This is a genomic window from Streptomyces sp. NPDC033216, assembly GCF_055577115.1.
This window is the reverse complement of sequence record NZ_JBVIQK010000025.1, coordinates 1-57,671: the sequence shown is the minus strand read 5'-3', so window position 1 is coordinate 57,671 and position 57,671 is coordinate 1. Positions and strand designations below refer to the sequence as shown.

Annotated in this window: 45 protein-coding genes, 1 tRNA gene and 5 pseudogenes; 32 read left to right on the top strand and 19 right to left on the bottom strand. The window is 70.4% G+C overall.

Annotation, left to right across the window (positions count from 1 at the left end; translation table 11 throughout):
• Positions 1–500: 500 nt before the first annotated feature.
• Both ACZ5Y0_RS31360 and ACZ5Y0_RS31355 read right to left on the bottom strand, forming a co-directional pair.
• Positions 501–671 carry a DUF5670 family protein gene (locus ACZ5Y0_RS31360; RefSeq protein ID WP_020131495.1) on the bottom strand — a complete coding sequence of 57 codons (171 nt, stop codon included), beginning with the start codon at positions 669–671 and terminating at the stop codon, positions 501–503.
• A 457-nt stretch (positions 672–1,128) separates the two neighbouring features.
• On the bottom strand, positions 1,129–1,575 hold the full coding sequence (locus ACZ5Y0_RS31355) for a hypothetical protein (RefSeq protein ID WP_469132049.1): 447 nt from the start codon (positions 1,573–1,575) through the stop codon (positions 1,129–1,131).
• A gap of 234 nt (positions 1,576–1,809) precedes the next feature.
• Between ACZ5Y0_RS31355 and ACZ5Y0_RS31350 the strand changes: the two genes are divergently transcribed.
• Positions 1,810–3,570 carry a S8 family peptidase gene (locus tag ACZ5Y0_RS31350; RefSeq protein WP_469132078.1) on the top strand — a complete coding sequence of 587 codons (1,761 nt, stop codon included), beginning with the start codon at positions 1,810–1,812 and terminating at the stop codon, positions 3,568–3,570.
• A 437-nt stretch (positions 3,571–4,007) separates the two neighbouring features.
• Here ACZ5Y0_RS31350 and ACZ5Y0_RS31345 read toward each other — a convergent pair whose 3' ends face one another.
• Positions 4,008–4,469: a GFA family protein gene (locus ACZ5Y0_RS31345; protein WP_469132048.1), complete on the bottom strand. Its 462-nt coding sequence runs from the start codon at positions 4,467–4,469 to the stop codon at positions 4,008–4,010.
• A gap of 1,549 nt (positions 4,470–6,018) precedes the next feature.
• Here ACZ5Y0_RS31345 and ACZ5Y0_RS31340 point away from each other — a divergent pair.
• Entirely contained in the window at positions 6,019–6,786 is a 768-nt protein-coding gene (locus tag ACZ5Y0_RS31340; RefSeq protein WP_469132047.1) for a ZIP family metal transporter, read from the top strand.
• Positions 6,787–6,831: 45 nt separating this feature from the next.
• On the opposite strand, the pseudogene ACZ5Y0_RS31335 reads toward ACZ5Y0_RS31340, so the two are convergent.
• The 3 genes and pseudogenes from ACZ5Y0_RS31335 to ACZ5Y0_RS31325 form a co-directional block, all read right to left on the bottom strand.
• Positions 6,832–7,541 (bottom strand): annotated as a pseudogene (locus tag ACZ5Y0_RS31335) (SDR family oxidoreductase).
• A 137-nt stretch (positions 7,542–7,678) separates the two neighbouring features.
• Positions 7,679–8,509, bottom strand: coding sequence for an alpha/beta fold hydrolase (locus tag ACZ5Y0_RS31330; RefSeq protein ID WP_469132046.1), 831 nt, complete (start codon positions 8,507–8,509; stop codon positions 7,679–7,681).
• 198 nt (positions 8,510–8,707) lie between these two features.
• Entirely contained in the window at positions 8,708–9,157 is a 450-nt protein-coding gene (locus tag ACZ5Y0_RS31325; RefSeq protein ID WP_469132045.1) for a VOC family protein, read from the bottom strand.
• Between the two features lie 264 nt (positions 9,158–9,421).
• On the opposite strand from ACZ5Y0_RS31325, the gene ACZ5Y0_RS31320 reads away from it, so the two are divergent.
• From ACZ5Y0_RS31320 to ACZ5Y0_RS31305, 4 genes and pseudogenes are all read left to right on the top strand, one after another.
• On the top strand, positions 9,422–9,553 hold the full coding sequence (locus ACZ5Y0_RS31320; protein WP_469132044.1) for a hypothetical protein: 132 nt from the start codon (positions 9,422–9,424) through the stop codon (positions 9,551–9,553).
• Between the two features lie 20 nt (positions 9,554–9,573).
• On the top strand, positions 9,574–10,029 hold the full coding sequence (locus tag ACZ5Y0_RS31315; RefSeq protein WP_469132043.1) for an Rrf2 family transcriptional regulator: 456 nt from the start codon (positions 9,574–9,576) through the stop codon (positions 10,027–10,029).
• Complete coding sequence (locus ACZ5Y0_RS31310; protein WP_469132042.1) at positions 9,996–10,745, top strand: SDR family oxidoreductase; 750 nt, start codon at positions 9,996–9,998, stop codon at positions 10,743–10,745. Before ACZ5Y0_RS31315 ends, ACZ5Y0_RS31310 begins: the two co-directional genes overlap by 34 nt.
• 209 nt (positions 10,746–10,954) lie before the next feature.
• Positions 10,955–11,253, top strand: a pseudogene (locus ACZ5Y0_RS31305) (amino acid permease); the annotation flags it as partial.
• Positions 11,254–11,582: 329 nt separating this feature from the next.
• Here ACZ5Y0_RS31305 and ACZ5Y0_RS31300 read toward each other — a convergent pair.
• From ACZ5Y0_RS31300 to ACZ5Y0_RS31290, 3 genes are read right to left on the bottom strand one after another with little or no spacing between them, the layout of a single operon-like run.
• Positions 11,583–12,596 (bottom strand): NAD(P)/FAD-dependent oxidoreductase, encoded by a 1,014-nt coding sequence (locus ACZ5Y0_RS31300; protein WP_469132041.1) that lies wholly within the window; start codon positions 12,594–12,596, stop codon positions 11,583–11,585.
• Positions 12,593–13,126, bottom strand: a complete 534-nt coding sequence (locus tag ACZ5Y0_RS31295; RefSeq protein WP_469132040.1) for an isoprenylcysteine carboxyl methyltransferase family protein — start codon at positions 13,124–13,126, stop codon at positions 12,593–12,595. The genes ACZ5Y0_RS31300 and ACZ5Y0_RS31295 overlap by 4 nt, the downstream gene beginning before the upstream one ends.
• A gap of 44 nt (positions 13,127–13,170) precedes the next feature.
• A complete protein-coding gene (locus ACZ5Y0_RS31290; protein ID WP_469132039.1) occupies positions 13,171–14,247 on the bottom strand; it encodes a type III polyketide synthase in 1,077 nt (358 codons plus the stop codon).
• Between the two features lie 147 nt (positions 14,248–14,394).
• Here ACZ5Y0_RS31290 and ACZ5Y0_RS31285 point away from each other — a divergent pair, with 147 nt between their 5' ends.
• The 3 genes from ACZ5Y0_RS31285 (at position 14,395) to ACZ5Y0_RS31275 (ending at position 16,163) form a co-directional block, all read left to right on the top strand.
• Positions 14,395–15,264, top strand: coding sequence for a UbiA family prenyltransferase (locus ACZ5Y0_RS31285; protein WP_469132038.1), 870 nt, complete (start codon positions 14,395–14,397; stop codon positions 15,262–15,264).
• 67 nt (positions 15,265–15,331) lie between these two features.
• Positions 15,332–15,409, top strand: a tRNA-Met gene (locus tag ACZ5Y0_RS31280).
• A gap of 220 nt (positions 15,410–15,629) precedes the next feature.
• Complete coding sequence (locus ACZ5Y0_RS31275; RefSeq protein WP_469132037.1) at positions 15,630–16,163, top strand: nucleotidyltransferase domain-containing protein; 534 nt, start codon at positions 15,630–15,632, stop codon at positions 16,161–16,163.
• A gap of 25 nt (positions 16,164–16,188) precedes the next feature.
• On the opposite strand, the gene ACZ5Y0_RS31270 is transcribed toward ACZ5Y0_RS31275, so the two are convergent.
• Complete coding sequence (locus ACZ5Y0_RS31270) at positions 16,189–16,428, bottom strand: hypothetical protein (protein ID WP_469132036.1); 240 nt, start codon at positions 16,426–16,428, stop codon at positions 16,189–16,191.
• Positions 16,429–16,598: 170 nt separating this feature from the next.
• Positions 16,599–17,099: a hypothetical protein gene (locus tag ACZ5Y0_RS31265; RefSeq protein ID WP_469132035.1), complete on the bottom strand. Its 501-nt coding sequence runs from the start codon at positions 17,097–17,099 to the stop codon at positions 16,599–16,601.
• A gap of 387 nt (positions 17,100–17,486) precedes the next feature.
• Here ACZ5Y0_RS31265 and ACZ5Y0_RS31260 point away from each other — a divergent pair.
• Positions 17,487–17,642: pseudogene (locus ACZ5Y0_RS31260) on the top strand (IS701 family transposase); the annotation flags it as partial.
• 271 nt (positions 17,643–17,913) lie between these two features.
• The gene (locus ACZ5Y0_RS31255) at positions 17,914–18,195 is read left to right on the top strand and encodes a hypothetical protein (RefSeq protein ID WP_469132034.1); all 282 of its coding nucleotides are present in this window, start codon (positions 17,914–17,916) and stop codon (positions 18,193–18,195) included.
• Between the two features lie 246 nt (positions 18,196–18,441).
• On the opposite strand, the pseudogene ACZ5Y0_RS31250 reads toward ACZ5Y0_RS31255, so the two are convergent.
• The 3 genes and pseudogenes from ACZ5Y0_RS31250 to ACZ5Y0_RS31240 form a co-directional block, all read right to left on the bottom strand.
• Positions 18,442–18,540, bottom strand: a pseudogene (locus tag ACZ5Y0_RS31250) (type I-E CRISPR-associated endoribonuclease Cas2e); the annotation flags it as partial.
• A gap of 49 nt (positions 18,541–18,589) precedes the next feature.
• Positions 18,590–19,443, bottom strand: a pseudogene (locus tag ACZ5Y0_RS31245) (ABC transporter permease); the annotation flags it as partial.
• 87 nt (positions 19,444–19,530) lie between these two features.
• Positions 19,531–20,016, bottom strand: coding sequence for a MarR family winged helix-turn-helix transcriptional regulator (locus tag ACZ5Y0_RS31240; protein ID WP_469132033.1), 486 nt, complete (start codon positions 20,014–20,016; stop codon positions 19,531–19,533).
• Positions 20,017–20,104: 88 nt separating this feature from the next.
• On the opposite strand from ACZ5Y0_RS31240, the gene ACZ5Y0_RS31235 reads away from it, so the two are divergent.
• The 7 genes from ACZ5Y0_RS31235 (at position 20,105) to ACZ5Y0_RS31205 (ending at position 32,682) form a co-directional block, all read left to right on the top strand.
• On the top strand, positions 20,105–20,299 hold the full coding sequence (locus tag ACZ5Y0_RS31235) for a hypothetical protein (RefSeq protein ID WP_469132032.1): 195 nt from the start codon (positions 20,105–20,107) through the stop codon (positions 20,297–20,299).
• A 367-nt stretch (positions 20,300–20,666) separates the two neighbouring features.
• A complete protein-coding gene (locus tag ACZ5Y0_RS31230) occupies positions 20,667–22,496 on the top strand; it encodes a non-ribosomal peptide synthetase (RefSeq protein ID WP_469132031.1) in 1,830 nt (609 codons plus the stop codon).
• A 71-nt stretch (positions 22,497–22,567) separates the two neighbouring features.
• Entirely contained in the window at positions 22,568–27,172 is a 4,605-nt protein-coding gene (locus ACZ5Y0_RS31225) for a non-ribosomal peptide synthetase family protein (protein ID WP_469132030.1), read from the top strand.
• Between the two features lie 168 nt (positions 27,173–27,340).
• A complete protein-coding gene (locus ACZ5Y0_RS31220) occupies positions 27,341–28,513 on the top strand; it encodes a 3-deoxy-7-phosphoheptulonate synthase (protein ID WP_469132029.1) in 1,173 nt (390 codons plus the stop codon).
• The gene (locus tag ACZ5Y0_RS31215) at positions 28,510–30,507 is read left to right on the top strand and encodes an anthranilate synthase family protein (RefSeq protein ID WP_469132028.1); all 1,998 of its coding nucleotides are present in this window, start codon (positions 28,510–28,512) and stop codon (positions 30,505–30,507) included. The genes ACZ5Y0_RS31220 and ACZ5Y0_RS31215 overlap by 4 nt, the downstream gene beginning before the upstream one ends.
• Positions 30,504–31,121: a flavin reductase family protein gene (locus ACZ5Y0_RS31210; RefSeq protein ID WP_469132027.1), complete on the top strand. Its 618-nt coding sequence runs from the start codon at positions 30,504–30,506 to the stop codon at positions 31,119–31,121. Before ACZ5Y0_RS31215 ends, ACZ5Y0_RS31210 begins: the two co-directional genes overlap by 4 nt.
• A complete protein-coding gene (locus ACZ5Y0_RS31205) occupies positions 31,111–32,682 on the top strand; it encodes a 4-hydroxyphenylacetate 3-hydroxylase N-terminal domain-containing protein (RefSeq protein WP_469132026.1) in 1,572 nt (523 codons plus the stop codon). The genes ACZ5Y0_RS31210 and ACZ5Y0_RS31205 overlap by 11 nt, the downstream gene beginning before the upstream one ends.
• A gap of 86 nt (positions 32,683–32,768) precedes the next feature.
• On the opposite strand, the gene ACZ5Y0_RS31200 is transcribed toward ACZ5Y0_RS31205, so the two are convergent.
• Positions 32,769–33,437 carry an O-methyltransferase gene (locus ACZ5Y0_RS31200; protein ID WP_469132025.1) on the bottom strand — a complete coding sequence of 223 codons (669 nt, stop codon included), beginning with the start codon at positions 33,435–33,437 and terminating at the stop codon, positions 32,769–32,771.
• Positions 33,438–33,694: 257 nt separating this feature from the next.
• Between ACZ5Y0_RS31200 and ACZ5Y0_RS31195 the strand changes: the two genes are divergently transcribed.
• The 6 genes from ACZ5Y0_RS31195 (at position 33,695) to ACZ5Y0_RS31170 (ending at position 41,528) form a co-directional block, all read left to right on the top strand.
• On the top strand, positions 33,695–34,198 hold the full coding sequence (locus ACZ5Y0_RS31195) for a VOC family protein (protein WP_469132024.1): 504 nt from the start codon (positions 33,695–33,697) through the stop codon (positions 34,196–34,198).
• Positions 34,195–35,148, top strand: a complete 954-nt coding sequence (locus ACZ5Y0_RS31190) for a hypothetical protein (protein WP_386716575.1) — start codon at positions 34,195–34,197, stop codon at positions 35,146–35,148. Before ACZ5Y0_RS31195 ends, ACZ5Y0_RS31190 begins: the two co-directional genes overlap by 4 nt.
• A gap of 47 nt (positions 35,149–35,195) precedes the next feature.
• Positions 35,196–36,095 carry an LLM class flavin-dependent oxidoreductase gene (locus ACZ5Y0_RS31185; RefSeq protein WP_469132023.1) on the top strand — a complete coding sequence of 300 codons (900 nt, stop codon included), beginning with the start codon at positions 35,196–35,198 and terminating at the stop codon, positions 36,093–36,095.
• Positions 36,092–36,967, top strand: a complete 876-nt coding sequence (locus tag ACZ5Y0_RS31180) for a PhzF family phenazine biosynthesis protein (protein ID WP_469132022.1) — start codon at positions 36,092–36,094, stop codon at positions 36,965–36,967. Before ACZ5Y0_RS31185 ends, ACZ5Y0_RS31180 begins: the two co-directional genes overlap by 4 nt.
• Before the next feature lie 120 nt (positions 36,968–37,087).
• Positions 37,088–38,881 carry a gamma-glutamyltransferase family protein gene (locus ACZ5Y0_RS31175; RefSeq protein WP_469132021.1) on the top strand — a complete coding sequence of 598 codons (1,794 nt, stop codon included), beginning with the start codon at positions 37,088–37,090 and terminating at the stop codon, positions 38,879–38,881.
• Between the two features lie 64 nt (positions 38,882–38,945).
• Entirely contained in the window at positions 38,946–41,528 is a 2,583-nt protein-coding gene (locus ACZ5Y0_RS31170; RefSeq protein WP_469132020.1) for an ATP-binding cassette domain-containing protein, read from the top strand.
• A gap of 30 nt (positions 41,529–41,558) precedes the next feature.
• On the opposite strand, the gene ACZ5Y0_RS31165 is transcribed toward ACZ5Y0_RS31170, so the two are convergent.
• Positions 41,559–42,719, bottom strand: a complete 1,161-nt coding sequence (locus tag ACZ5Y0_RS31165; protein WP_469132019.1) for an FAD-dependent monooxygenase — start codon at positions 42,717–42,719, stop codon at positions 41,559–41,561.
• Between the two features lie 190 nt (positions 42,720–42,909).
• On the opposite strand from ACZ5Y0_RS31165, the gene ACZ5Y0_RS31160 reads away from it, so the two are divergent.
• Positions 42,910–45,225, top strand: a complete 2,316-nt coding sequence (locus ACZ5Y0_RS31160; RefSeq protein ID WP_469132018.1) for a chorismate-binding protein — start codon at positions 42,910–42,912, stop codon at positions 45,223–45,225.
• A 39-nt stretch (positions 45,226–45,264) separates the two neighbouring features.
• Here ACZ5Y0_RS31160 and ACZ5Y0_RS31155 read toward each other — a convergent pair whose 3' ends face one another.
• Positions 45,265–46,710, bottom strand: coding sequence for a flavin monoamine oxidase family protein (locus tag ACZ5Y0_RS31155; protein WP_469132017.1), 1,446 nt, complete (start codon positions 46,708–46,710; stop codon positions 45,265–45,267).
• Between the two features lie 207 nt (positions 46,711–46,917).
• On the opposite strand from ACZ5Y0_RS31155, the gene ACZ5Y0_RS31150 reads away from it, so the two are divergent.
• Entirely contained in the window at positions 46,918–47,739 is an 822-nt protein-coding gene (locus tag ACZ5Y0_RS31150; RefSeq protein ID WP_469132016.1) for a Rossmann-fold NAD(P)-binding domain-containing protein, read from the top strand.
• Between the two features lie 187 nt (positions 47,740–47,926).
• On the opposite strand, the gene ACZ5Y0_RS31145 is transcribed toward ACZ5Y0_RS31150, so the two are convergent.
• Positions 47,927–49,321, bottom strand: a complete 1,395-nt coding sequence (locus ACZ5Y0_RS31145; RefSeq protein WP_469132015.1) for a homogentisate 1,2-dioxygenase — start codon at positions 49,319–49,321, stop codon at positions 47,927–47,929.
• Between the two features lie 541 nt (positions 49,322–49,862).
• Positions 49,863–50,498, bottom strand: coding sequence for a TetR/AcrR family transcriptional regulator (locus ACZ5Y0_RS31140; protein WP_469132014.1), 636 nt, complete (start codon positions 50,496–50,498; stop codon positions 49,863–49,865).
• A 588-nt stretch (positions 50,499–51,086) separates the two neighbouring features.
• On the opposite strand from ACZ5Y0_RS31140, the gene ACZ5Y0_RS31135 reads away from it, so the two are divergent.
• The 6 genes from ACZ5Y0_RS31135 (at position 51,087) to ACZ5Y0_RS31110 (ending at position 56,845) form a co-directional block, all read left to right on the top strand.
• Positions 51,087–52,040 carry a D-2-hydroxyacid dehydrogenase family protein gene (locus ACZ5Y0_RS31135; protein ID WP_469132013.1) on the top strand — a complete coding sequence of 318 codons (954 nt, stop codon included), beginning with the start codon at positions 51,087–51,089 and terminating at the stop codon, positions 52,038–52,040.
• A gap of 26 nt (positions 52,041–52,066) precedes the next feature.
• Positions 52,067–52,549, top strand: a complete 483-nt coding sequence (locus ACZ5Y0_RS31130; RefSeq protein ID WP_469132012.1) for a nuclear transport factor 2 family protein — start codon at positions 52,067–52,069, stop codon at positions 52,547–52,549.
• 56 nt (positions 52,550–52,605) lie between these two features.
• Positions 52,606–52,905 (top strand): putative quinol monooxygenase, encoded by a 300-nt coding sequence (locus ACZ5Y0_RS31125; RefSeq protein WP_469132011.1) that lies wholly within the window; start codon positions 52,606–52,608, stop codon positions 52,903–52,905.
• Between the two features lie 33 nt (positions 52,906–52,938).
• Positions 52,939–55,110, top strand: a complete 2,172-nt coding sequence (locus ACZ5Y0_RS31120) for a CocE/NonD family hydrolase (RefSeq protein ID WP_469132010.1) — start codon at positions 52,939–52,941, stop codon at positions 55,108–55,110.
• Between the two features lie 274 nt (positions 55,111–55,384).
• On the top strand, positions 55,385–55,627 hold the full coding sequence (locus tag ACZ5Y0_RS31115; protein ID WP_469132009.1) for a DUF2283 domain-containing protein: 243 nt from the start codon (positions 55,385–55,387) through the stop codon (positions 55,625–55,627).
• A gap of 879 nt (positions 55,628–56,506) precedes the next feature.
• Entirely contained in the window at positions 56,507–56,845 is a 339-nt protein-coding gene (locus ACZ5Y0_RS31110) for a thioredoxin family protein (protein ID WP_469132077.1), read from the top strand.
• Positions 56,846–57,671: the final 826 nt, after the last annotated feature.

Sequence of the window (57,671 nt, the reverse complement as noted above, 5' to 3'; positions counted from 1 at the left end):
GTGGCCAGGAGGTTACTGGACCAGGCGGGATGATGGCACCTTTTCACCGATCGAGTGGAACGGGGGCATGGGGGGCGCAAGCGCGCCCACACGGCGATCGCGGCAGCCGACACCCTGCCCCTCCAGCAACACTCTGCGCCGCCGGTACGGCCAGGAGGGCGTGTACGTCCAGGACAGCCGCAACAGATCGAATGCGACGGAGAGGGCCGGCCCCTTTCGGTGCCGCGCCTGGAGCGCAGCACCACCCGAGCCCGCAGCTGAGCGGTACGACGTCGAACTGGGGCTGGGAGAGGTGTAGAGCCTCGCGGCGCGATGGGCGATGTCGGGGTGGGGCCCGGTGGTTCAGAGGCGCAGGTTCCACTACTCACCAGCCCCAAGCTACGAGGCCGGGTTCCCGGGAAGGTGGTGCTTACACCGTTTGCCCGGAGAGATGTCCTGATCCGGGACATGCTTGTGGGCTCCGGAAACATCCGGAGCCCACGAGCACGCTGCTGGTCGGGTTACCAGCGATACCAGCGTCCCTTGCGGCCGCCTGTGCCTGCGGAGCGCATGACGAAGCCGAGCAGCCAGACGACCAGCACGATGACGGCGATCCACCACAGTGCCTTGAGCGCGAAGCCCGCGCCGAAAAGGATCAGAGCCAGCAGAAGAACGAGAAGCAGGGGAACCATAGTTATCAACCTCCGTCGCTCCTCGTGCCCGGCGAATGCAGGAACACACGGCCGATTCCCTGGTTTCTCCACTGCTGCTGCGGGCACTGAACCCAGTTTCTCCACGCGTTCACCTCAACGCCGGGTCGGTGGGCGGCTGTCGGTTCAGTTGAGCTTCACGCAGAGTAGCCGCAGGAGGTCGGATGGTGGGGCACTGGCACGGTCGGCCCTGGGGCGGAAGTCCTCTTGCCCACGCTGTTGAAGAGTCAGCCGGGAGAAGCTGCGCGCCGCTGTCTGAGCCATGTGGTGGCCTCGCTGCCCGCCGGTGCCGACACGCAGCTGCTCGCGGCGGTCATCGTCATCCGCGCGGCATGCGAAGGCTCGGGCAACCTCACCGACCGGACCCGCACTTCCTGCGTCGGGGCGACGCAGGGCGGGGCACCGCTACGGGACGGTCTGGTCGCACTCAGCCATACGGTCACAACCTTCGACAGTGTTCGCTGTCAGGTCCGCCAGCCGATGAGGGCACGTGTGTGAGCGATGCGGATGGCGGCGTGTGTACCGAACCCATCCACGACGGATGCCGGTCGCATGATGTCGTATTGGCGGGGATGCCCAGGGTCCGGGTGAGGTGTGGGAGCGCGGTGACGATGAGGATGTCGGTGTGGTCCCGGCCGTGGTCGTCCCCGTCGTTCGCCGCTCGGGCGTGCATGAGGTCGTCCTGATCGAGGGCGGGCATGAGCTCCGCACGGAAAACGTCGAAGCGTGCGATCCGTTGGGCGGGGGACTGCGCGGGGTCGTCGAGCACGTCGCCGACGGCCACCAGGGCGCGGGCGGTGTCGGTCGCCGCGCGGGTCCGGCGCTCTGGTGCGGGCAGCACGACCGACACCAGGCCGACGGGGTACGCCAGGGCGGTCGACGTCACCGAGCTCCCGGTGGATCCCGCCCCTCCCCCCCCGGATGCCCGGAGTACGTCTCTTTTCAGCCATGCCCCGGTAACGTGCCAGCACTGAAAGGTACTTCCGTACAGGAGCACGCGTCTGACATCTTGCATCCACCATTCGTTTCGTACGTCCCGACCGGTGCCCTCAGCACGGACGGGCCGTGTCCGGAGGACGCCTTGATACCCCACATGTCCAGCCGAGCTAGACACACGCTGGTGCTGGCGACCACGCTCGGCGCCGCCCTCGCGTTCGGCGCCCCGGGCGCCCTCGCGGGCACGCTCCCCGTCGCCTCCTCCACCGCGCCGGCCGCCAAGGCCCACGCTCCGGCCGCCGCGCCGGCTTCCCAGAGTGCGACCTGGGTGGCCGGCACGCGTGCCTACCTCGTGATCACCGCCCCTGGCGACAGTTCGGCGGTCCGCTCCGCGATCGCGGCCAACGACGGCACCGTCTTCTCGAACTTCGACGCCATCGGGGTGATCGTCGCCCACTCGGCGTCCAGCGGATTCGCCGCCACCATGCGCGGCGTCGCCGGCGTGCAGCAGGTCGGCGCCACGCGCACCTCGGACGTCCCGGCCGACGCCTACACCCCGGCGCTCCCGGCAAATCCGGCCCAGGCCTCGACCCCGGCCGGAGAGCCGGTCCGGGCCGACATGAGCCAGATCAAGGCCGACCAGGCCTGGGCCGTGAACCCGGGTTCCGCCTCCGTCACGGTCGGCGTCCTGGACACCGGTGTGGACGACCAACACCAGGACCTGGCGCCCAACTTCAACGCGGCCGATTCGGTCTCCTGCGCCTACGGCAAGCCCGACACCCGTGCCGGCGCCTGGCGGGACGTCGACACGCACGGCACCCACGTAGCGGGCACCATCGCCGCGGCCAAGAACGGCAAGGGCGTCGTCGGCGTGGCCCCCGGGGTGAAGATCGCCGCGGTCCGGGTCGCCGAGCCGGGCAACTCATTCTTCTTCGCCGAGAACACCATCTGCGGCTTCGTCTGGGCGGGTGACCACGGCTTCAAGGTCACCAACAACAGCTATTACACGGACCCGTGGCAGTTCAACTGCCCGGACAACATCGACCAGGCCGCCATCATCGAGGGCGTCAAGCGCGCCCAGGAGTACGCCGAGGGCAAGGGCTCCCTCCAGATCGCCGCCGCGGGCAACGAGAACTACGACCTCGCCCACAAGACGACCGACTCCGCGAGCCCGAACGACTCGACGCCGGTCACCCGCACCATCACCAACGCCTGCCTCGACATCCCGACCGAGTTGCCGGGCGTGGTCACGGTCGCGGCCAACGGCACGGGCGTCACCAAGGCCTCGTTCTCCAACTACGGGCAGGGCGTCATCGACGTCGCGGCGCCGGGCAGCAACGTGTACTCCACCGTCCCCGGCGGCGGTTACGGCAGCAAGAGCGGCACCTCGATGGCCACCCCGCACGTGGCCGGCGTGGCGGCACTCATCGCCAGCGCCGACCCGGGCATCACCCCGGCGCAGATCCGTGCCAAGCTGGCCGCCCAGGCCAACGACATCGCCTGCCCCTCGGACAGCCGCTGCACGGGCACGACGGCCAACAACTCGTTCTTCGGCGAAGGACAGGTCGACGCCCTCAAGGCCGTCGGGACCACCCCGCCGCCCGGCAAGTACTTCGAGAACCTCGCGGACTTCGCCATCAACGACAACGCGACCGTGCAGAGCCCGATCGCCGTCACCGGCGTGACCGGCAACGCCCCGGCCACCCTCAAGGTGGGTGTGGACATCAAGCACACCTACATCGGTGACCTGAAGGTCGACCTGGTGGCGCCGGACGGCACCGTCTACACGCTGCACAACCACGCCGGCGGCAGCGCCGACAACATCGCCCAGACCTACACCGTGAATGCTTCCGCGGAGGTCGCGAACGGCACCTGGAAGCTGCGCGTCAACGACAACGCCGCCTCCGACACAGGCAAGATCGACGCCTGGAACCTGACCTTCTAGCGCAGGGCCCGGCAACGCCCGCGTACAGCACGCACTGCGTCGGCGACAGCTCCCCGCCTTGTCGCGGACAAGGCGGGGAGCTGTCTGTTCGGCCAGGGCTGCGAACTGCTGGGCAGCAGAGGGCATATGGGCCTCGGCGGCACATCGGCGGCGGCGTACGCCGCGGTCGGGGCCATGCCGGAGGCGTCCAGGAAGGCCGCAGACGGCCTGGGGCCGGTTTCCAGCTCACCGTGCGCCTCCCTGAGGAACTGCGGGGCCGTGCCCGCGCTGACCGCAGGGGCAGCGGGGCCGCGGCCGCGCGCGCCGCGACCCCGAGGAGTGCCGGCCGGCTCGAGCGGCGGGCTGCCGTCCCGGCCCGGATAGGCGAACCAGTCACAGCAGCCGACTTCGCCCGTCCCAACGCCAAGATCGTTACGGGACAGGCCCCGGACGTTTGGTCAACCGCAGCCCCCGGGCAGACGCCCCTGTGTTGACTGCGGGTCCGCGTCGGGGCGAGCGGGGTACTGCGGTACGTCGAGCGCTTTGGTCCAGGAGATGCGACGCGCCGTGAAGATCTCCATGATCGGCGCCTTGACGCTTTCAGGGTCGTCAAGACTGCCGAGCATGACGAACACCTGGCCCGGAAAGCCTGAAAGCTTGTCGGTGAAGACCCGTGCACCGCATTCAGGACAGAAATTGCGTTCCAGCGTGTTCCCGCTGTCCGCCACGTAGGGGTAGGGTCGCGGACTGCCACTGAGGAGCTTGAAGTCGTCCTGGGCAACGCTGAAGTAGGTCGCCATAACACCGCCGGACGATCTCTGGCAGTCCTTGCAGTAGCAGTTCGCTACGAATTCGGGCGCGTTGGAGAACTCATATGTAATGGCGCCGCACTCGCAGCGTCCCGTGAACTTGTTCGACATGTTTTACCCCTTCAAGTTCTGCTGATTCCGCCCTTAGATGCGTTTCCGGCATGACCAGATTGCCTCCTTGGCGCGTTCGACACCCCTCAGTAATGGGCAGGAACACCACGGATCAGGACCTCCTACCAGGATCCGTCCGACGCGATCAGTATCGACAAGGCCAGCGACCAGATCTTGCACGGCGAGCCTCGCCCGGGCAGCCTTCTGAACCGGAGGAGAGGGCCGCTTTTCGTTGACCTCGCCACTTGTTGCCGTGGACCGATCGAGTTCGACCTCGCCCATGCGCCCGAAGAAGTGGGAAAGCCCTGTGCGGGGACTGACCACAACCTGATCCAGCGGTGCCGGGCCCCGAACTGGGCGATGTTCTCCGTCTGACGCCGGCGCCGAGACGACCAAATGCCCGGCCGGGACCACCGGAGAGTGGAGGGCCTCAACCAGGTTGTGCCGCACTCGATCGCTGCGGACTGAGCTGGACTTGAAGCAGAGAGGTTGCTGGGTTCCGATCCGCTGCGCCGTGTGCGGCATCTCGTCACGGTGCAGCGGTCGAACTCGACCGGCTTGAAGGGCCCCTTGCCCCGTGCCCACGTCAACAACCTGACCTGAGTCGGAGATTCGTCGGCAGTAGGCAGCGACTTTGTCGAGGATCTCGTCGGCGGTCTAGGTCCAGACGAAGGGCTTCGGGTGCTCGTTCCCGTCGGTGAGCCAGCTGCGGAGGTCGCGTTCGAGGACTTGGACGGAGCGGTGGCCACCTCGCTTGAGTGTCCTTCGCGTCAGCTCGGCGAACCATCGCTCCGCCAGGTTCAGCCAGGATCCGCGAGAGTGGTATGCCTCGTCTGCGATCACGTGGTCGGGGCGGCATTGCGGGCGGCCGGGGCCGAAGCGCGGAACGCGGATGCGTTTCAGCAGCGGTTGCGCACAGATACCGTCGTGGCGTTGGCCGGGTGTGATCAGAATGGCTGAGCGGAGCGGGGGACTATCACCCGGCACACCCCCTACGGCTCGGCCCGCCCGCGACCACACGAACCTACTGGCCTTCGACCCTGACACATAGGGCCCCGGACGGCAGACAGCTTGGGTGGAAGGCATGGTGCGTGCACGCGGCCTGTACAGCTCGCAAGGGCCGGAGGTGGTCCCGGTCGACGGCGGCGAGGTCGCCTTCTCGTCCTGGGAGTGCCTGGACCCACCCACACACGGCAGCGCGTGCTGGCCGCGATGCGCACCCGTATCCAGCCGCAGGGTCAACCTCCTTGCGGACGAAAGACCGGCGCACCCCTCCTCGAGGCCGCCCAGTCGGCGGCCCCAGTTGAGGTCTGACCCGAGCCGACGCTGCGGATGAAGGGTGGCCTGCCGAGGACGGTCGAATGCGCCGGGTGAGCGCCTGGCAGCGGTGACTTCGTCACCGTGACGGCCGCGGTCCGTCGGACCTGGGTGGGAGGTGGAGGCCGCCCACCCGCGCCGCAACGGGATGCGGATCCCCCCCCCGTGGCGGTGGATTGTCCGGATGGCTCCCCGAGGCGACGGTCGAGCGAGCGGGGCCGATAATCGTGTCATGGCTGTGATCGTCGCGGCGGGCGCGTTCGTGATGACGCTGATCGGCGGCTTCGTCGCACAGCGCATCGGCGACCGCCGCCACCTCGTGCTGGGGCTGGCCGCGGGGCTGATGCTCGGTGTGGTCGTCTTCGACCTGTTGCCCGAGGCGCTGAGCGCCCAGCCGCACCAGATCTTCCACGTGCCCGCCGCACTGGTCCTGTTGGTCGTCGGCTTCCTCGCCATCCACGTCGTGGAGCGGTCGGTCGCGATACATCGTGCGCACGAGAGCGAGTACGCCAGCCACGAGCACACCCACGCCGCCGGCCACGGCCACGGCCACGGCCACGACACGCCAAGCCTCGGCGTGGCCGCGGCCAGCGCGCTCATCGTGCACAGCCTGCTCGACGGTTTCGCCATCGGCGCCGCCTTCCAGGCCGGCTCCGGCGTCGGCTCGGTGGTGGCGGTCGCCATCCTCGCGCACGACTTCGCGGACGGTTTCAACACCTACACCCTCACCCGGCTGTACGGAAACGAGCGGCGCAAGGCAATCGCCCTGCTGGCCTGCGACGCTGTCGCGCCGGTGGTCGGTGCGGCGCTCACCTTGGCTTTCACCATCCCCGCCGGAGTACTCGGCCTCTACCTCGGGTTCTTCGCCGGCTTCCTGCTCTACCTGGCAACCTCCGACATCCTGCCGGAGGCGCACAGTTCGCACCCGTCACGCGCCACACTGGTGTTCACGGTGGCGGGGGCGGCGTTCATGCTGCTGGTGATCGGCCTGGCCGGCTGACCGTCGGGCCGTGCGTCTCCGGATCAGCTCAGCCGCTTCCGGTGACTAGCTGCTCTCCTGCGAGGCGAGGAAGAGCGCCGCGGCAGCCACTTCGTCGGGGTGCGGCCGAGCGGCACCTTGCTGGTCAGTAGCGCCTTCAGTTATCTCGGCCTTCTCGGCCTTCTCGGCCTTCGGGGCGAGGCCGGTGCTGCCGGCGGTGACCGTCACGCCGGGCACGAGGGGGGCCACCCGGACGTGGCGGCCTTTGAGCTCGTTGGCTCAGGTGCGGCCGGACGAGCGCACGGCCGCCTCGGAAGCCGCGTGGACGCCGAACGCCTCGGCTCCGCTGCCGACGGCCGTGGAACCCGTCAGGATCACCGAGGCGCCATCGGGGAGCAGGGGCAGGGCGCAGCCTTCTGGATGGTGAAGAGCAGGCCCTTGGCGTTGACGTCGAAGGTGGGCTGGAAGTGCTCCCCGGTGACGCGCTCCAGGGGCGCGACTCGCCGCCGCCCGCGTTCGCAAACAGCACGTCAAGGGGGCTTCCCCGCTCGGCGACACTCGCGTGCAGGCGGTCCAGGTCAGCCGGGTCGGAGACGTCTCCGCGGATGCCGGTGGCGTTGGGCCCGATCTCGCCGACCGCGTCGTTCAGTGTCTCCTGACGGCCGCCCGTGGAGCACGTACGCGCCTGCGGCAGCAACGACCCGCTTGGCCGTGGCCGGCCCCATCCCGCTGGTATCGCCGGTCACGACGGTCGTCCTGTCTGCCAGGTGTTCCACGATCGTCTGCTCCAGGTCCGAACGGAGGGCGCGAGCGCCACTGGTGCCTGGGCGATCGCGGGAGGGGGCAGGGGCCGGGACCGCCACCCGAGGAGCGTCGACCGACGATGCGGCCGCAGTCTGCCGCCACCGGCCGACTATGCCTTGAGGAAGTCGAGGATCACGGGATTGAGGACATCCGGGTAGACGGACAGCATCCCGTGCGGGTACCCCTCATAGGTCTTCAAGGTCGCGTTCCGCAGGATCTCAGCGCTCTTCGGTCCCGCGTCCGCGTAGGGCACGACCTGGTCGTCGGTGCCGTGCATGACGAGCACCGGGACCTCGATCTTGTGCAGATCCTCGGTGAAGTCCGTCTCGGAGAACGCCTTGATGCACTCATAGTGCGCGTTGGCGGCCCCCATCATCCCCTGCGCCCACCACCGGTCCACGAGCCCCTGGTTCACCTCGGCCCCGGGCCGGTTGTAGCCGTAGAAGGGCCCGGACGCCACGTCGATGTAGAACTGGGCGCGGTTGGCGGCGAGTCCGACGCGCAGCTCGTCGAACGCCTCGATCGGGGTTCCCTCGGGATTGCTCTCCTTCTTGACCATGACGGGCGGCACCGCCGACACGATCACCGCCTTGGAGACGCGCCCGGGCTCCGCACGCGCCACGTAGTGGACCACTTCACCGCCTCCGGTGGAGTGCCCGATGTGCACGGCGTCCCGTAGATCCAGCGCATCGGTCACAGCGGCCACGTCCGCGGCGTAGGTGTCCATCTCATGGCCCGACGACGGCTGGCCGGAGCGCCCGTGACCACGACGGTCGTGCGCGATGACCCGGTAGCCCTTGGAGAGGAAGTACAGCAGCTGGTTGTCCCAGTCCACGTGACTCAAGGGCCAGCCGTGGTGGAAGACGAGCGGTGTCGCGTCCCTCGGCCCCCAGTCGACGTAGAAGATGCTCGTGCCGTCCGCGGTGGTGACCGTGCTCATGGGGTATCCCTTCCGGGTGGTTGGTTCGGTCCCTCCCACGCTTCGTTCCTCACGCGGGCGGTGCGTGGAGTCCTCGACGGGCACCTCCCGGCGCCACCGCGACTGCCGTTCGCCCCGTGCTCTGCCGGTCGGCGGCAGCCGACCCGAGCCGGTCACCCGCGGCCCGCACGGATTCGCGGCGGGTCCACGGTGCGCAGGTCAGCCGACCGGACTCGTGCCTTCCTGAAAGACGTTGATGAAGTTGCCGTCGTTGTCGCGAATGGCGGTGGAGACACTGCCGTCCCCCAGGTCCTGCTCGCTCCACACGATCGCGACCCCTTGGTCGCGGAACGATCGCGTCGCGGCGGCGAGGTCCTCCACGCGGAAGACGAGTGCCTTGGTGCCGATCGGTCCGATGTGGGCGGGAGGATCGGCAGTGAGCTCGGGCAGCCGGAAGCCGTCGGGAGTTCGGAGCAGTTCCAGCTTGAAGCCGGGCCCCTGTAGAAAGGCCACGTCGGCGTTGATCGCGTCGAAACGCGATGTCGCCGACAGTTCGAGCCCGAAGCCCCGGTGCCACCAATCGACGGACGCCTCGATGTCACTGACGGTCGTCGTGATGTTGTGCAAGGTGAACGAAAAACGATCAGAGTTCCCCATGGCGATCGTCACTTCTGTGTCGTTGGTGACGTGTACTCGCTGTGCCGACGCCGGTCGCTCCGCACAAGCTCGCGCACGGACCGGCCGTGCCGAGCTCCCCCTCCAGGGTGCGTCGGTCGACGAGGGGCGGCAACTCCTGGGCAGGGCGGGAGCCGCGAACCGATGCGACCGCGGACGTCGCGGCGCGTGCCGACGAGTCTCCGCCCGCGGCGTCACCGGCGCTCGCTTGACGGGCCCTGGTGTAACAAATATGGTTACTTCTGAGGAGGTGGTCACGTGGCGGGCAGCAGGCAGCTCACCGTGGTGGCGCACGCGTTGACATGGATCGAACTGCACCGTCGGATCGGCGACGGAACTGCGACATCCGAGGGTGTTGCGGGCAGCGCCGACCCCAACCACGTCGTGTGATCCGGCGGCGTCTCGGCCGGATGCGCGATGCCGGACCGGTCCACTCGCGACGCGGCGCCGACGCGGGCTGGGTACCCGCCAGACCGCTGGAGGTCATCACCCTGCGGGACGCGCACAAGGTGATCGAGCCGTCACCACTGTTCGCCATGCACCGCTCGGAACCCCACCTCGACCGTCCGGTCGGTTCCGGTATCCGGCCCGCGATGCGTCCGGTGTACGCCCGTGTCGAGGAAGCCGTTCCCACCGAGTGGGACCGGATCGCGCCGGCCGACGTCCTGCGGGACGACCTGGCGTCGCGACAACCCCCGGATGGCTTCACGCACACCCCTCGGTGCCGGATCAGCACGCCGCCGGCGGCCCCCTCCAACGTTCGGCTCTGCCGGGCGGCGACATCATCAACCCTCAGGGCCGCCATGGTCCATAGAGAACTGGAGTTCCAATCATGGGACAGCTTGACGGGAAGACCGCTGTGGTAACCGGCGGCAACAGTGGCATCGGACTGGCCAGCGCCCAGCGCTTCGCCGCCGAGGGCGCGCATGTCTTCATCACCGGGCGACGGCAGGAGGCGCTGGACGCCGCACTGGCCGAGATCGGCCCGAACGCCACCGCTGTCCGGGGCGACGTCTCCGATCCGGCCGACATCGACCGGCTCTACGCCGCCGTCGCTGACCAGGGGCGGCGCGTGGACGTGCTGTTCGCCAACGCGGGCGGCGGTGAGTTCTCCACCCTGGAGCAGGTCACCGAGCAGCACTTCGACACCACCTTCGGCATCAATGTGCGGGGCACGCTCTTCACCGTCCAAAAGGCGCTGCCGCTGCTGAACGACGGTGCCTCGGTGATTCTCACCGGCTCCACCGCGGCGACCTCCGGTGGCGAGGCGTTCGGCGTCTACGCCGCGTCCAAGGCCGCCATCCGTTCGTTCTCCCGTACCTGGGCCAACGAACTCAAGCACCGGGGGATCCGTGTCAACACCCTCGTCCCCGGCCCCATCGAGACACCTGGCAACGCCGGCCTCGCCCCCGGCGCGGACGAGGCGGCCAAGCTGTGGGGCTTCTTCGCGAGCCAGGTGCCGCTGGGCCGCATGGGCCGCCCTGACGAGGCGGCCGCCGCGGCACTCTTCCTCGCCAGTGACCAGAGCAGCTTCGTCACCGGTACGGAACTGTTCGTCGACGGCGGCCTCAACCAGATCTGAAGCGGGCGCGCGACCTCGATGCGCCAGGAGCCGACGCTCCCGATCCTGGCCGTCGCGCCCGCCCCCTGCCGCCCCGGGTGAACGCCGTGACCGAAGGACGTCCTGCGGGTGCTGGTGTGATGAAGGTGGCGACCGCGACGCAGATCATGGTCGCTCCGGCCACACCCCAGGGGTGCGCCGCTGGGTGCGGCCGTACGTGCCACTCCTCCGTTGCCATCGCCGTCCTGACGGTTCTCGGCCCGAAGGAGCTGGCGGAGGCTGCCGCACCGTTCTCGGACGCGGCCAGGGCGACAGGCGCCGACTGGCTTACACCGGTCGCACGTGTCGGTGCTGCCGTCGCCGCGCTCGGCTTGCTGCTCGCATTGTCCTCGGCGTCTCCCGCACCACGCCGGTGATGGCCCGTGATGGGCTCCTGCCGCGTGCTGTGACCGCGGTGCACATTCGGTTCAGGGTGCCGCACCGCGTCGAGTTGGTGGTCGGCGCGGTGGTGGCGCTGCCGGCGGCGACCAAGTGCGCGGGGCGATCAGGGCTGGGCACCGGGCTGTCCGGGGCACCCCCGGCCGAGGGCCGCGAGTTGCCCGGCTCCGTGCTGCTGGCGGCCGGCGGGCGGGCGCTGGCAGCGCGCCGCCGGGCACCGCCCGTGGTCCTGGCCGTCACCGGGCTGCCTGCGGTGGGCTGTCCGGCGGCCGGGTTAGAGGTGCTCGCCGTCTGACCTCTTTGGGGTGCGCGGTGGGCGGTCCGCCTGGTCGTAGCGGTTCGGCAGGCCGCGGGGTGCCGGGGCGCCGGGAGGGGCCCGGTGAACGTGCCGACAACGGCCTCGGCCGCGGTGGACGGCCGCTACTGCAATGCGTGGACCGCCGTGGAGAACACCGACGGCATCCGGGACGCTGCTGGGACGACGAGCCGGGCAGTGCGCGGACGGCGGGTCGCGGCCAGCAGGGCCCCTGTCAGGAGCCGGTGGCGCCACGTCAGCCGGGTCCAGGCGTGCTCGTAATCCTCCGGCCGCCCGGCGGCCAGGCAGCGGACGGCGGCCCCGGCCGTCGCCAGCGCGAGGGCGATGCCCTCACCGGTGAGCGCATCCACGTAACCCGCGGCGTCACCCACGAGCAGGACACGGCCGGCGACTCTGCGCCGGACCCGCTGCCGGAACGGTCCGGCGCCGCGTACCTCCGTGGCGGCCGGGCCGCGCAGCGACGCTGTGAGGGCCGGGAAGCAGGCCAGGTGCTCGTCGAACCCGCGACGGTTGCGACTGAGGACCGCGACACCCACCAGGTCGTCGCCGACCGGTGTCACGTAGGCCTCGCCGTGCGCGGACCAGTGGACCTCCACGAAGTCCGTCCACGGCTCGAGGCGGTAGTGCCGACGCAGTCCGTACCGGCGGTGGGTGGCGCCCGGCAGTTCCAACCCCAGGCCGCGGCGCACCGGGGAGCGCAGGCCGTCGGCGGCGATCAGCCAACGAGCCGTGGTGCCCGCCGCGGTGACCCTGTCCGCGCTCTGGTGCACCTCGCCGACCCTGCCCGCAAGCATCCGCACGCCGAGGGTGAGAGCACGCTGGTGCAGTGCGGAGTGCAGCGCTGTGCGGCGGATCCCCAACCCGCTACGGCCACGGAACGGCGCCTCGGCGCGGGTGGCGCCGTCCACGTAGCGGATGCCCCGCAGTTCGCGGCCCACGACCTCGACGCCCAGGGCTCGCAGCGCGGTGACACCGCCGGGCATGACACCTTCTCCGCAGGCCTTGTCCACCGGCGCGGTCCGGGGCTCGACGACGACGGCCTCCAGGCCCGCGAGCGTGGCATGGATGGCGGCGGCCAGCCCGGCCGGCCCGCCGCCGGCCACCAGTACGTCGATCACGTCGGTGCCGGCGTGGTGGGGGCGGCTACGGCGGCCAGCGCCCGGTTCTCGCAGCGGATGCGCACGGTGAGCAAGGCGGCGTCGAGGACGGTGAACACGGCCGCGGTCACCCAGGCGGTGTGCACCAGCGGCAGGGCCACACCCTCGGCGACGACGGCCACGTAGTTCGGATGCCGCAACCGGCGATAGGGACCGCCCGTCACCAGCGGCAGGCCGGGAACGACGATCACCCGGGTGTTCCAGCGGGGGCCCAGGGTGTGAATGCACCACCACCGCAGCGCCTGGGAGGTCGCCAGCACGGCCAGCATCGGCCAGGCCAGGGCGGGGACGAACGGCCGGTCGGCCAGCCACGTCTCGGCCAGGCAGCCGACCAGCAGGCCGGTGTGCAGGGCGACCATCACCGGGTAGTGGCCCTGCCCGGTCACGATCGCTCCGCGGGCGGTGCTCCAGCGCTCGTTACGGCGGGCGACGACGAGTTCGGCGACGCGCTCGACGGCGACGGCGGCCACCAGTAGTCCGTACCAGATCATGCGTCCTGTGCCCCACTGTTCTCCGTGATTCGACGGTCGGCGGCCTACCAGCGCAGCAGGACCAGTTCGCAGGCGAAGCCCGGCCCCATCGCCAGCAGCAGTCCCGGCGTGCCCGGCGGCGGGCGGCGATCGGCCAGGATGTCGCGCAGTACATGGAGCACCGATGCCGAGGACAGGTTGCCCACGTCGGCCAGGTGACGCCAAGTGACATCGAGGGCGCCCTCGGGCAGGTCGAGGGCTTCGGTGACGGCCTCCAGGACCTTGGGGCCGCCCGGATGGCACACCCAGGCGGTCACGTCCTTCGGTTTCAGGCCGTGGTCTCCGAGGAACCCCTCGACGTCGGCGGCGAGGTAACGGCGCACCAGACCGGGGACCTCCGGGTCGAGGACGACCTGGAAGCCGGAGTCCTTGATGTCCCAGCCCATGACGCGACCGGTGTCCGGATACAGACGGCTGCGGGTTTCGACGATCGTCGGGCCCACGGTCTGGTCGGGGCGGTCGGGGCGGTCGGGGCGGTCCGCGCCACAGGCGACGACCGCGGCGGCGCCGTCGCCGAACAGTCCGGTGGCGACCAGATTGGCCACGGAGGCGTCGTTGCGCTGGAAGGTGAGCGAGCACAGTTCGACCGACAGCAGCACCGCCACGTGGTCGGGCCGGCCCAACAGGTAGTCGTGCATGCGGGCCAGGCCAGCGGCGCCGCCCGCACAGCCCAGGCCGAACAGGGGCAGCCGTCTGACGTCCGGCCGCAGACCGAGGCGGTTGGCCAGCCGCGCGTCGATCGAAGGGGTGGCGATGCCGGTGACGGAGGTGAAGACCAGCAGGTCCACGTCGGCTGCGGACAGGCCGGCAACGCACAGTGCGTCTCGGACGACCCTGGCGCCCAGGTCGGTGGCCGACGCGATGAAGACATCGTTGGCGGCACCGAACCCGTCCAGTTGTCCGTACCGTTCGAGCGGCAGCGTCATGTGGCGCGCGCGCACCGTCGTGTTGCGGTGCAGCCGGTCCAGGGCCCGTCGGTCGGTGCCCGCGGGCAGGCAGGTCCGGGCCACCATGTCGGTGATATCGGACTGGAGGTGACGGTGCGCCGCGAGGGCACCGTGAAGGGCGAGGATCCGGCTCATGTGGTTCCCGTCCGATTACCGGCTGGCTGGCTGCTCTGCACGCCTTCCCCGCACGGGGGCCTCGTGACCACGAATCGCCCGTCCGGCCGTGCGCCCCGCGGCGGGGTGTGCCGACCGGACGGGGCCCGGGCGCCTACGATCGGCCCGGTGGGCACGCCCGAGCAGTCGACGGCCGGCGGCGCAGCCCTGCGTCGGATCGGCCAGGCGTGCGGCCTGGCCAGGGCATGCCACCTTGGGCCCACCGTGGCGGTCACCGCCTTGATGGCCGCGCTGGCCGTCACCGCCGGCCAGAGTGCCGCGCGCGCTGTTCTGACCGGAGCCGCCGTTCTGAGCGGACAGTTGTCCGTCGGCTGGTGCAACGACGCGTTCGACGCGCGCCGGGACATCGCCGCCGGTCGCCGGGGCAAACCCGTTGTCGACGGCGTGGTCGGCGTGAGGCAGGTGTGGGCGGCCGCGTGTGCCGCGCTGACGCTGTGCGTGCCCCTGTCGTTCGCCTGTGGCCCGTGGGCGGGTACGGTGCACCTGGCCGGGGTGGCGGCGGCGTGGGCGTACGACCTGCGGCTCAAGGCAACGGCGTGGTCCTGGGCTCCTTACGCGGTGGGTTTCGCCGCGCTTCCGGCGTTCGTGGCGCTGGGTTCGCCGGGGCATCCCTGGCCCGCCTGGTGGGTGGTCACCGCCGGTGCACTGATCGGGTGCGGAGCTCATCTGGGCGATGTCCTGCCGGACATTCGCAGGGATCTGGAGGCGGGCGTACGGGGATGGCCACAGCGGCTCGGGCCGGACGGCTCGCGCCTGCTGCTTCCAGTGCCGCTGGTGGCCGCGTCCGCGGTTCTCGTGCTGGGGCCCGTGGGACCACCCGGCGGCTGGGGGGTGGCGGCGCTCGTGGTGGCCGGCCTGTTCGCGGTGGCGGGGACGGTGCTGGGCCGCCGGCGGGACGCGGCGGCCTTCGCGGCGGCGGTCGCCGTGGCGACGGTGGACGTGGCGTTGTTGCTGGTGCGCGGCACCGGGATCACCTGAGCGAGCCTCTCGTCCCGCACCTCCTCCCGGTCACCAGCGGTCGGAAGTTGGCGTAGGGCGGGTTGCACCGGCACGGGGTGGAGCAGTCCGGTGGCTCGCTGGGCTCATAACCCAGAGGTCGCAGCTTCAAATCCTGCCCCCCGAGAATCTTGGTCGGACGGTGCCAACCAGCGTGGCAAGGCCGTTGAGAGCCCCAGGTCACACAGACCGATCAGGGCAACTGGCGTGGCCCGGCACATGCGGCCGACTTCGAGACGTGTTCCCACTGCGCACGCCGAGGTCGCCCCTGCCACCTCCAGCCAGTGGAAGGCTGAAGGACAGGAAATCGTTCGCGGCACTCCATGGACGCTTCTAGCCTGCGTCAGATGATGACAGCTGATGACGTGTTGTTCGTCCTCACCCTGCTACGACAGGCGAAGGCGGACGTCTGGATCGGTGGAGGATGGGGGATCGACTCTCTGATCGGCGAGCAGACGCGAGACCACCGCGACCTGGACTTGATGCACCGGCAGGACCAGGAAGACGCCGTGGCGGCTGCCCTCCATGAGGCCGGTTTCGTCGAGACCCTGAACTGGAGGCCCGTCCGGTTCGTCGTGACGGCACCGGACGGACGAGCAATCGACCTCCACCCGCTGGTCTTCGCCGACGACGGCTCAGCGGTACAGGCATCACCCGAACCCGAGCGTCCGTTCACCTACCCGTCCTCATGCTTCGTGACGGGCACCATCCATGGAACGTCAGTTCCGTGCTTGTCCGCCGAACAGCAGGTCTACTTCCACCAGGGCTACGAGCCCTCGGAACGCGATCGTCACGACATGGCACAACTCCGCCGCGCCTTCGGCATCGAAACGCACTTCGGATCCACGTCGGAGGGCGGAGACTCATTTGACGTGGGGTGACTGACCGGGGCCGCCGGGCCGCCAACTATCGGGCGTCTTCCTGGCTGACCTCCGTGAGGCGGGCGTTGGTGACGGCCCTGAGCTGCGGGTTGAAGTCGAGCATGCGGACGTAGAGGTCGTCCGGATCGTTGCGGTGTGTGACCTCGCCGCGCAGCCAGTGTTCCAGGGCGTCAAGGGTGCTCTGCCCGTCCGGCCGTTCGCGCAACGCCGGGCTCAGTCGGTCCGCGAGCGCGGTGAAGTGGGATGTCGCCAACTCCAGTTCCAAGACGGGGAGTACAGCGTGACGGTGCGGCGCCCCCCTGCGGCTGCCGCGATGTCGGCGTCCGGAACAACGCAACTCCACGTACCCCGCCCCATGACGTGCACAACGACCCCCACGCCACATGTGACACGGTCTCTGAGTCGCATCTCGCACGGATGTGACGCCCGGCGTACTCAGGGTGAGATCTGGATGCGGCGTGTCGCCACCTGGAAGACTTGACCGGTCTCCAGATTCTTCAGGAGGGCCTTCGCGTAGATCTCCTCGCCGCCCAACTCGGTGTCCAGTTGACTGCTTGTTCGCCTGAACGTCGCAGTGAGCGTTGTACCGGAAGTGGTGGGTGAAACGTTGGACGCGCGAGTGCGTCCGAGGAAGTCGTCATCGGATTCGTCCTGCTCCCACAGTTCGACCCATGCCTGGAACGGGAACTGGTTACTCACCTCGAACGAGGAGAAGTTGAGGGTGCGTGAAAAGGTGATGGTCCAGTTGCTCCCGGACTGCTGTGCCGTAAAACTGCCGGGGGCGATCGACGCGGCGGGGAGGACCAGACCAGGCGCGGCGCCGATGAGGTTTCCGCTCCCGGTCGGAGGCGTGGCTGTGACCGCTGAAGATGCCGGAGTGCTTGCCGCCAAAGCCGCTACCGCTGCTGCGGAGGCGAGTGCCGTTCGAATGCGCATGATGACCCTCCAACCCGTAAGGGGTGAACGACGACGATTGGTCTGCCGACTTGCGGCGTGTGACCATGCGGTCCGAGAATGTGGCCGTCACCGTGCCCTGAGGGGCCCATCGCCCGATGTGTCCGTGGATTCTATGAACGCCGGGTGAGCCCGTGGGGGCTTTGGCTCACTGGGATCGGCCGTTGTGGAGAGCTCCGACTGAAGGAGCTCTCTGTGAAATCCTACTTGCAGGTCTCAGTGCATGCATCTGAGCCGCAGGTACGCGGCTGCGGTCGCTGATCGCTGGCTTTCTCGGCGCGCACGATGGAAGATCCTCGGTCAGAGCAGCTGGTGATACTGAAACGGTGCTTGCCATGACTGCTGGCCAGCTTGTTCGTTGGTCTGGTTATGGGTGGGGACCTTGCTGAAGTCAGGCTTTGGGCCGGAGAGCTGGACGTAATGCATGAGCGGCTCGTGCACCGGTTCAATCGGGAGGAGCCGCGTCAGTCGGCGCTGGCTTGGAGCCTGGCTGTCGTGGAGGTTGGCGGCGGAGGTACCGATCGACAGGGGCAGGCCCTGGCGGTCGGTGGAACAGGTTTACCTCCGCTTGCGCGATAGCGAGTAAGCGCGAGGGACCTGCAAGCTGTCTCGCCTCAGCCATGTTAAGGATGGTCAAATACTGGAGTGACTCGTGTACTTACGACATTCATCGCCGTGGCAGGAACTCTCAACGGATCACCGCTGGGATACCAGTTTCCGAAGCGAGTCGCAGACCGCGGCGAACGTCGCAGCGCCGTTCTTGCGTTCACTGGCACTCCTAATGAGTTCTTACGTAGTGCAACACGACTGGTGGTGGCGTGAGCATCAAGGCAGCAGCCCAGCGCGCGTCGCAGCCAGAATGGAAGCCTTCAGACTGCGCGGCCTGGTCTTCCAGGCTATTCACCAACTACACCTTCTTGTGCCGGATGACAGTCTGCACTCGCGGGCAGAGCAGACGACCGAAATGATTCACGCCCTTCACCGAGCGACAGATCGCGAGGAACTGCAGGTGCTGACGGCAGATGCGCGGGCGAGCCTCAACGCTTCTGGTCCGGCAGGCTTCAGGCAGATCAGGTGAACGGCACTCTGAGTTTCATTGAGCCTCCGCTCGCCCAGAAAGGACGTCCTCCTCGGTGGCGCAGGCGCCGTCTCGTCCGGCTTACCTCCGATCGCGCGGAGAGGATTTCGTGTGCTGCGCGAACGCGGCCACGATGAACGACTCACCTTCGCTCGCGCGGACAGGACCGCGGCGATGACTGGTTTCCCAAGGTCGTCTACGGCTCACCTTCGCTCGCGCGGACAGGACCCTTTTTGACCTGCGGTGTTAGGGGTGGTTCGCGGTTCCTTGACCTTCGCCCCTGAACGCGATGAGGGTCAATCCATCGAAGTCGATGGGATTACGGCGTTGTTCTCCGGCTGTGCGGAGTTCGAAGCCTTGCTCGTTGTCGCTGGGGTAGGCGAGGACTGCGGAGGGCGAAGAGGACGGCGGTGGGGGAGACGATCAGAGGTCCGGCCGGGACCTTGGCGCGGACCGAGCCCATGGCGGACCGCAGTCCGGTGGCGAGTCCGATGCCGACCGCGAATCCGACGACGGAGGCAATCACGCCGACGATCATGGACTCGAGGATCACCGAGCGCTTCACCTGCCGGCGGGAGGCGCCGACGGCCCGCAGCAGGGCGAGTTCCTTGGTGCGCTGGGCGACCAGCATGGTGAAGGTCTTGGCGATCAGGAAGACGCCGACGAACAGGGCGATGGCGGCGAAGGCCAGCAGCATCTGTTGAGATTGCTCAGCCCTGACTCGATGTCCTTCGCCTGCTTGTCGGCGAGCTCGCGGCCGATCTGGGCCTCGGGGTCCCGCGGCAGCAGCGGCCGGACGGCTTCGAGGAGCTTCGCGTCGGACGCGCACGGCTCGGCGGCGATGGTGACGTCCTTGAAGTGCCCCGGCTGGAGGTACAGCTTCTGCGCCACGGCGGTGTCGAACGGCACGAGGCTGCCACCCGCGTTCACGGCGCCGTCCCCGGTTGTGAAGACACCGGCGAGGGTGTACTCCTTCACGGGCCCGTTGACGGCGACCCGCACGGTGTCGCCGACCTCGTACCCGCCCTTGGCCGCGGAGTCCTTGTCGAGAGCGATCTGCTTGTCCTTCACCGGGCCTGAGCCGTCGGTGAAGGTGTACGCCCGATTTTTTGCGCTCTTGCCCGGGGCGTAGTCGGAGCCAGTGTTGGACCAGCCGTTACCGATCAGCTTGCCGTGTTGGTCGGCGAAGCCGGAGACCCGCCCGGTGGCCTCGGCGACGCCTTCCAGACCACGGGTCCTGTCCAGGGTCGGCGCCCTGGCCGGGGCCGCGGCGACAGCGGGGACAGCCCGGAGTGCGGCGTACAGCGCGAGACCGAGGACCTGGACGCCTACGACTCAGGGGCGTTCCTCCGCCGGTTCCAGGTGCGGTTCCAGGGCGTCGGCGACCTTGTTGCACAGTTCGACGAACATCGCCCGCTCGCCGGGGCTCAAGGTGGATCCGACGATGCGGGCGTTCTCGCGTCGCTGCTCGGCGACCCGGGTCAGGAAGGACTCCCCGGTCGGCGTGAGCGAGGTGGTCAGTTCCCGCCGGTCCTCGCCGATCGTCTGCTGTTCGACGAGCCCTAGGTCCTTGAGCACCCGCAGCGCCTTGGAGGTCGTCGCCCGGGACACCCCGAGCGAGGCGCTGAGCACCGAGGGCGTCATGGGGCCGCGGATGCGCAGCAGTTCCAGGACGTCGTACTGCTGCCAGGTGACGCCCTCCGGGTTCGAGCGGGTGCGACGGGCGACCAGGATGCACTGAAGGTGGGACAGTGCGTCCTCGAGTTCGCCGGGCACGGCCGGGGCCTCGCTCGCGCGTCGCGGACTGTCGGTTCGGGTCATCAGCGCCCCTCTGATTGGTTGCCCGTCATCAACGACCAAGATGCTCCGGGGTGCAGCAACTGGGTCAATTTGGACTTCACTACATGGGATGATTTCTGTAGAGAAATTATATACCAGTGATCCCCGTCTGGGAACCCATCCGTCCGGGGAGGTGTCGTACATCGCGGCCTGCCTCTCCGGCGACAGGGGAGGCATTCCCTCCGGATTGGCCGCCGAGGGTGTCGGCTCGTCGTCACCCGAGCAGAGTGATTTCCTGACGGAAACCGGTTCGGGAGACAAGTGATCGGCGTCCAGTTGCTTTCCCGGCGGAAAACAAGTGGCCGAAAGGCTTTGTTCCGCGGGTGAGGGTCGGGTCGGCCGGCGAGGCCCTCCCGCTGCGCCGAGCCGACGGAACTTGGGTCCGCCGCCCTAGGCGTGCCGGGCGAGAGTCGGGGCAGAAGCAGGCGCAGCGGGGGTGGAGCGCTGGTTCGGGACCCCTCAAGATCGGGGTTGACACGTCGAGGAATGTCGACCTAACGTGATTTCCCATCAGAAACCATTTCCTTTCAAGCTATTTGTGCTTATCTCTCGACAAGCCGGTCACTGGACGTCAGGTGTGTTCGTCTCCGCGGACGCCCGGTGGCCATCCGCCAGCGAGACAAGGAGCACCTGTGCTCACGGAGAACGCATTAGGCGAGGCGCGTAGCGCTGTTTCTCTGACCCTCACGGAGGGCTTCGACCGGGTCGTGCGGACCGCCGGAGACGAGGTCGCCCTCGTCTCCGGCACACGCACCCTGACGTACCGCGAACTGAACGAGCGGGCCGAGGGTGTGGCCCGCGCACTGATCGCCCGGAAGGTGGCGCCCGGTGACCGGGTCGGCGTGTACCTGCGCCGGTCACCCGACTTGTACGCGGTCATGCTCGGCATCCTCAAGGCGGGCGCCTGCGTGGTGCCGGTCAACCCGGACCACCCCGCGCCGTTCGTCGACCGGGTGCTGGCCGAATCCGCGCCCACCGCCGTCGTGCACGACTCGGAAGCGCCCGGAGCGGCGGCCCGCATCGCTGGCGCACCGCTGTGGGTGCGGGCCGACGAGCTGACCGCGGTCGCGGAGCCGCAGGACGACATCCCGCTGCCGCCCGTGTCCGACCCGGAGGGCGCCGCCTTCTTGATGTTCACCTCCGGGTCCACCGGCAGGCCCAAGGGCGTGCGCATCGCCCACCGCGGGCTGGCACGGCTCGGCCCGTACAGCGGTGACCTGCGGATGGGACCGGGGGACTGCCTGGTCCAGTCCGCGGCGTTCTCCTTCGCCGCGTCCACCATCGAGATCTGGCTCGCTCTCCTGCACGGTGCACGCCTCGTCGTGATGCCGCACGGGCTGCCCAGCCTGCCCGTCCTCAAGGATGCGATCGTCCGGCACGGCGTCACCGCACTCTCGCTGCCCTGCGGTCTGTTCAACCTGCTGGTGGACGAGGAGCCGGAGTGCCTGGGCGGCGTGCGGCTGATCTTGCTCAGCGGTGACTTCCCGTCGCCGCAGCACCTCGCCCGCGCGGCACGCGCGACCGGCGCCGTCATCTACAACGGCTACGGCTGCACCGAGAACTCCTCCATCACCGCCCTCTACCCCGTCCGCAGCGCCGACGACGTCACCCGCGAGGAACGCGTACCGGTCGGGCGCCCGCTGCCCGGGGTCACCCTGGAGGTCCTGGACGACGCACTGCGACCCTGCCCGCCCGGCGCCCCCGGCCAGTTGGCCGTCGGCGGCCTCGGCCTCGCCCAGGGTTACCTGGACGAGCCCGGACTCACCGCCCGCAAGTTCGTGACCGGGCCGGACGGACGGCCCCGCTACCTGACCGGCGACCTGGCCCGCACCACCGGGGACGGGGACGTCGTCCTCATCGGCCGCGCCGACAGCATGGTGAAGATCCGCGGCTACCGAGTCGAACTCACCGCGGTGACCCTCGCTCTGCGCGCGCTGGACGGGGTCCACGACGCCGTGGTCAAGGCCTTCCCCGAGGACGCCGGCGACAAGTCCCTGACCGCCTTCTACACCACCTCCGACGGACGGCCGCTCGACGGCGCCGACCTGGCACGCCGACTGGGCGAGCAGCTGCCGTCCTACATGGTCCCCTCCTCGTTCCACCACCTCGGTGACCTGCCGAGGAACGCCAACGGAAAAGTCGACCGGTCCGCCCTCACGGACCCCTCGGCGACTCCGGACAAGCCGAAGAAAGGTGACACAGCCATGCAGAACCCGCTCGAGACCGTCGTGCTCCAGGCATGGAAGGACATCTCCGGCGCCGAGGACTTCACCACCACCGACTCCTTCCTCGGCCACGGCGGGAACTCGCTGCACTTCGTCCAGCTCGCCTCCCGGCTGCAGAAGATATTCGGCGTCGAGGTCAGCACCGAGGACGTCTTCCGGCACGGCACCGTGGAGCAGTTGGCACGCTTCGTGGAGCAGGCGCGGGACACCGGAGGCAAGCCCGCCCGGACCCAGTAGGCATCGTCCGGCTGCGGCCGCACGGCGCCCGCCGCTGACGGCCGGTGGATCTCTGCAGAGGACAACGACCGGTGAACTCCCCACTCGAAACCGCTGTACTCGACCTCGCCCGGACCGCTCTCGGCAGCGCCGACCTCACCGCGCAGGAACCACTCGCCGGCCCGTGCGACCGCCCGGAGGTGCTCGACGGCCTCGCCGCCACGCTGACGGCGGTGTTCGCCGTCGAGGTGACCGGTGCCGACCTGGCGGCCGGCGCCACCGCCGCCGACGTGGCCGGACGCCTGGCCGACCGGCGCGGAGCGCCTCGGGAACCGGAACTGCGCGCCGGTCTCGCCCCACGCGACGGGCGGCCCGTGGAGGCGTCGTACGGCCAGAGCGGCATCTGGCTGATCGACCAGTACCTGCCCAACCCGGCCGCCTACAACGGCCCGTTCTTCGTCCGGCTGCCGTTCCCGGCCGACCCCGGACGCCTGCACGCGGCGGTGCGCGGGGTACTGCGCCGCCAGGAGGTCCTGCGCACCACCTATACCCTGGACGGCGGCACGCTCCGGCAGAACGTCTCGCAGGACGACGACGCGGTCCTCTTCGACGTCGCCCGGTACGGCGACGACAAGGAACTCGACGCCCTGGTGCACCGCGTGGCCAACCTCCGCCTCGACCTGGCATGCGGACCTGTCGTCGCCGTGACGTGTGCCCTGGGGCCCGCGGAGCAGTCGGCCGTGATCTGCAACATCCACCACATCGCCTCCGACGCGGCCTCCGCCGGCATCTTCGTGCGAGAACTCCTCGACGCCTACGACCGCATCGGCCGCGGCCTGCCGGTCGAGGCCGACTCGCTCCGGCCCACCTACGCGGACTTCAGCCAGTGGTACCGCGACCGGCTCACCGACGAGGTCCTGACCCGCTCCCTCGACCACTTCGCCGACCGGCTCGCCGGGGAGCTCCCGGTGCTCGACCTGCCCACCGACCGACCCCGCCCCCCGGTGCAGCGGCACCGCGGCGGCACCCTCGCACTGCACCTGCCGGCCTCCCTGGCGGACGACTTCGAGGCGCTCGCCCGGGACGAGGGCGTCACCCTGTTCATGGCCCTCGTCGCCGCCTACGCGGTGTTCCTGTCCCGGCACACGCGCCAGCGGCGTGTACTGATCGGCAGCCCTGTCTCGCTCCGCGACGACCCTGCCACCGACGACCTGATCGGCTACTTCGTCAACCTGGTCGTGCTGGCGCAGGAGATCGACGACCGGATGACCGTCCGGGACGTGCTCAGCCAGGCACGCCAGGAGGTCGGCGACGCGCTGCGGCACAAGTGGGCCCCCTTCGAGAAGGTGGTCGAGCGCCTCCAGCCGCCGCGCAGCAACGGCTACACGCCACTCGTGCAGACCATGCTCGTGCTCACCCAGAACGGCTCCGGGATCCGCCACGGCGGCACCGAACTGCGCGTCGAGCGCGGCGCCGCGCACGGCTCCAAGTACGACCTGTCCCTGGTCTTCGAGCGTGCACCCGACGGCCTGCACTGCCTGATCGAGTACGACGCGGACCTCTTCGACGAAGCGACCGTACGGGCCATGGGCGGCCGGCTGCGGCACCTGATGGAGCAGTTCGTCCGGCACCCCGACGCGGCGCTGCACGAACTGGAGGCGCTCGGCGCCGAAGAGCGCAGTGCCGTGCTCGCCCGCGGGGACCTGACCGCGCACGCCGCGCACGACGCCCCCGTCATGGAGCTCTTCGAGGCCCAGGCCCGGGCGACCCCCGACGCCGTGGCGCTGGAGGACGACGACACCGCCGTGACCTACCGGGAACTCGACGAGCGCGCCAACCGGCTCGCCCACGTCCTGCGCGCCTGTGGCGCGGCGCCCGGCACCCGGCTCGGCATCTGCCTGCCGCGCTCCCGCGACATGGTCGTCGCCCTGTTAGCCGTCCTGAAGACCGGAGCGGCGTACGTCCCGCTCGACCCGTCCTACCCCCGCCCGCGGCTCAGCCACACCCTGCGTGACGCCGACGTCCTGGTCACCGTCACGGACAGCACGCTGGCCGGCGAACTCCCGCGCGGTGAGGAGCTCTTCCTCCTCGACCGCAACACCGAGCGGATCGCCGCGGCCCCCGCCATCGGGCTCGGCCGCACCAAGACACCCGACGACGAGATCTACGTCGTGCACACCTCGGGCTCCACCGGCCTGCCCAAGGGTGTCGTCATCGCCGACCGGACCGTGGCCAACCTCGTGCGCGCCCAGCACCGCTGCTCACCGTGCGGGGCGACCGGGCGGACGCTGCAGTACATGTCGCTGTCGTTCGACGTCTCTGTCATGGAGATCCTCGGCACCCTGTGCGTCGGCGGCACCCTCGTGCTCGTCCCCGAGGAACTGCGCAAGGACCTGCACGCCCTGGCCGGCTTCCTCGCGCGGCACCGTGTCAACCGCGTCTACCTGCCCTACATCGCGCTCCAGCAGCTGGCCTCGCTGATCACCGACGCCGGTCTGCGCCTGGACGACCTGCGCGAGGTCACCTCCGTGGGCGAGGCCCTCGTCGTCTCCCCTCAGATCAGGCAGTTCGCCGCCCGCCACCCGGCGCTCCGGCTGGTGAACATGTACGGCCCCTCGGAAACCCACCTGGCCAGCTGGCACCCCCTCACCGGCGCGCCCGCCACCTGGCCCGACACCCCGCCGATCGGCCGCCCGGTGGACGGTGTACGGCTGCTGGTCCTCGACGCCCACCTGTGCCTCGTACCCCCCGGCGTCCCGGGCGAGCTGTACATCGGCGGGCCCGTGCTGTCCCCCGGGTACCGCAACCGGCCCGAGGAGACGGCCCGCCGCTTCCTGCCGGACCCCTTCGGCGGTCCCGGCGAACGGCTGTACCGCACCGGGGACCTGGTGCGCTGGAACGGCGACGGGGAGCTGGAGTACCTCGGCCGGACCGATGACCAGATCAAGATCCGCGGCTACCGGATCGAGCCTGCCGAGATCGAGGCCGCGCTCGACGACCTGGACGGTGTCGCCTCCGCCGCGGTCACCGCCGTGGACCTCGCTCCTGGCGACCGCCGCCTCGTCGCGGTCCTGGAGTCCGCGCGGACCTGGCAGACCGCCGAGTTGCGCCGCGCGGTGTCCGGCACGCTGCCCGACTACATGGTGCCCGCACTGGTCGTCCCGGTGGAGCGCATGCCCACCACCCCGAGCGGGAAGATCGACCGCCGGGCCGTCGCCGACCTGGCCGCGGCACGGGCGACCGAGGCGCGCACCGCACCCCCCGAACCCGCACAACCGCCCCGGCCCGGGCTCGAACAGCGGATCGCCACCGAGTGGGCGGATGTGCTGAAGGTGTCCGCGGTGGGCCGGGACGAGGACTTCTTCGCCATCGGCGGCAACTCCATCATCGCCACCGAACTGGTCTACCGGCTGCGCCGGGCGTTCGACCAGGACCTCTCGCTGCGCGCCCTGTTCGAGAACCCCACGGTCGCGGGCATGGCCACCCGGCTCGGCACCGGCACGGCGCCGCCCACCACCGCCCCCGCCACGCTGCGGGCGGACGCGGAACTCACGGACGACCTGCCCGCCGTCACCGGCACCCCCGTGCCCGTCGCCCAGGCCGGCGACGTGCTGCTCACCGGTGCGACCGGTTTCCTCGGCGCTTACCTGCTGCGGGAACTGACCGCACGGCCCGGCGGCCGGGTGCACTGCCTGGTGCGGGCGGCCGACGCACGGGCCGGCACGGCCCGGCTGCGGGCCACCGCCGACCGCTACCTGCTGGACGGGCAGATCGACTGGGACCGGGTGCGCGCGGTGCCCGGAGACCTCGGCCGGCCCGGTTTCGCCCTGCCCGCCGATGAGTACGACGCACTGGCCGGCACCGTCGACGTCGTCTACCACGCGGCCGCGCACATCAACTTCGTGCTGCCGTACGCCTCGGTGAAGCCGACGAACGTGGACGGCTTCCGCCACGTCCTGCGCTTCGCCGCCACCGACCGGCCCAAGCACCTGCAGTACATGTCCACCATCGCCGTGTTCGCACCGGGCGAGTCGCCCGGCGGCGCGGTCCTGACCGAGGACGACGTGCCCGACGCGTGCGAGAGGCTGGGCATCGGCTATACCCAGAGCAAGTGGGTCGCCGAACGCATGGCCCTCGCGGCCCGCGCCCACGGCGTCCCCGTCACCATCCACCGCATCGGGCGGATCTCGGGCGACAGCGTCACCGGCGCCTGCCAGAGCGACGACTTCCTGTGGCGGCAGATCAAAAGCTTCATCGAACTCGGCTCGGCACCGCCGGCCGAGGACCTGACCACCGATCTGCTGCCCGTCGACTTCGTCGCCCGCGCCGTGGTCGCCCTCGCCCGCCACCCCGCCACCCACAACCGCACTCTGCACGTGTTCCACCCGAGCGGATCGGACTTCACCCCGGTCCACGCGGCCCTCCGCGCCGACGGCCACTGCCTGGAGATCGTCCCGGGCGACACCTGGCTGGCCCGGCTGGAGGAGTCCGCCCGACGCCCTGGCGGCAACGCCCTGGCGGCTGCCGTGCCCCTCTTCCGCGAGGGCGCCCTGGAACTCGGTGACAACACCTACGGCAACGCCGCCACCACCCGCCTGCTGACCGAACTCGACCTGGCGTGGCCCGCCATCGACCAGCAGGCGATCACGCGGATGATCCGCTACTTCCGCTCCGCCGGAGAACTGGCCGGCGACTGAGGAGACCCCTGTGTCCCGGGCCCTCCCCACGGCGCCGCCGACCCGGCGCCTACCGACCATCCATCAGCACGGCAATCGCCGCAGCGGTCGCCGGACACCGGAAAGCACGAGCAAGCCATGCCAACGAGCTCCTGCCCCGATACCGAATACGACAGCCTCATACCCTCCGTGGTCGCGGCACTGCCGGCCGCCCAGCAGCCACAGTGGCCCGACCCCGGCCGTCTCGCCCAAGTCCACGCCGAACTGGCCCGCGCCGAACCGCTGGTGACCTACGACAGCGTGCTCGCCCTGCGCCGGCTGCTGTCCCGCGCCGCCGACGGTGAACTGTGCGTCCTCCAGGCCGGTGACTGCGCCGAGGACCCCGCCGAGTGCGACCCGGCCGCCATGGCCCGCAAGGCTGAGATGCTGGACGTCCTCAGCGACATCGTGCGCACCGGCGCCGGACGGCCCGTCGTCCGGGTGGGCCGGATCGCCGGACAGTACGCCAAACCCCGCTCCCAGCCGGAGGAGGAGCACGACGGCGTCCGGCTGCCGGTCTTCCGGGGTGCGCTGGTGAACGCCCCCGACCCCGACCCCGCAGCGCGCCGCCCCGACCCCGCCCGCATCCTCCGCTGCCACCGGGCCGCCCGACAGGCCCTCGCCTCTCTCGACGGGCTCGGCCGCGGCGAGGGGGCGCCCGCCGAAGCGCGGGTGTGGACCAGCCACGAGGCACTGCTGCTCGACTACGAACTGCCCCAGGTGCGCCGGCACCGCTCGGGCCGCAGCTACCTCGCCAGCACCCACTGGCCGTGGGTCGGCGAACGGACCCGGCAGCCCGACGGCGCCCACGTACGGCTGCTGGCGCACGTGGACAACCCCGTCGCCTGCAAGATCGGCCCGACCACGACCGTGGAGCAGGTGCTCGCCCTGTGCGCCGCGCTCGACCCGGAGCGCTCACCGGGACGGCTGTCCCTGGTCGCCCGGTTCGGCGCCTCCCGCGTCCACGGCTTGGCCCCCCTGGTACGCGCGGTGCGGCGGGCCGGCCACCCGGTGCTGTGGCTGTGCGACCCGATGCACGGCAACGGGGAACGCACCGTGCACGGGCTGAAGACGCGTCGCCTCACCGCCGTCATGACGGAGATCAGCCGGTTCGTCGACATCGTCTCCGCCGAAGGGGGCCGCAGCGTCGGACTGCATCTGGAGGCGTCCCCGGACGACATCGTCGAGTGCAGCGGCGCCGGCTTCACCCCTGCCCCCGGACCGGCCTACCGCACCCTGTGCGATCCCCGGCTGAACCTGGTGCAGGCCGTCGCGGCGACCGCCTATTGGCGACTGCCCGCCGTCCTGGGGGCCGCCGCATGAACGGTCCCGTGCACAGCGCCCACGGCCTCGCCGCCCTGTTGCCCGCACCCGGCGCCCCGTTCGCACTCCTGCACCGTCCGGGCGCAGGACACCCCGACACCGTGGACGTCGTCAGCGGGCCCGTCCGCACCGCCGCTACGCTGGCCGACCTGCGGCTCGACACCGCGCCCGGCCCGGACGCGCCCGCCGCACCGCTGGACGGGCCGGGCCCCGCGCACCGGGTCCTCGCCCTGGTGCCGCACCGGCAGATCGCCGAACGCGGCTTCGCGGCCCCCGACGACGGCACCCCGCTGCTCGCCATGGACATCACCACCCAGCACACCGTCCCCCTGGACCGGCTGCTGGCGCTCCTGCCGGAGCGGGAACTGCACGTGCAGGAGGAAGGGTTCGACCTGGACGACGACCGGTACGCGGCCGGCGTCGACGCGCTCACCCGCCGGGAGATCCAGAGGGGCGAGGGCTCCAATTTCGTCCTCGCCCGCAGCCTGCACGGCCGGATCCGCGACTTCGACCGCACCCGGGCACTGGCCGCCCTGCGGCGGCTGCTGACCGCGGAGAGCGGCGCCTACTGGACGTACCTCGTCTGCACCGGCGACCGGTACCTGATCGGCAGCTCCCCCGAACAGCACGTGCGGGCGACCGGCACGCGGGTGTCGATGAACCCCATCAGCGGCACCTATCGCTACCCGCCCGGCAGCGGCCCGGACCGCGACGGCCTGCTGCGGTTCCTCGCCGACCCCAAGGAGATCCACGAGCTCTACATGGTCGTGGACGAGGAACTGAAGATGATGACCGAGCTGTGCGGGCCCCGGGTGAACGTCTGCGGGCCCGAGCTCGCCTGGATGTCGCGCCTCGCCCACACCCAGTACCACCTGCACGGCGAGTCCGCGCTGCCGCTGACCGACATCCTGCGTGCCACACTGCCCGCGCCCACGGTGACGGGCAGCCCGGTGGAGAACGCCTGCCGGGTCATCGCCCGGCACGAACCTGCGGGCCGGGGTTACTACAGCGGCGTGCTCGCCCTGGCCGGCCGGGAGGACGGACGGCGCGCCCTGGACGCGGTCATCCTGCTGCGCACCGCCGACATCACCGCGGACGGCGCCGTACGCCTGACCACCGGTGCGACCGTGGTGCGCGACTCGGTACCCGCCGAGGAGGTCGCGGAGACCACGGCGAAGGCCGCCGGACTGCTCACCGCGCTGACCCGCGACGACCGCGCCCGTCTCCCGGCCCCCGCTGCCACGGGCCCGGCTGGCTCGCTGGACGCGGACCCGGCGGTGCGTGGGGCACTGCGCGCCCGCAACGACGCCGTCGCCGCCTTCTGGCTCGGCGACCGGGCGCGCCCGCCCAGGCCCCGCAGCCCCGGCCCGCGGGTGGCGGTGGTCGACGCGGAGGACCGGTTCACCAGCATGCTCGCCCAGCAGCTCGGCGCGGTGGGCTGCCGGGTCGACCTCCACCCCTGGTGGTCCGCCCTGGAGGTGGCTGACGACCCCGGCACCGTCCTGCTTCTGGGGCCGGGGCCCGGCGACCCCCGGGACGTGTCCGACCCCCGGGTGGCGCGGCTACGCTCGCTGGCCGCCCGGCGCCTCGCCCAGCGGCTGCCCCTGGCCGCGGTGTGCCTCGGCCACCAGGCTGTCTGCGGGGTGCTGGGATTGCGCCTGGTGCGGCTCGCACGGCCCCGCCAGGGAGCGCGGATGCGGGTCGGCCTGTGGGGGCGCGAGCGGCACGTCGGCTTCTACAACAGCTTCACCGCGCGCTGCGACACCGACCGGTGCGCGCTGCCCGGGCCGGACGCCGCGGCCCGCGTGTGGCGCGAGGACGGGGGAGAGGTGGTCGCGCTGGACGGCCCGGGGCTGGCCACCGTCCAGTTCCATGCCGAGTCGCTGCTCACCGAGGACGGTCCGGACCTCCTGCGCGAACTGGTGGACCGGTCCCGCCGGACCGGGCGGCGCACCGGCGTCCTGACGTCCCATCGAGCGGAGGAGCACGCGTGAGCCCGACCCGAACCGCCCCGGCCACGACCGGCACCGCCGTCGACCCGCGGGAACTGCGGCGCACCCTCGGCCACTTCGCGACCGGTGTGACGGTCGTGACCTGCCGGCGCGGCACCCTGTTGCACGGGGCGACGGTGAACTCCTTCACCTCCGTGTCGCTCGATCCGCCGCTTGTCCTGGTCGCCCTGGACCGCCGCACCCGCCTGGCGGCCCTGCTGGACGACGGTTCCTTCGTCGTCAACCTGCTCGGCGAGCACCAGCAGGACCTGGCGCTGCACTTCGCCGGCCGCCCCTCGGCGCACGCCGTGCCCTGGGTGGACGGCGACGGCGACCGGCCGCGGCTGGACGGCACACTCGGTCACCTGGTGTGCCACCCGTGGCGCACCTACGACGGCGGCGACCACACGCTGCACGTCGGCCGCGTCGAGGAGTTCGCCGCGGCCGGGGGCCGGCCGCTGCTGTTCCACTGCGGTCTCTTCCCCCGTCTGGTTCCGGAGGAGCCGCAGCCGGAGGCGCCCGCCGCGGTGTGGTCGCTCTGTCTGGACGGCCCCGGACCGGCCATGGAGCAGTTCGTCATCGATCACAAGATACGGGAGCAGGGACATGGCAGCTGACAACGGACAGTCCGCAGCACACGGCACGGCCGGGGAGCCCGTCGGCGGTGCTCGGGTCACCCGGCCGCTGACGGGGGACGAGTACATCGAGAGCATTCGCGACGGGCGGGAGATCTGGGCGTACGGCGAGAAGGTCGACGACGTCACCAAGCACCCGGCGTTCCGCAACACCGTCCGGATGACGGCCCGTCTGTACGACGCCCTGCACGACCCCGAGCACCACGACACCCTCACCGTGCCCACCGACACCGGCAGCGACGGCTTCACCCACAAGTTCTACCGGGTTCCGCGCAGTGTGCAGGACCTGGTGGGGGACCGGGACGCCATCGCCGAGTGGGCCCGGCTGACCTACGGCTGGATGGGGCGCAGCCCCGACTACAAGGCCAGCTTCCTGGTCACCCTCGGCGCGAACCCGGAGTATTACGGCGACTTCGCGGACAATGCCCGCCGGTGGTACGCCACCGCCCAGGAGCAGGTGCTGTTCTGGAACCACGCGGTGATCAACCCACCGGTCGACCGGCACCGGCCCGCGGACGAGGTCGACGACGTCTTCGTGCACGTCGAGAAGGAGTGCGACGACGGCCTGGTGGTCAGCGGCGCCAAGGTGGTGGCGACCGGGTCGGCGCTCACCCACTTCAACTTCGTGGCGCACTACGGACTGCCCGTGAAGAAGAAGGAGTTCGCCCTTGTCGCCACCCTGCCCCTGGGGGCACCTGGTGTGAAGCTGGTCTGCCGCCAGTCCTACGAGCTGGCCGCGAGCCGCACGGGCAGCCCGTTCGACTACCCGCTGTCGAGCCGGCTCGACGAGAACGACACCATCTTCATCTTGGACAAGGTCAAGATCCCCTGGGAGAACGTCCTCATCTACGGGGACACCGCGCGGGCCGGCACGTTCTTGCAGACGTCCGGTTTCACCCACCGGCTCACCTTCCACGGCGTGACCCGGCTGGCCGTCAAACTCGACTTCCTCGCGGGCCTGTTGCTCAAGGGCCTGGAGGTGACCGGCACCAAGGACTTCCGGGGCATCCAGACCCGGGTCGGCGAGGTGCTCGCCTGGCGGAACATGTTCTGGGCGCTGAGTGACGCGATGGCGCACAACCCGGACCCCTGGCACGACGGTGCCCTGCTGCCCAACCTCGACTACGGCATGGCGTACCGGTGGTTCATGACGGTCGGCTACCCGAGGGTGCGGGAGATCATCATGCAGGACCTCAGCAGCGGCCTGATCTACCTCACTTCGTCCGCCAAGGACTTCCAGGAACCCGAACTCCGGCCCCACCTGGATCGCTTCATGAGGGGCTCGGGCGGCTACGAGGCGGTGGAGCGCGCCAAGCTCATGAAGCTCATCTGGGACTCGGTGGGCACGGAGTTCGCCGGACGGCACGAGCTGTATGAGCGGAACTACTCCGGCAACCACGAGAGCGTCCGCATCGAACTGCTGCACGCCCAGACGGCCTCCGGTCTCGTCGACCAGTACAAGGGGTTCGCCGAACAGTGCATGGCGGAGTACGACCTGGACGGCTGGACGGCCCCGGACCTGGTGCCGCCCGACATCGACTGAGCGGCGCCGCCCGCCGGCCGCCTGGCGAGCCGGACGGTGCGGCACGGGGCGGGGGAGGACCGCCCGCCCCTGCCGCTCCACCTGGCTCAACCGGTGATCAGGGCCAGCGTGAAGCCGTCGTACCCCTTGGTGCCGACGGTCTGGATCGAGGTGGCGGTGACGTCCGTGCGGCCGGCCAGCAGCTCGTGGAACCGGCGCACTCCCTGGACACCGGCGTCCGTGTGGTCCGGGTCGGTCACCGCGCCGCCCAGGACGACGTTGTCGACGACGACCGCCGCGCCCGGCCGGGACAGCTTCAGCGCCCAGGTGAAGTACTCGGGGATGTCGGGCTTGTTGGCGTCCACGAACACCATGTCGAAGGGGGCGGTACCGGGCCGGTCCAGGGCGGGCAGGATGTCCAGCGCCCGGCCGACGTGCTGTTCGACGAGGTGGGCGACCCCCGCCTCGGCGAGGCGGGACGCGGCCGCGTCGGCGAAGGACCGCTCCCACTCGATGGTGACCAGACGGCCGTCCGGCGGCAGCGCGCGGGCCAGCCAGATGCTGCTGTAGCCGCCGAAGGTGCCGATCTCCAGGATGCGCCGCGCGTGGCCGATGCGAGCCAGCAGATGCAGCAGTTTGCCCTGCGGGGCACTGACGGCCAGGTCCGGCAGGTCGAAGTGCTCATGGGCCCTGGCGGCTTTCGAGAGTGCTTCGTCCTCCTTCACGAGAAGGGAGCTGAAATAGGCGTCGACACTGTTCCATCGCTCTTGTTCCATGACCACCATAATTCACGAGAAAATCGTCGATGGCAAGAGTGTATTTCGGCTGCAATGCTGTCGCGGATCTGTTGAACAAGCAGGTCAGCGTGCTGGTCGAGGCTGCCCTAAATTCCGTATCAGTGAATTGGAGACGTTTCTCGAATCGAGGATATCTAGAAATTCCATGGGTACGGCATTGACTGCGGTCCTGGCCGCTCCTTAGCCTCTCTTTTCGGAACCCTGCGATAAACCATCCTCCCAAGGAGTGTCGCACCATGCGAGAAACCTCGGCCCCCACACTGGAGGCAGCACCCTCCGCGAAACTGGTGCCGGCGATGCACCACCTGGGCATCCAGACCGGCGACCTGGACAACTGCCTGGCCTGGTACAGGGACTTCTTCGGCTGCGCCGAGACGTGGACGCTCACCACCTTCTCGGATCTCACCCTCAGCAGGCTCCCGGGCATCACCCGGCTCACCGAGGTCACCGTCGCCGACGTCCGCTTCCACCTGTTCGAACGCACCGGGCACGAGCCGGTGCTGCCCGGCGGTAGCAAGGCCCAGTTCCAGCACGTCTGCCTCGCCGCCGGATCCCCCGAGGAGCTGCGAGCCTGGCGTGACCGCTGGCTGGATCTGTACCGCTCGGGCCGCTACCACTTCGCGACCGACGAGCAGCCCACGGACATCGTGGTCGACGCGGACGGGGTGCACAGCTGCTACCTGTTCGACCCCAACGGCCTGGAGTTCGAGTTCACCTACGTCCCGGGAGGTGCCGCATGAGCGCCGGGCCGCGCAGGACCGTCACCGAACTGCCGGTGGCCGAGGGCTGGGACTTCGGGGACTTCCCCTACGGCCTGGAGCCGCTGACCCTGCCCGAACCCCCGCACCGGCCCGCGGCCGACGTCCCGGACGTGCTGTGCGCGGAGCCCGCCGCCGGTTCGGCCGGGCCGCCCTGCCCGCGCACCGGACCGGCTCCCGGCCACCCCGAACTGGCCCACCAGCTCTTCTGGTTCCGTTGGATCACCGGGCACCAGGTGACCTTCGCCGTCTGGCAGTTACTCGGCCACGCACTGCACCAGGCGCACGAGCGGCCGGACCCCGCCCCCTCGTTGAAGGCCATGACGGAACTCACCCGGGCCTACACGGCGATGCTGCTCTACACCAGCTCCTGCCCCAAGGACGTCTACGGCGACGTCATCCGGCCCAGCATGTTCCTCCAGCACCGCGGCTTCAGCGGCACCTGGGCACCGGACTTCGCGCCCGTGCGCCGGCTGCTGCGCGGCAGGAAGACACCGTGGCACGACACCCCCGAGGGCGGACGGCTGGCCGACGAGGTCCGCCTCTACCACCTGGTGCACTCGGGTGTCGCCGCGAAGCTCGTACCCGGCGGCAGGTCCCTGCTCCAGGACACCGTCCCGGCGGCCCGGCCCCACGACCCCCGGCTGCAGGCGCTGGTCTACGACAACTACTTCCTCACCCTGCGCGCCGACGTGCCGACCGCCGAGATCCTCGACCAGCTCCGGCGCCGACTGACCGCGGTGCGCCTGGACGTCTCGGTCAACGGCCTGTACCCCGGACTGACCGAGCCCGAGGACGCCGCGCTCCCCGAGGAACTGCGCAGCGAGGACGCCCGGGCCTGCGAACGCGACTTCGACGCCGTGCTCGCCCGCGTCGACGGCCTGGCCGCCGCGCTCGACGAGCGGTTGCTCCACGGCAGCATCGCCCGCTGAGCCCGCGCCCCCCCCGGACACACGACAAGGAGAGGAGCTGACGGACCGTGCGGCACGGAGTCGTCGTCCTGCCCGAACAGCGCTGGTCACGGGCCCGCGAACAGTGGGTTCGCGCCGAGGAGTTCGGATTCGACCACGCCTGGACCTACGACCAGCTGATGTGGCGGTGGCTGCGCGACGAACCCTGGTTCGGTGCCGTTCCCACCTTGGCGGCGGCGGCCGAGGCCACCTCCACCCTCACCGTGGGCACCATGGTGGCCACCCCCACCTACCGGCACCCGGTGACGCTGGCCAAGGACGTGATGACGCTCGATGACATCGCCGGCGGCCGCTTCATCTGCGGGCTGGGAGCCGGGGCCGGCGGCCTCGACGACCGCGTCGTGGACCCGACCGCCTACTCCCCGCGGCAACGTGCCGACCGTTTCGCCGAGTTCGTGGAGCTGCTCAACGAGCTGCTGACCCGGCGCAGCACCACATACACGGGTACCCATTACGACGTCCGGGAGGTGCCCATGCACCCGGGCTGCCTGGCCACGCCCCGGGTGCCGTTCGCCATCGCGGCGACCGGGCCGCGCGGCATGCGGCTGGCGGCTCGCCACGCCGACCTGTGGGTCACCGCGGGGCGGCCCGGCGACTTCGACGCCCGGCCGTACGAGGAGACGCTGCCGGAGATCAAGGAGCAGCTGGCACGCCTGGACGAGGCGTGCGAGCGGACCGGACGCGACCCCTCCACCTTGCGCCGACTGCTGCTCACCGGTGCCATGGTGGGCGGCACCCTCGACTCCGTCGAGGCGTACCGCGACGCCGTCGGCCGTTTCGGCGAGCTCGGCATCACCGACTTCGTCGTGCACTGGCCCCGGCCGTCCTTCCCCTACCGGGGCAGCATGCGGGTGCTGGAGCGGATCGCGCGCGACGTGCTGACCGGCCGCAGCGAGGAGCAGCCGTGATCGACTACGAGATCGTCGACATGTTCACCGGCACCCCGTTCGAGGGCTGCGCGCTCGGGGTCGTCCCGGACGCGAGCGCACTCGACGACGCCGGCATGCAGGCCGTCGCCCGCGAGGTCGGTCTCACCGAGACCGCGTTCGTCCTGCCCCCCGGGAGGGCCGGTGCCACCCACCGGGTCCGGATCTTCACCCCGCAGCGGGAGTCGCCGTACGGCGGGCACTCCGCCGTCGGCACGGCCGCCACCCTGGTCCGCCTGGGCCGGCTGCGGGCGGGGGAGCTGGTCCAGGAGTGCGGCGGGCGGCTGATGGCGGTGCGCGCGAGCGCCCACCGGGCCACGCTCGCCGTGCGCGGTGAGCCGGCGCCGCCCGCCGCCTGGGACGCGGAACCGCTGCTGGAGGCGTGCGGACTGACCGGGGACGATCTGGTGGCCGAGCCGTGCGTGACCGGTTTCGGGCCGGCGTTCCACGTGCTGCCCGTCGCGAGCGGGGCGGTCGCCCGCGCCGTGCACCAGCCGGCGCACCCCGTGTGGGCCGACTGCCCCGACGCGGTGGTGGTCGCCTACGACAGCCGCCGCCGGCGGGCCGACGTGCGGGTGTTCGCTCCCGGGTACGGCATGCCGGAGGACCCGGCGTGCGCCTCCGCGGCCCTGGGTCTGGGCGCCTGGCTCGTCCGTGCGGGCCTGGTGCCGACGGCGCACGGCACCAGCGCGTACCAGGTCCGGCAGGGGGCGGGACTGGGCCGTCCGGCCCGGCTCGACTGCGCCGTGACCGTGCGCGAGGGCCGGGCGGTGGCTGCCGAGGTGACCGGAGAGGTCGCGGCCACCGGCACGGGCCGCATGCACCTGCCCCGCACGGCGGCAGTCGCCCGCTGAACCACCGCTTCCCGCACCACACGGTACGGAGAGCTCGTCAGGGAGAGCACGGCGAAGAAGAACCCGCCGAAGAAGAACCCGCCGAAGAAGAACCGGTACGAACAGGAGAGGAACCCGACTGTGTTGTTCCGTCCAGAGCTGCGCGGCACCCGGGGCGCGGTCGCCTCGACCCACTGGCTGGCCTCGGCCGCGGGCTTCCGCATGTACGACAAGGGCGGCAACGCGTTCGACGCGGCCGTCGCCGCCGCGTTCGTCATCCAGGTCGTGGAACCCCACCTCAACGGGCCCGGCGGAGACGTGCCCGTCCTCGCCCACCGGGCCGGGTCCGGCCGCGTCGACGTCGTCTGCGGCCAGGGCCCCATGCCCCGGGCGGCGACCATCGAGCGGTTCGAGCAGCTCGGCCTCTCCGTGGTGCCCGGCTCGGGACTGCTGCCCGCGGTGGTGCCCGGCGCCTTCGGCGCGTGGCTGCGCGTCCTCGCCGAGTACGGCACCCTGAACCTGGAGGACGTCCTGGAGCCGGCCATCGGCTACGCCGAACACGGGTACCCGCTGCTCCCCAAGGCGGCGGCGATGATCGGGGCGCTGCAGGAGCTCTTCCGCGAGGAGTGGACCGAGTCCGGTCGCACCTACCTGGTCCGCGGGGGAGCACCCCGGCCAGGTCAGCGCATGACCAACCCCGACCTGGCCCGGACCTACCGGCGCCTCCTCGACGAGGCCAGGGCGGCCGGCGCCGACCGCGACAAGCAGATCGACGCGGCCCTGCGCGCCTTCTACGAGGGCTTCGTGGCCGAGACCATCGACCGCTACCTCGCCACGGCCGAGGAGATCGACGCCACCGGCCGCCGCCACCGCGGCCTGCTCACCGGGGCGGACCTGGCCGGCTGGCGAGCCACGGTCGAGCCCTCGCTGCACCTGGACCACCGTGGCCTGTCGGTGCACAAGCCCGGTCCCTGGTCGCAGGGCCCGGTCTTCCTCCAGCAGCTCGCGCTGCTCCAGGGCTTGGACCTCGCCGCCATGGGACCGGTGAGCGCCGAGTTCCTGCACACGGTCACCGAGGCGGCCAAACTGGCCTTCGCCGACCGCGAGGCCTGGTACGGCGACCCCGCCCACGCGGACGTGCCGGTCGACGACCTGCTCGACCCCGCCTACAGCGCGGCCCGCCGTGAACTGATCGGCCGCCAGGCCTCCACCGCACTGCGACCGGGCTCGCCCGGCGGCCGGACGCCGGTGCTGCCCCCCGTCCACGACGAGTCCGCCGGCCCCGCCGGCCCCGCATGGCTCGGTGAGCTGGAGGAAGGCATCCCGGCCGTGGTGCGCTCCACGGCCGCCCGGGGCGACACCTGCTGCGTCACGGCCACCGACGCCCGCGGGAACATGGTCGTCGCGACCCCCAGCGGAGGCTGGCTGAAGAGTTCGCCGGTGGTGCCGGGCCTCGGGTTCCCGCTCGGCACCCGGGGGCAGATGGCCACGCTGACCCGGGGGCACGCCAACGCGCTGGCTCCTGGCAAGCGCCCGCGCACCACCCTCAGCCCGACCCTGGTGCTCCGGGACGGCCGACCCTGCCTCGCCTTCGGCACACCGGGCGGCGACCAGCAGGACCAGTGGACCCTGCAGTTCTTCCTGCGCCACACCGAACACGGCATGGGACTCCAGGAGGCCGTCGAGGCGCGGACCTTCCACACCGACCACGTACCGACGTCCTTCACCCCCCGGCGCTTCGCCCCCGGGACGGTCGTCCTGGAAGAGGGGATGCCCCAGGAAACCATCGAGGAACTGCGGCGGCGCGGCCATCAGGTGCGCACGGTCGCCGACTACAGTCTGAGCAAGGTCTGCGCGACAGCTCTGAGCAGTGACAACATGGTCACTGCTGTGGCCAGCCCGCGCGGCGCGCAGGCCTATGCCGTGGCGGATTGAGGACCGTTCTTGAGGGGATAAGTTTCCCTAGAGAAATCTTTTCGGCGGATGGAAGAGGAACGGCATGGTGTCCCACCTGTCACCGGACCCAGGTGACTTCATCGTTTTGGGGGAAGCACGGCAGAACAACCTCAAGGGCGTCAGCCTGCGCATCCCGAAGGGACGGCTGACCGTCTTCACCGGCGTGTCGGGATCGGGCAAGTCCTCCCTGGTCTTCGGGACGATCGCCGTCGAGTCGCAGCGGCAGATGAACGAGACGTACCCCGCGTTCATCCGCAACCGGCTGCCCAAGTACGAGCGGCCCGCCGCCGAGGTCATCGAGAACCTCTCCACCGCCATCGTGATCGACCAGCGACCGGTCGGCGGCAACGCCCGCTCGACGGTCGGCACCATGACCGAGGTCCACGCCATGCTGCGGGTGCTGTTCTCCCGGCACGGCACGCCCAGCGCGGGCCCTTCGCACATGTACTCCTTCAACGACCCCCGCGGCATGTGCCCGCGGTGCGAGGGGCTCGGTTCCCGGCTGCGGCTGGACCTGAACCGGCTGCTGGACGAGGACAGGAGCCTCAACGAGGGCGCCATCCGCTTCCCCGCCTTCGCCGTCGGCACCTTCCAGTGGCAGCTGTACGCGGAGTCCGGCCTCTTCGACCCGGACCTGCCGCTGCGCGAGTTCTCCGCCGACGACCGCGAACTGCTGCTGCACGGCTCCGGGTTCAAGGTCGACCGGGCCGGACGGCACGGCGTCTACAAGAACGAGTACGAAGGGGTCGTGCGGCGCTTCACCCGCCGCTACCTCAAGGCCGGCCTCGACGCCCTCAAGGCGAAGGAACGGGCGGCCGTGGAAGAGGTGGTGACGGAAGGGCCCTGCGAGGTCTGCGGCGGCGCCCGGCTGGGACCGGCCGCGCTCGCGTCGCGCATCGCCGGCGACACCATCGCCGACTACTGCGCCCTGGAGATCACCGACCTCATCGGCCGCCTGGAGCGCATCGACGCGCCGTCGGTCAAACCGGTGGTGCAGGCGTCCCTGTCCGCGCTGCGCAGGATCGAGGCCGTCGGACTCGGCTACCTCAGCCTCGACCGTCGGACCAGCACCCTCTCCGGCGGCGAGGCGCAGCGCCTGAAGACCGTGCGTCACCTGGGCAGCAGTCTGACCGGGCTGACGTACATCTTCGACGAGCCGAGCGTGGGCCTGCACCCGCGCGACGTGCGCCGCCTGAACACGCTGCTCCTCGCGCTGCGCGACAAGGGCAACACGGTACTCGTGGTGGAGCACGACCGGGACGTCATCGCCGTCGCCGACCATGTCGTCGACATGGGTCCGGGCGCGGGCAGCCAGGGCGGCGAAGTGGTCTATGAGGGCTCGATGGCCGGGTTGAGCAAAGCCGGCACCCCGACCGGCCGGGCCCTGGACTCGGTGCCCGGGCTGAAGGAGCGACTGCGGGCCCCCCAGGGCAAGCTGACGGTCCGCGGTGCCCGGCTGCACAACCTCCAGGACGTCACGGTCGACGTGCCCACCGGCGTGCTGGTGGCGCTCAGCGGCGTCGCCGGCTCGGGGAAGAGCTCGCTCGCCCGGGAACTGGTCGATCGGCACCCGGACGAAGCGGTCGTGGTCGACCAGTCGTCGATCGGGATCTCCTCCCGCTCCACCCCCGCGACGTACACCGACATCATGGACACCGTCCGGCGCCTGTTCGCCCGCGCCTCCGGGGCCGACCCCGGACTGTTCAGCTTCAACTCGGCGGGCGCCTGCCCGGAGTGCCAGGGCCGCGGGGTGATCGAGACCGACCTCGCCTTCATGGATCCGGTCACCACCGTCTGCGAGCGCTGCGAGGGGCGCCGCTTCAACGACGAGGCGCTGCGCCACACGCTGTCCGGCCGGACCATCGTCGACGTCCTCGCCATGACGGCCGAGGAGGCGATCGCGTTCTTCGACGAGGACTCCGTCCGCCGCAAGCTGACCCTGCTCATCGAGGTCGGCCTCGGCTACCTCACGCTCGGCCGGCCCCTGTCCACCCTGTCCGGCGGTGAGCGTCAGCGGTTGAAGCTGGCACACCGGCTGCACACCTCCGGCAGCGTCTACGTGTTCGACGAACCGTCCACCGGTCTGCACATGGCCGACCTCGGCAAGCTGCTCGCCCTGTTCGACCGCCTCGTCGACGGCGGCAACACGGTGGTGGTGATCGAACACGACCTGGACGTGCTGAAGTACGCCGACTGGATCATCGACCTCGGCCCGGAGGCGGGCCGGCACGGCGGCCGGGTGGTGTTCGAGGGCACCCCCGCGGACCTGGTCCGCCGCCGTGACGTGCACACCGGCCGCTGCCTGGCCGAGGACCTCGCCGCGCACGGTCACCTCCGACCGGCCCGGAGCACCCGACGGCACACCGGGTGCTCCGGCGCCCCCGTGCCGCGGCCCGGCCGCACCACCCGACAAGGAGTTTCCATGCCCCTCATCCACGTCACCCTGCTGAGCGGCCGCAGCGAGGAGGAGATCGCCGCACTCGGCCGGGCCCTCACCGAGGCCGCGCACACCACGCTCGGCACACCCCGGGAGGCGATCCGGGTGACGGTGGACGAATGCCCGCCGCAACACTGGTTCGTGGGCGGCACCTCGGTGGCGGACAAGAAGGCGGCCCGGGACGGCTGACCCGTCCCGGGCCGTCCCGGGCTCCGCGGCTCAGGCCGCGTCGGCGAAGCGCCGGCGGATCCGCCCGACGTGCTCGGCGTCGACCGCGGGCAGATCGTCCCGGGTGAGCCGGCCGCTGCGCGTCAGCAGGTGCGCGTTGAAGGCCTCCGGCGGCAACCCCACGCACCGGTCGATGTTCTCGAACCACTCCAGGCTCGTCAGCGCGATCCGCTGCATCCGCTCAACGGCGGGCCGCCGCTCGGCCTCGTACGCCGCCAGCGCCTCGGGCACCGTCCGGTGCTCGTGCAGGGCCGTGGCGAGGGCGAGCCCGTCCTCCATGGCCAGCTTGGTGCCGGAACCGATCGAGAAGTGCGTCGTGTGCGCGCTGTCACCGAGGAGGACGAGGTTGCCGTGGCTCCAGTTCCGGTTGCGTACGGCCGTGAAGTGGCCCCAGTACGACCGGTTGCCCCACAGCGCGTGCCCGTCCAGCAGACCGGAGAAGTACCGCGCCACCTGGTCGATGCCGTCCCGGTCGCCCACGGGGTCCGCGGGCCGGCGCTCCGCGGACCGGAAGCCGGCCGCCCGCCAGACCGCGTCGCCCACCTCCACGATGAACGTGCTGCGACCGGGCGCGTACGGGTAGGCGTGGGCCTGTACGGGGCCGTGCTCGGTCTCGACGACGGCGAACGTCAGCGCGTCGAACGGGCGGTCCGTGCCGAGCCACATGTACCGCGAACCCGCCTCCTGCCGCTGCGTGCCGAACGCGGCCGCGTACCGGGCCCGGGTGCGCGACCCCACGCCGTCCGCCGCGACGACGAGGTCATGGGACGCGCGCAGCCGGGACACCCCCGGCGCCGGGGTGCCGAAGTGCAGGCGCACCCCGAGAGCGGCGCAGCGCTCTTGCAGGAGTCGCAGCAGGGTGTGGCGGCTGACCGCGGCGAACCCGTACCCCTCGTTGCGCTGGGTGCGGTCCCGGTAGTGGACGTCGATCCGCGTCCACCGGGCGAACTCGGCCGTGACGGCCTCGAACAGGGCCGGGTCGGCGGCCTCGATGCCGCCGAGGGCGCCGTCGGAGAAGACGACCCCGAACCCGAACGTGTCCCGGGCCGCGTTGGCCTCCCAGACCTCCACGACGTCGTGGGGCCGCAGGCGCTTGACCAGGCAGGCCGTGTACAGCCCGCCGGGACCGGCTCCGATCACCGCTATCCGCATGACACCTCACTGGGGCTCTGAGGGGAGGGTGGACGTGCCGAACATGATATCCGAACGGAAACGAATGAAGCGTCAACCGCCGGACACTACAGACGAGTTACCGCTTCGAGCCGCTCCATTCATTTCCCGAGCGTAACCATTCTCGTTGTCACGTCACCTGCCACCGAGTCCCTCAACGAAAGGGCGCCTCATGCAGGAAACTCCGACGCCTACCCCGCTCCCGGTGGCCGATCTGGCCGACCTGTTCTCGGCTCCCGACCCGCCGCCCTTCGCTCTCGTGCGCCGCCACCCGCACGACGGAAGTGCCGGTGACCCGTTCGACGTGTACATCGGCACCATGCACACGGTACGGCGGGTGACGGACCTGCCGTCGGGTCCACCCCGGCCGGGCGGCGGGCCCCATGCGCTCGCCGTGCTGCCGTACCGGTGCCTGGCCGAACGTGGACTGGACTGCCGTGACGACGGCACCCCTGTGCGGGTCCTGAGGATCCGTCGGTGGCACACGGCCGACACCGCCGCGCTCACCGCGGCCCTCGCCGCCGTGCGGCCCGCGGGAGGCCTCCGCTGGGAGGAGGCGGGCTTCGACGACACCGACGAGGAGTACGCCGGCCGGGTGCGCGACCTCCTGGCCCACGAGGTGGCGCGCACCGGCCTGCACGTCCTCATCAGGCGGGACTTCACCGCGCGACTGCCCTGCCACGGGGCCGCCGCCGTGGGGGAGCTGTTCCGCCGGCTGTCCGCCGCCGAGCACGGCGCGCACTGGACGTTCGCGGTCCACACCGGGGGTCCGCGCGGCGCCGCACTGGCCGGCGCCTCCCCGCAGGGTCACGTCAGCGTGGAGCGGGGCCGGGTGGTGATGCACCCGATGTGCGGGACGCTGCGCCTCCCGCCCGGTGGCCTGCCTGCCGCCGAGGACCTGGCCGCCTTCCTGCGCGACCGCAAGGAGACCGAGGAACTGGGAGCCGTGGTCGACGCGGAGCTGGCCATTCTGTGCCAGGTCACCACCGGGGACGTACGGCTTGAAGGTCCCGGTCTGCGTCCGTTGGCCCGTGTGCTGCACACCGAGTGCCGCATCAGCGGGACCGCCGCGCTCGACGTCCGGCACACCCTCGCCGGCACCCTGTTCGCGGCGACCGCGGTGGGCCGTCCCTTCGCGGAGGCGTGCAGTGTCATCGCCCGGCGCGAACCCTCCGGACGCGGCTACTACGGCGGTTCGATCGCGCTGCTGGGCCACGACGCCTCAGGCTGCGAGCAGGTGGACACGGCCGTGCTCATCCGCACCTTCGAGCTCTCCGGGCGGGGCACGGTGAAGCTGTCGGTCGGAGCCACCGTCGGGCCGCGCTCGGTGCCCGCCGACGAGGCGGCCGAGACCCGCGCCAAGGCATCGGCCCTGCTGTCGGTTTTCGAGAGCACCGCAGCCACCGCCCCCGGTGACACCGCCGCCGGCCGCCGACGGGCGGACCCCGGTCCCGGCGACCCCGTGCCGCACGACGCGCCGGCGGGACGTGACACCCCGGCCGCAGCACAAGGCGACGGGGCGTCGGGTGGCCGCACACCCGGCCACCGGCGCACCGGGCCCCGCTCCACCGTCCCCGTCGACCCGGCGGCGTGGCCGTCGGTGAGCGCCGAACTGGACCGGCGCCGTGCGCTGCTGTCCGCCCACTGGCGGGGCCGGTCGCGGCCGGGCGGCCGGCCGGCTCCCGGCGGCCCGGTGCTGCTCGTCGACGCGGGGGGCGAGGAGACGGCGGCGCTCGCCGTCATGCTGCGCGGACTCGGCCGCGCCGTCGAGGTGTGTTCCGCCGAGCACGTGGCCCACGCGACCGGGGTGCGCCCTGGGGACCCCGTGGCGCCCGACGCCCGGGTCCGCTCCGCTGACTTCGCGGTCCCCGCGGTCCGGGTGCGTCCCCGGGACGCGGTGACCCGCGCCACCGGGCTTCGCTCCGCGGACCACGGTATGCATGGCGCCGGGACGCGTTCCGCGGACCCCGTGGCCCGTGCCACCGGGACACGGTCCGCGGGGCCCACGGCCGACGGCGGCGCGCACCGTGCCGTGGACCCCCTGGCGCCCGGGACCACGGTGGTCGTCGGGCCGGGCCCCGGCGACCCGTTCGCCATCGGCGACGACCGCATCGCCGTCCTGCGCGCCCTGGTCGCCGGCCTGATGTCCCAGGGGACGCGCACCGTTGGCGTCGGACTCGGCTTCCATCTCCTGCTCGCCGAACTGGGTCTGGCCGGATCCGTGCGGCCGCGGGGCGAGGCCGCCGCCCAGCTGGAGATCGACGTCCTCGGCCGGCGTGCGACGGTGGGGTACGGCGGCGCGTACGCCGTGCTGGCCGGCCCGCACACGCACGCCCTGGCCCGGCGGCTGGGACTGACCCTGTGGTACGGCCCCGCAGACGGCGAGCTGGCGGCCATGCGGGGTCCGCGTACCGGTGGCTGTGCGTTCCTCCCCGCGTCGGTGCTGAGCGTCGAGGGGGCGGAACTGCTGACCCTGCTGCTGGAGTGAGTTCGGGTGCCGGGCACCGGGCCGGGGGCCCCGACCCGGTCACGCGGCCGTTGTGCTCCCCAGTTCGAGGACGGTCCGCGCGGCCGACTCCAGCGCGAGCGTCATGGAACCGCCGTTGGGCTCGAACGAGGTGTGGTCGCCGGCGAAGTGCAGCCGGCCCTCCGGCCTGCGCATGGCCGGCATCAGGGAGCTGTGCCCCACCTCGGGCAGGATGTAGGCGCCTTCGATGTAGCGCTGCTGGTCCCAGACCACGGAGGTGCCGGTCTCGAAGTGCTTCCGGGCGCCGGGCAGCATCACCTCGACTTCGTCCAGGGCGAACCGGATCCGCTCCTCGGGGCTGAGCACGGCCAGGGCGCGGGCCCGCCAGCCGGTGATCAGGCACTCCAGTATCTTGCGGGGTCCGGGCAGCCGGGGCGTGGCGTCCCGCACCCATCGCACCGGCAGGTCCGTGGAGAAGCTCGCGTTGTCCTGGGGCCAGAACTGCCGGCGCATCTGGAGATAGACGCGCACGATCGACGAGTACTTCACCCGGCGCATCGCGGCCTGCTTGGCGTCGGACAGTGCGGCGTCGGTGAGGTCGATGTGCCGGATCGCGCTGAACGGCACGGTCACCACCACCCGGTCGGCATCCAAGGTGTGCATCCGGGTGCCGTGCAGGAAGGTGACCCGTGCGCCCGCGTCGTCCTGCGTGACGCGCACCACGGGAGCCCGGTAGCGGATGCGGTCCTTCAGCCGCTCGGCGAACGCTCGGGGGAACCGGTCGGTGCCGCCCCTGACCTTCGACCACCGGGGGTCGGCGTTGGCCAGGGAGTGCGGGCTGGCCTCGTGCCGCAGCCAGGACAGGGCCGAGGCGGTCTTCAGGTCGCCGCCGCGCATCTCCAGGAAGTGTGGCTCCACCAGGTCGATCGCCGTCGGCGAGGCACCGCGCTCGGACAGCACCTCGTACACCGACCGCCGGTCGTACGGTGCGAGCAGCGGGGTCGGCGCCCAGTCGGCCGCCGTGATGTCGGGCTCCAGCGCCTCGTAGGTGCGGCGCACATAACGGTCGATCATGTCGGCGACGCCCAGCCCCTTCTCGTGCGGGGCGAGCGGGAGCCCGGCGCGGTCGAGCGAGTCGGCGTCGGGACCGAAGAATCGGCCGCCGGCGAAATACGAGAACCGGCTGCCGACCAGGTCGGCCGTGTCCAGCTCCACACCCAGCTCGCGCAGGTAGTGCATGGCGTAGTGGCAGTGCGGGGTCAGGGTCATCGCGCCGGCCTCCGCGTACAGGCCGTCCGCGAAGGGCGCACGCAGGGTGTACGCCCGCCCGCCCGGACGGTCCGAGGCCTCCAGCACTGTGACGTCCCCGCCCCGCTCGGCCAGTTCGTACGCCACGGCGAGGCCCGACAGACCCGCTCCGATGACGACGACCCTGCCGGGCACCCGCACCCCGGGCATGCCCCGGTCGAACTCGCGACGCACGTCGGTCTGCGTGACCTCGGCCATCGGCTCTCCTCTCTCACCCGCGACGACGCGGGGGTGTCACGTCCATATGATTGAAAACAGGAAATCATATGGACGTATGGCGGGCGACAAAACTGGCCCAATTCCTACGAGTTTTCAGTACGCAGGCATGAAACGACTGCCGTGGGGCAATCGGATGCGCCTTGCGGGCGACCGTTGCCTTGCCACCCGCCCGTCGTTCACGAGGGCATGGGCACCACACCGATCCTCGTCCTCGGAGCGACCGGCTCCGCGGGCCGACGTGTCGCCGCGCACCTGCGGACCCTGGGCGTACCGGTCCGCCCCGCGTCCCGACACGGCTCCACCCGGTTCGACTGGCACGACCGTGGCACCTGGGAACCGGCGCTGCGCGGCGCCGGACGCATGTTCCTCATGGCCCCCGACGGCATCCCCGTCGACCCGGACTTGGCCGAACTGGCCGCGGACCTCGGGGTGGGGCACGTCGTCCTGCTCTCCAGCCGCGCCATCGAGACCATGGGGGACCAGCGGCTGATCGAGGCCGAGGACACCGTGAAGAAGTGCGGCGTGGCCTGGACGGTCCTGCGCGTCGACTGGTTCGACCAGAACTTCGACGAGGGGCCCTTCCGTGGAGCGGTCCTAGCCGGGGAGCTGGCGGTCCCGGTGGGGGACTGCCGGCAGGGATTCGTGGACCTCGACGACGTCGGGGCCGTAGCCGCGCGCGTCCTGACCGAGGACGGGCACACCGACCGGACCTACGAACTCACCGGGCCGCAGGCGCTGTCCTTCGCCGAAGCCTGCACCGTCATCGAGGACGTCACCGGCCGGCCGATGACGTTCCACGGCACCGAGGACGCCTACCGCGCCGCACAGGCCGCCCTCGGCCGCCCCGAGGAGTCCGTCGAACGGGAACTCGCCTCCTACTCGGCCCTGCGGGCCCTGGGCGACACCGAGCCCCTGGACACGGTGCCCCGCCTGACCGGGCACCGCGCCCGCACCTTCCGGGAATACGTCACCGACGCGGCGACCGGACCCGGCTGGCCCCGCCCCTGACCCGTCCGCCGCCGGCCCGGACCCCTCGGCGCTCCGCACGTTCCCACGTGTCTGGTGCTCCATCGCGGCCTGCTCGGCGTCGGACCGCGCCGGAGCAGCAGAGTCTGGAGCGTCCGTTCGGCCATGTCGATCCCGGGAGGCCGTTCGCCTGGGCCGGCGTCACAGCGAGCCGGCCCAGGCGGGGTTCTCAGTAACGGAATTGGCTCTGAAGGGTGGAGTTGCCGCTCAGCGTCTCGTCGGAGGTCTCCCCGATCGTCCGGGCGGCCTGGTCGGTGACGATCAGCGGCCACTGGGTCTCGACGATGAACAGCAGGCCGTCCGTCTGGAACGGCGTCTGGTCACCGTTGGTGCCGGCCTCCCAGGCATCCGCGCCAGGGCCGTGCGGGTTCATCGAGTTGACGATCGCCACCATGCCGTCCACGTAGCCGTCCGCCGCTGCACCGAGGCCGGCGGTGACATGCTTCGCCTGCTCGATGACGCCGACGAGCTCGGCATTCACGTTGCGGTGGTAGTACGGCGGGCGGAAGGCGTCCGTCACGACCCACTCCGGCGGAACGGCACAGAAGTCGATGGCGTTCAAACCCGGTGTCGCGGTCGTCGACGTCAGCGCCGTCAGCAGCGAGGGGTCGCGGTGGTCGAAGTTGACCGATGCCATCACCTGGAAGTCGCGAAGGTTGTAGACGTAAGGGACGCTGTTGCCGTGCCAGGCGACCACGTCCAGCGGCGAATGGTCGTATGTCGACGTCCAGAGGTTTCCGGCGACCTTGTGGATCACCTCGAACGGCCCCTCCGAGTCGTCGTAGGCCGCGGTCGGCGCCCGGAAGTCACGCGGGTTGGCCATGCCGCTCTGGCCGACGAAGCCCAGTTCCGGGAGGGAGAACGGCGTACCGAAGTTCTCGAACACGTAGCCGCGCACGAACCCGGTGCCGTCCTCGTCGCCGGGCGCACCGATGATCTCGACCCTGAACTTCATGGACCGAGGGATCAAAGCGATGTGGCCGGGTTCCACGGCCAGCAGGCCGAGTTCGGTGTGGATGAGCAGACCGCCGCGCTCTGGCACGATCAACAGCTGGCCGTCGGCCGTGCTGAACACCCGGTCGGTCATCGACACGTCGGCTGTGTAGAGGTGGACCGCCACGCCGGTGCGCTGCTGGGGGTCGCCGTTGCCCGCGAGCGTCCACAGACCCGCGACGAAGTCGGTTCCGCGGGCGGGAGCAGGCCGCGGCGCCCAGTACAGCGAGTGCGGGTCCACCACGGGCGTGTTCGTGAAGGGCGGGGTCAGCAGCGTCCCGTTGTCCATGCGCTCGAGGCGCGGACGCACGACGGACGGACGGATGCGGTACTGCCAGGTGCGGCGGGTGTTCGAACGGGTCTCGGTGAACGCCGTCTCGGACAGCAACTCCGTGTACAGGCCGTGGGGTGGGCGCTGAGGGCTGTTGATCCGGGGCGGCAGCGCCCCGGCCAGGGCCTCACTGCTGTGCTCGTTGCCGAAGCCGGAGGAGTACGTCAGTGTGGCGGCTCGCTTGCGGGCGCGCTCGCGTACGGCTGCCTCAGCCGCGTCCTGCTCGATGTGGGTCGTCATGGTCAAGCCCTTCTCCGTTGAACGACTTGCTCGCCACAGCCGACTCTCCGACGGAGTGTGCGGCACTGGGTCTGCTCATCCGCTCTCGCTCGTCCGACCTCGGAGAGCAGCGTGGCGAACAGCTGATAATTCTCTATCAGTTCGTGTGCGCACTATACAAGTGATAGGTGGCTATCAGTTGCGTACGCGGAGCTCGGGTGCCCTGTCCGTCCATGCGTGGAGCACCGTGGCGAGTCGAGCGACGACTGCTTGTTGTGAATTGTCGGCATTGAGCTGAGTGCGACTCATCGCCCACACTCTCTCCGCATCCGTCGGCGGTCGGTCGATCGCTCGCAAGGCGGACTCTCGGTGCTTCACCGTAAGAGCGAACGCCCGCACGGCGGGAATGGGGCGTATGGGATGATGTTGGCTGCTGGCCTGTGCAGCCCCGCCGACGGCTGAGCTCATGCGGTGCCGTCAGGTGGTCACGTGCCGCGGCAGCAAAAAGCCGCCCGGTGCGTGAGCACCGGGCGGCTGCCGCCGTTCAAGGACGCACTTGCGTCTACCTCTGGTGACGAAACGGATCCACGACGGCTTTCGCCGGCGGAAGAGGTCCCGCGGATGTAAGTTGCAGCGATTCCATGACAAGCCTCAGATAACGCTGCCAGCCCTCGCTTTCCGAATCCAGCGTAGGCACCACACTCAAGAGCATGAGAATAATCCGCAGCGTGTCCTTCTCGGGGTCCAGATCGGCTCGAAAAATGCCCTGCCGCTGTCCTTCTCTCATGATCCGGCTGACCGGCTCCACGAAAGACGACTGGATAATGTCCAGTGTCATCCCGGCCGGGTGAGTCACTCCAGCGCGGGCCGCGGCCCTCAAGGCGGCGTCGAAGGCGACGCGAACCCCTTCTCTCGGGTCCGGCTCGTTCACCGCCTTCACCAGGGCCGGAGCCAAGTCTGTGGCGAAGAGGTCCCAGACGACGCCGCGCAGCAGGTCTTCTCGCGTGGGAAAGCGACGATAGACAGTCGCCACCCCGATCCCGGCCACCCTGGCGATCTCCACTGCGGATGCCTGTGGGTTCTCTCGGAGCGCCTCACGAGCGGCGTCCAGAATGCGGCGGGTATTCCGAGCGGCATCACCGCGCGCTTTGGGTCGGCCTGCGCCAGTATTTTTCGACTTCTCCATTTCCCCGGGCATGTGCGAGAGGCTATCAGAGGCCGCATGATCGGCGCCGTCGGCATCCGGGCCTGCCGACCGCCGTACAAGCGGCAGCCCCGGGCCGCTCCCGTCGGGCGCAGCGGGACGTCCCCGTGACGAAAAGTCGCTCAGGATACTGGCATCGACCTTCTCAGGGCATTTCCGCGGTGCGTCCATTCATCTCCCTTCCGGTATGCGCCTGGGTGGTACGGAAGGGGCCGTTGTCGCGGTGGAGGCGGCCGCTCGGAGCGCGCCGACGGACCGTGCGCAAGCCGCGTCGCCGCCATGCACCGCGCCGGAGGTGTCGTGCAGCCTCGGATGACGACCACGGGCGCTGTGAACGACGGCCGCGAGGCGGCCTCGCGCGCCGCGCCCGTACGGGACCTGCTCTGCCGACGATCCCGATCGTGCGACAGTCAGCGAGTGATAGCCACCTATCACTTGCCTGTGGGTCAGGCCAACTGATAGACACCTATCGGTAAGTCCGGGGCAGCTGCGCGGGTCGACTTCGGCCGCGCTCGGCCGCAGCCCCGGATCAACGATGGTGGAGGACCTCTGGACCTACCACGCATCTCCGGAGGAGCCGAATTGAGTAATCCGCGCATCGCTGTGCTGGATGACTATCAGCGTGTAGCCAGGAACTATGCCGACTGGGATTCCCTCGACTCGCAGGTGGAGTTCTTCCACGACGCGTTTCCCGATGCCGACGCAGTGGTCTCAGCACTGACCGATTTCGATGTGGTGGTGGCGATGCGGGAGCGCACCCGCTTCCCCGCCGACGTACTGAGCCGCCTCGAACGACTCAAGCTGCTCGTCACCACGGCGCCGGCGAACGCCGCCATCGACGTCCCCGCCGCGAACGCCCAGGGCGTCGTCGTCTGCGGTACCGGATACCCCGACGTCGCCGCCACCTCGGAGCTGACATGGGGGCTGATCCTCGCCGCGGTGAGGAATCTGCCGACCGAGACCCGGCGGGTGCGCGAAGGTGCATGGCAGGTGACCGTCGGCACTCGGCTGGAAGGCAAGACGCTGGGTCTGCTGGGCCTCGGCCGGCTTGGTGCCCGTGTGGCCAAGGTGGCCCACGCGTTCGGTATGGAGACGATCGCCTGGAGCCAGAACCTCACCGCCGAGAAGGCCGCGGTGCACGGCGTGACCGCGGTGAGCAAGGAGGAACTGTTCACCCGTTCCGACGTCGTGTCCGTGCACCTGGTCCTCAGCGAGCGCACGCGCCACCTGATCGGTGCGGCCGAACTCTCCTCGATGAAGCCCACATCCGTGCTGGTCAACACGTCGCGTGGCCCCATCATCGACGAGGACGCCCTGGTCCACGCCCTACGGGAGGGCGTGATCGGAGGGGCGGCTCTCGACGTGTTCGAGGCCGAGCCGCTTCCGCCGCAGCACCCGCTCCGGACGCTCGACAACGCCACGGTGACCCCGCACATCGGATATGTGACCGACGGCAATTACAAGGTCTTTTACGAGGAGGCCGTCGAGGACATCGCGGCGTTCCTCGCCGGTGAGCCCATCCGCATCGTCAAGTAGACGACACAGCCCGGGAGGTACTTCATATGACTGACAGGCACGAGGTGACCGAGGTTCTCGCACGCTACGTCCGTGCCCTCGAAGAGCGTGACGCCAAGGCCGTCGCGGCGTTGTTCGCGCCGGACGGCGTGTTCGAGATCGTGAGCCGGTACGGCCGCGAGGACTACACGACCCGGGCCACCGTGGTCGGCCGCGACAAGATCCAAACCCTGATGGAGAGCGGTGTACTGCCCCCCGGCCGTGGCACGCACTACCTCACCACCGACCACATCGTGGAGATCGACGGGGACGAGGCGCGTATGGACGCCCAGTTCCTGACGGTCGAGTCCAACGCCGACAGCACGTCCGAGCAGGGCTGGACACTGGGAGCGGCCATGCTGCAGGGAACGCTGGCTCTCACCATGGTCGGCCACTACGCATCCGTACTGCGCCGGATCGACGGGCACTGGATGCTGACCTCGCATCGCGTGAAGCACAACCTCCCCCTGGCCGTTCCGCCGGCCACGTAGCCGCCCCGCGACCGCACACGAGATTCCTTCTCATCACTCGAACAAGAGGAAAGAACATGGCTGTCTGGGAAGTTGCCCGGCTCGCGGTTGCCGAGGGCACGGAAGACGACTTCGAATCCACTGTGCGGTCGCACGTTCCGCTTCTGCGCGACGCCGAGGGGTGCCTCGACGTGAGGCTGCTCCGAGCCGTCGACCAGGAGGGGACGTTCCTGCTCCTCCTCCAGTGGCTCTCCGTCGATCACCACATCGAGTACACGAAGACCGAGGACTTCGCCGAGTTCGCCGGTGCGGTGGGCCCGTTCTTCACCGCGCCTCCCGACACCTTCCACGCCGGCACCGTCATCGAAGGTCTGTGAACCGATGCAGGAAACGAACGACCGGGTGGAGATATGAGCGACTCCGGCTTCGCCGCTCGCGAACTGCTCAGCGGAACCTTCCTGGACGGCCCCTTCATCGGTCTGGGATATCGCACGCCAACCTGTGAGGGCGTCACCGACGAGCACGGGGCCTTCCTCTACCGGCCCGGCGAGACAGTGACCTTCTCCATCGGCAACCTCGTCATAGGGAGCGCGGCCGCGGCCACGCATCTGACGCTGGCCAGTCTGGGAGACGGTGGAATAGCGGGGGACCCCGATGTCACCCGCCCGGACACGGTCAACCGAGCTCGATTCGTCCAGAGTCTGGGACGTGAACTCGACCTCCGCGACGGAGTGCTGATCGACCAGCGCATCCGGGACGTCGTCGACGCACACGCCGACGGCATCTCCTTCGATTGCGACGTCGAGTCCTTCGAGCAGGCGGACTCCGTCCGCGCGGTCTTCAGCGAGAACGGGCTCCGCTTCCGCGGGGCCGCCGAGGCCCGCAACCACGTGCGGCGCGCCCTCGCGGGCATCAAGGTGATGCGGGACGTGCGGATCCCCGTCCGCGACGGGAGCTACCTCCTCGCGGACGTGTTCCGGCCCATCGAAGCGGGCAACTACCCCACCCTGCTCCGCCTGTCGGTCTACGGCCGGGCGTTCCAGGTGGGATCCATCCTCAGCGACGCCGACCACCAGGCGAGCGAGGAGCGGGAGGCCGCCTGGTACGAGGAGAGCCGAGACGGGATCTTCGCCTACTTCCGTCACTCGGAAACCGCCGTCAGCGCGAACGCCGGCGACTGGGTACCGCGCGGATACGTCGTCGTGCGCGTGGACGGCCGCGGCGTGGGCCGAACGCCCGGGACCGCCAGTCCCTTCTCGGTGCAGGAGTCCTTCGACTACTACGACGCCATCGAGTGGGCCGCCGAGCAGCCGTGGAGCGACGGCAAGGTCGGCCTCTACGGCGGCTCGTACAACGCGACCGTCCAGTGGAACGTGGCATCCCTGCGTCCGCCGTCCCTCAAGGCCATCGCCCCGCTCGCCTCGGACTCGGACGCCTACCGGGACCTGGCGTATCCGGGCGGCATCCTCCTGCACGACTACCGCAAGTGGTGGTGGACGGAGATGGTGGGCGGTGCGAAGAACCCCGAGTCCGACGCCGTCGACTTCGTCGGCGGGCTGGTCGACCACCCCTGGGACGACGAGTACTACCGCGGGGTCGGACTCCAGTCGGCCGACTTCTCCGGCATCGACATCCCGGTGCTCACCGCGGTGAGCCAGACCGCGCAGATCCATGGACGGGCCGGCTTCGAGGCTTTCGCGCAAGTGAAGTCCACCGAGAAGCAATTGCTGGTCTGGGACGCCGAGTACTCGCACCACATGTACCTCGACAGCCGGGCCGACATCGAGGCGTTCTTCGACCGGCACCTCAAAGGGCTCGAACCCGAACGCGAGCCGTCGCCGGTGCGCATGGTCATCCGTACCGGCGACGGGGGAGCGCAGTGGCGGGACGCGGCCGACTGGCCCGTCCCCGGCACGGAGTACCGGAAACTCTTCCTCGACGCCGGCGGCGAAGGCGGCCCCGGTGGCGTCGCCGACGAGCCGCCCGCGCGGATCTCCGCCGCCGAGTACTCCGCTGACGTCCGCGCGTCGGCGCCGAACCTGCCGATGGCCGTGTTCGAGACAGCCCCCTTCGACACGGACCTCGAACTCGCGGGCCATTTCCGGGCGACCCTGTGGGTGGCCTCCACGTCGTCGGACGCGGATCTCTTCGTCTCCCTGCGTGTCCTGGACGGTGACCGGGAGGTCCCCTACGGGACCCACGAGCCCAACCCGCTCGCGCCCCTGACCTGGGGCTGCCTGAAGGTCTCGCGCAGGGCGCTCGATCCCGGACGCAGCACCGAGGAACGCCCATGGCACACGCACCGGCGCGAGGACGCTCAGCCGCTTGCTCCGGGCGATGTCGTGAAAGTGGAAGTGGAGCTGCTGCCGGCCACCGCTCGCATCCCGGCGGGGCGTCGGCTGCGCATCGAGATCTCCCCGGCGGAGAAGGGGGGATCCGTCTCCGCGTGGGCACGCGCCTATGACGAGTCCTACCACCGTGGCGCCGTCAACCGCGTCTTCACGGGCGGGCCGCTGCCCAGCTCGGTCACCCTGCCGGTGATTCCCCGCCAGCCCGACCAGGGGCTTTCTCACGGATCATGAGAGGAGGTTCGAACAGCGGACCTGCCCATGTCGGCAGAACTGCTGCCTGCGACGATGCGGGGCATTCCTTGGGGCGGGCAACGAGGCGTTCCGCCGGGACCGGTCGGCCTTCTTCGAGGACGGCGCGCCGGCGTTCTTCGCTTGGACCGTTCGGGCAACCCCCTGTCCTACGTTCGGTCTCCATGCTCGACCGGGGCCACTCGGCGACCGCACGCGCCGAGACCGCGCCGGGCGACCTGCTGGCCACGCTCGAGAGACTTCAGGGAGGTCGAGCATGGCGGACGTCGACATCACCTACGACGCAGTGGCGAACGCCTCCATCCATCTCACCCGCGCGGGGGAGCAGCCGCAGTCGGCGCGCGTGTACCCCTGCGACCCGATCGAGATGAACGGAATGATCAATCTCGATTTCGACGCGGACGGCGTCCTGATCGGCATCGAGGTGCTGGACGCCCGCTCCGAGCTGCCGCGCCACGTACTCGACGCGGCCCGACGCCTGGACACCGGCGACGTGTGAGGCGACCTTCGGTGAGTACGCCGCTGGGTACGGGGCTCGGGTCCCGTACCCGGCGGCGTCGTGTCAGCCCGCCGTCACCCGGTCCTGGCACCGCAGCCGCCGCTCCGCACCCAGCCGCCGCTCCGCCCGGGCCTGTGAATCGCTCGGCTCAGTTCCGTAGTCGGTGGTGACGGTGCGTTCTCCTCATTGCAGGGGGATACGGTGACGGAGGAGGTCGAATCCGCTCATTGTCGCGGGCATGGCGGCGGGTGTTCACGGTCCAGGCCAGCGAGCGTGCGTCTTGAAGGCGCTCGGTCGAACCTGCGCTTCTCCGACAAGCGCATCGCTGACCTTGAAGGCTGGATCCCCGAACTCCAGAAGGCTTCCTGAACCATCTGACTGATGGAACCGGGCGGATCCAACGTGCAGCCATGGCCTCACATCGCGGTGTCGCCCGCATCCGCCTCGGCCTCAATGCCACGCCGGCATCGGTCCTGCCACCACAGAACCGTGGAAACAAGACGTCGCCGCCGGTCCACTAGTTCATAACTGTCAGCGATCAACCGCAAACGTCTGGCCGTATCTGCGGCGTCGGGTACCGAAGGACCGAGGCATAGACACTGTCAGCACACATGAGCGAGGTCATGGATCCGCGCGCCCGGCGCCGCGAGATCCCAGTCGATGAACGCCATCGGTCTCAGCTCACCACCGATCCGCCGATGGACCGTGTTCCTGTGCGAGACGTCGGGCCGGGCCGCTCGCGCCGGGGACCACCGTGGTTCTGCGACGGCCCCGTGCCTCCCTTCCGAGAGGTCAGCCGGAAGACCGACAGGGCCGGCCTGGCACACCGCGCGAGGGATGATGGGGATGGAACGATGGAACGTGAGCTCAGGAGGTTCCATGGCGAAGCGGGTTCACCGACCCCGTGAGGACGCGGAGTTCGATTTCATCCTCGGGATGAGCGGAGTTCCGGTCCTCGCATACTTCACCGGGACATGGCCCAAGGCGATCGAGCCCTGCCGGGTGATGGACCTCGTCGTGGGTGGCATCGCCGACGACTACGCGGGCCGTCTGACGGCCGTCCGCGCCGACATCACGCGTTGTCCGGCCGCGACCGAGCGATACGGGATCATCGGAGCCCCGTCCTACGTCTTGCTGAAGGAGGGAGAGGCGGTGGCCCACGGCACGGGGCCTATGACCATCGCCGAGGTACAAAAGTTCCTGGACGGCCACCTCTGAACGGCCGCTGCGGCACATGGCCGCGACGCCCGTCACGTCTCGTCCATGGGAGCTGCGCCGCCTGACCCTTGGGGGCTGAGACACCCCCACAGGTCACATAACGCCCGTCCAGGCGCACCACCAGTTCGCCGTCCAGGCCGTGTCTGCCGACAGCTGGGCGAGGGTCGCCGGGGGGGATCTCGGGGAACGAGCCGGTCACGTCCGTGCCCTGTCTGGAGCGCAGCAGCTCCCGCCGGTCAGCGTGCGCGGCGAGCTGGGGACGGTAGCCATCCCACTTCGGCTCGGCCGCCCAGGGCGGGGCTGTTCACGGCCGCGGTGAGCATGGGCTTGGGCAGCGTCCAGGACAAGCCGGATTCCCCCCCCCCCGCGTTCGTAGCGCAGTGGTTGTCACGCCTTCACCGCATGTGGGAGGACGCCGGTTCGAATCCGGTCGGCCCCATCCTGCTCTTCTTCCAGCAGTCGCTTCGTGCATCACTTCGCCGCCATTCTGCGCTCAGCCGTGGGACATACCCGGACCGCCGCGCTGCGCGCGGCCGCTGACGGCTGCAGCACCACCGAACTGGCCGCGCGACTCGCGTTTCCCGCCCGCCGCCAGCCAGCACGCCAAGGCGCTGCGCGACGCGCTCCTGATCACCACCAGCCCGGCGCGGTAGTTCCGTACTGCACACTGCCACCATCCTGGGCCGGGAACTGCTGGACGGAACCGGCAGCGTGGCGTGACCGCATGCCCTTAAGAGCGTGTCCTACATGGTCAGTTTGAGGAATCGTTTGTAGCAGCAGAGAGCTGCTGCCAGCCCGAGAAAGGCCAGGTAGTTGCCTGGTTTCC

Coding starts and splice junctions, on each gene's coding strand:
- ACZ5Y0_RS31360 (WP_020131495.1), bottom strand. CDS start 671: ATGGTTCCCCTGCTTCTCGTTCTTCTGCTGGCTCTGATCCTTTTCGGC.
- ACZ5Y0_RS31345 (WP_469132048.1), bottom strand. CDS start 4,469: ATGTCGAACAAGTTCACGGGACGCTGCGAGTGCGGCGCCATTACATAT.
- ACZ5Y0_RS31340 (WP_469132047.1), top strand. CDS start 6,019: ATGGCTGTGATCGTCGCGGCGGGCGCGTTCGTGATGACGCTGATCGGC.
- ACZ5Y0_RS31330 (WP_469132046.1), bottom strand. CDS start 8,509: ATGAGCACGGTCACCACCGCGGACGGCACGAGCATCTTCTACGTCGAC.
- ACZ5Y0_RS31315 (WP_469132043.1), top strand. CDS start 9,574: ATGCGCGATGCCGGACCGGTCCACTCGCGACGCGGCGCCGACGCGGGC.
- ACZ5Y0_RS31310 (WP_469132042.1), top strand. CDS start 9,996: ATGGGACAGCTTGACGGGAAGACCGCTGTGGTAACCGGCGGCAACAGT.
- ACZ5Y0_RS31295 (WP_469132040.1), bottom strand. CDS start 13,126: ATGATCTGGTACGGACTACTGGTGGCCGCCGTCGCCGTCGAGCGCGTC.
- ACZ5Y0_RS31290 (WP_469132039.1), bottom strand. CDS start 14,247: ATGAGCCGGATCCTCGCCCTTCACGGTGCCCTCGCGGCGCACCGTCAC.
- ACZ5Y0_RS31275 (WP_469132037.1), top strand. CDS start 15,630: ATGATGACAGCTGATGACGTGTTGTTCGTCCTCACCCTGCTACGACAG.
- ACZ5Y0_RS31265 (WP_469132035.1), bottom strand. CDS start 17,099: ATGCGCATTCGAACGGCACTCGCCTCCGCAGCAGCGGTAGCGGCTTTG.
- ACZ5Y0_RS31240 (WP_469132033.1), bottom strand. CDS start 20,016: ATGACCCGAACCGACAGTCCGCGACGCGCGAGCGAGGCCCCGGCCGTG.
- ACZ5Y0_RS31235 (WP_469132032.1), top strand. CDS start 20,105: ATGATTTCTGTAGAGAAATTATATACCAGTGATCCCCGTCTGGGAACC.
- ACZ5Y0_RS31215 (WP_469132028.1), top strand. CDS start 28,510: ATGAACGGTCCCGTGCACAGCGCCCACGGCCTCGCCGCCCTGTTGCCC.
- ACZ5Y0_RS31205 (WP_469132026.1), top strand. CDS start 31,111: ATGGCAGCTGACAACGGACAGTCCGCAGCACACGGCACGGCCGGGGAG.
- ACZ5Y0_RS31200 (WP_469132025.1), bottom strand. CDS start 33,437: ATGGAACAAGAGCGATGGAACAGTGTCGACGCCTATTTCAGCTCCCTT.
- ACZ5Y0_RS31195 (WP_469132024.1), top strand. CDS start 33,695: ATGCGAGAAACCTCGGCCCCCACACTGGAGGCAGCACCCTCCGCGAAA.
- ACZ5Y0_RS31190 (WP_386716575.1), top strand. CDS start 34,195: ATGAGCGCCGGGCCGCGCAGGACCGTCACCGAACTGCCGGTGGCCGAG.
- ACZ5Y0_RS31170 (WP_469132020.1), top strand. CDS start 38,946: ATGGTGTCCCACCTGTCACCGGACCCAGGTGACTTCATCGTTTTGGGG.
- ACZ5Y0_RS31165 (WP_469132019.1), bottom strand. CDS start 42,719: ATGCGGATAGCGGTGATCGGAGCCGGTCCCGGCGGGCTGTACACGGCC.
- ACZ5Y0_RS31160 (WP_469132018.1), top strand. CDS start 42,910: ATGCAGGAAACTCCGACGCCTACCCCGCTCCCGGTGGCCGATCTGGCC.
- ACZ5Y0_RS31155 (WP_469132017.1), bottom strand. CDS start 46,710: ATGGCCGAGGTCACGCAGACCGACGTGCGTCGCGAGTTCGACCGGGGC.
- ACZ5Y0_RS31150 (WP_469132016.1), top strand. CDS start 46,918: ATGGGCACCACACCGATCCTCGTCCTCGGAGCGACCGGCTCCGCGGGC.
- ACZ5Y0_RS31145 (WP_469132015.1), bottom strand. CDS start 49,321: ATGACGACCCACATCGAGCAGGACGCGGCTGAGGCAGCCGTACGCGAG.
- ACZ5Y0_RS31140 (WP_469132014.1), bottom strand. CDS start 50,498: ATGCCCGGGGAAATGGAGAAGTCGAAAAATACTGGCGCAGGCCGACCC.
- ACZ5Y0_RS31130 (WP_469132012.1), top strand. CDS start 52,067: ATGACTGACAGGCACGAGGTGACCGAGGTTCTCGCACGCTACGTCCGT.
- ACZ5Y0_RS31125 (WP_469132011.1), top strand. CDS start 52,606: ATGGCTGTCTGGGAAGTTGCCCGGCTCGCGGTTGCCGAGGGCACGGAA.
- ACZ5Y0_RS31120 (WP_469132010.1), top strand. CDS start 52,939: ATGAGCGACTCCGGCTTCGCCGCTCGCGAACTGCTCAGCGGAACCTTC.
- ACZ5Y0_RS31115 (WP_469132009.1), top strand. CDS start 55,385: ATGGCGGACGTCGACATCACCTACGACGCAGTGGCGAACGCCTCCATC.
- ACZ5Y0_RS31110 (WP_469132077.1), top strand. CDS start 56,507: ATGGCGAAGCGGGTTCACCGACCCCGTGAGGACGCGGAGTTCGATTTC.